We start from the raw sequence: 57,671 nt of genomic DNA, 5'->3' as shown, positions 1-57,671 counted from the left end.
TGTTTTTGCCACGTGAGTTTTGATAATCGACATCAAGTTGATACGGTGATTTTCTGTTTGCTCACTTGAAATACGATGCATATCGATAAGCTCATGGTTACAACGGTCAAAGAAATCGCCATCTAAGTCAAGCACGTAAGCAAAACCGCCTGTCATGCCAGCACCGAAGTTCAGCCCTGTTTTACCTAAAACCGTCACTACCCCACCCGTCATGTATTCACAGCAGTGGTCGCCGGTACCTTCAACCACCGCAAAACAACCTGAATTACGAACCGCAAAACGTTCACCTGCGGTACCTGCCGCATATAGATGACCGCCTGTGGCACCATACAAGCAGGTGTTACCGATGATAGCGGTTTGCTGGCTAGCAAACGTCGAGCCTTTTGGTGGGTAAATCACGATTTCACCCCCTGCCATGCCTTTACCGACGTAGTCGTTGGCATCGCCTTCAAGCTTAATGTTTAAGCCGCCTGCATTCCAGACACCTAAACTTTGACCCGCAGTGCCGGTTAAGTGTAAGTTGATTGGCGCGCTTGCCATACCATTGTTGCCATGTAGCGCAGCAATCTCCCCTGAGATACGCGCACCGATGGAACGGTCACAGTTGCCAATACGATAGCTAAAGTCACCGCCTTTGGCTGATTTGATGGTATCCATCATATCGATCACCATTTGTTCAGCCAGCAAGCCTTTGTCAAATGGCTCATTGCGCGCAACTTGGCAGGTTTGTGGTTTGCCATCGGCTTTGCTATGGGTAAATAATAGCGGCGCTAAGTTTAGGTGTTGTTGTTTGTTGGTGGTGCCTGACATGACTGATAGCAAGTCGGTACGACCCACAAGCTCTTCCATTGAGCGCACGCCCAATGCCGCCAACCATTCACGGGTTTCTTGTGCCACAAATCTAAAGAAATTAATCAGCATGTCAGCTTCACCGATAAAATGCTCATCGCGCAGTTCTGATTTTTGCGTTGCCACCCCCGTTGGGCAGTTGTTTAAGTGACAGATACGCAAGTATTTACAGCCCACGGCAATCATCGGCGTGGTACCAAAACCAAAGCTTTCTGCCCCCAATATTGCCGCTTTTACTACGTCTAAACCCGTTTTTAAACCACCATCTGTTTGCACGCGTACTTTATGACGTAACCCGTTTACACGAAGCGATTGGTGCGCTTCAGATAAACCTAGCTCCCAAGGCGAGCCTGCATAGTGAATTGACGACAAAGGTGACGCTGCGGTACCACCATCATACCCTGAAATGGTAATCAAATCGGCATACGCTTTTGCCACACCCGTTGCAATAGTGCCTACACCTGGACGCGACACCAATTTGACTGATACAAGCGCGTTTGGATTGACTTGTTTTAAGTCAAAAATTAGCTGCGCCAAGTCTTCAATCGAATAAATATCATGATGCGGTGGTGGTGAAATCAAGGTCACACCTGGCACTGAGTAACGCAAACGCGCAATTAAGCTATTTACTTTACCACCGGGTAACTGACCGCCTTCACCGGGTTTTGCCCCCTGCGCGATTTTAATCTGCATCACTTCTGCAGAACGCAAGTAAGCCGGTGTGACCCCGAAACGACCTGAGGCGACTTGTTTGATTTTTGAGTTACGAATCGTGCCATAACGTGTGGGATCTTCACCGCCCTCACCCGAGTTTGAACGTCCGCCAATCGTGTTCATCGCGGTTGCAATCGCCTCGTGTGCCTCTGGCGACAAGGCGCCTAATGACATACCTGCTGAGTCAAAGCGTTTTAGGATTTGTTCAATAGGCTCAACGTCATCAACACTGATGGATTTGCTGGTATCTAACTGCAGCAAATCACGTAACGTTGCTACGGGTCGTTTGTTGACAATCGACGCATATTCTTTGTAATTGTCGTAGTCGCCCGTGCGTACCGCTTTATGTAGCGCTTGAATTACATCTGGGTTGAAGGCGTGGTATTCTTTGTTAAAGACGAATTTTAACAAGCCACCTTGGTCAAGCGGTACACGTTTGGTAAAGGCATTTTTTGCCAAGATTTGTTGGTCAATCGCCAAATCGTCAAACGTAGCACCTGAGATACGGCTTTCAACCCCAGTAAAACAAAGCTCAACCACTTCTTCTGATAAACCCACGGCTTCAAACAATTGCGCGCCGCGATAAGAAGAGACAGTCGAAATACCCATTTTTGATAGGATTTTTAATAAGCCTTTATCCAAGCTTTTGCGGAAGTTGTTTTTGGCGTACAGCGGGTCACCGAGCAAGTCGCCTTTATCGACCAAGTCTGCAATCACATTGTAAGCCAAGTAGGGATAAACCGCGGTAGCCCCAAACCCTATCAAGACCGCTAATTGGTGCGAATCACGTACCAAACCTGTTTCGATGATTAAGTTGGCATCTGCGCGTAAACCCACATTAATCAAGTGATGATGCACCGCACCTGTCACCATAATGGCATTGGCAGGTACTTTACCTTTTTCGATATTGCGGTCAGATAATACAATCAATACTTTACCTGCGCGTACGGCTTGGGCAGCTTGCTCACAGATGTGTCTGATGGCATCTTCTAATGCCATTGATTCATCATAATTCAAATCAATGGTTTCAATTTCAAACCCTGGTTTGGTGACGCTGCGTAGTTGCATCATTTTGCTCGATGACAACACAGGCGATGACAACACGATACGGTTGGCGTGGTCTGGCGTGGGTTCAAAAATATTTTTTTCGCTACCCAAACAAGTTTCCAATGACATGACAATCGCTTCGCGCAGCGGATCGATTGGTGGATTGGTCACCTGAGCAAATTGTTGACGGAAGAAATCAGCCACGTGACGAACTTGTTTCGATAGTACCGCCATTGGGGTGTCATCGCCCATTGAGCCAACGGCTTCTTGACCGTTTTCGGCTGAAGGACGGATAATTTCTGTGCGTTCTTCATTGGTGATATGAAACATTTTTTGCAGCGCTAACAGGTTCTCGCCTGTTTCACGTTGCTCGTAAGCTTTTTCTTCTAGCTGCTCATCATCTCGTAGACGTACCGCATTTTCACGTAACCATAGGCGATATGGGTGGGCTTTTTTCAGCTGACGACCCACTGCTTTGGTGTCCATGATGTTACCAGTTTCAGTGTCAATCACTAGCATTTGACCCGGTCCGACGCGACCTTTAGCAATCACGTCTTCAGGCTGATAATCCCAAGTACCGATTTCAGACGCCACGGTGATATAGCCATTTTTGGTAGTCACCCAACGTGATGGACGTAAACCATTGCGGTCAAGCATACAAACCGCATAGCGACCATCTTGGATGACTAGACCGGCTGGACCATCCCACGCTTCCATATGCTGTGAGTAAAACTCATAAAACGCGCGTAAATCCATGTCCATGGTGTCAACATTTTGCCAAGCGGGTGGCACGAGGATAGAAAGCGCACGAAATAAATCCATACCCCCTGACACCAGTACCTCAAGCATATTGTCTAAGCTTGATGAGTCAGAGCCCACACGGTTGACGAGTGGCTGTAATTGTTGCAGCTCTGGAATCAAATCAGTGACAAATTTTGGCGTACGAGCGACTGCCCAGTCACGGTTACCGTCAATCGTGTTTAATTCACCATTGTGGGCAAGATAGCGAAAAGGCTGGGCGAGTGGCCATCTTGGCAGGGTATTGGTTGAGAAACGTTGGTGGAATACCACAATGTGTGACGCCAAACGTTCGTCTTGCAAATCCAAGAAGAACGCGGGCAAATCAGCAGGCATGACTAAGCCTTTATAGATAACCACTTGTGAGGTCAATGACGTCACATAAAACAACGGGTCATCTTTCAGTTCGATTTCTGCTTTGCGGCGTGCAACGAATAATTTACGGTTAAAGGTTGCCTCGTCCATATTGATTGGGCAATTAACTAAAATTTGTTTAAAACCTGGGAGTGATTCACGGGCAATGTCACCGACGATACTTAAATCAACCGGCACATCACGCCAGCCAGCGACTAGCAAACCTTGTGCTTCAATCGCTTGGCTTAGTGTATCTTGGCTATGCTGTGCTAATGCTTTGTCGAGGTTAACAAATACCGTGCCGACGGCAAAAATTTCGTTTAGGGTAAAGCCATTGTCTGATGCGATTTTTTTAAAAAACACTTTGGGCGTCGCAATCAATAGACCACAACCATCGCCTGTCTTACCATCGGCTGCCACGCCACCGCGGTGGGTCATACAGCTTAAACTATGAATCGCTGTTTGCACTAAGTCATGACTAGCTTCACCATGGGTATGCGCAATCAAACCAAACCCACAGTTGTCTTTGAACACATCGGGTTGGTAAAGATTATGCTGATCTGAATACTGATTTGAAGACATAAGCGTGTTCCCTTAACAAGCTGGTAGCAAAGAAATGGGCATACTATAAATATGTGCAATGTTTGCTATTGAATCATAAAAGATTGGAATAGATAACCGTCATGTTTGTTATCTATATGTACCATAAGAAATAAAAATGATACCCTTCGTTATATTAACGAAAAAGGGTAAAAAAATCCACTGTTATTTGAACCCCAAAACTAACCAATTCATCTAAAGTCACTAGTTAGCTTGGGACTTCTGCTTGATTAACTCGCCCATGCTATCCTTTGAGGCATCTTTGGATTTTTGCTTTTCTTCAGACGGCTTGCTGTGGGTTTGTTTGGGTTTAACGTCCGCATTATCATTCTTGCTATTGATAACTTTTGGTTCTGAACGGGTGGTATTTGAGTCGTTACTGTTGCTTTCAGCAATCACTTTACCTTCTTGAATAGAAAGGGTCTCTTGCGGATTGACTGACTTTTCAATGCTGGTTTTTGGTGCTACGCGTTTTGGTTCTGCTGCTGTGGGGGTCGCAGCTTGTGGTTGCCGTTCAACTTTAGCTTTTGGTGCGGGCAATAATTTTGGTGTGGCGTTTAGTTTGACTTCTCGCGCGGCTGTCTTACCGACATCACGAAGGGGCGGCGTGACTTCATATTCATCCATTTGTGGGGCATACACTTTAAATTCTTCAGGAAATGCTTTGACATCTTTTGGCAAATTAAAATTCACAACTTTTGCCGCACCAACCGCTTCTTGTACTGAGCCAAATACGCCATAGGTGACAACAAAGCGTTTTTGGTTATGGGCATCGACGATACGAAAATAATTAAATTTATCACGATCGTCACGGCTATTTAGGTAATCGGTGACCACTTCGTGCTCCACCACGTTCATGACTTGAACTGTCCATTTACCGTTATTGGCCTTGATAAAGCGACTGTCCTTAAATTCTTTGGGATAGTTGCGCATATCACGAATCACCGCATCAAATTTGATGGGTCTAACTTCGGTATGAAGCTCTTCAGGTGGTTTTACCAATAGTAGCGCGGTGGGATCTTGATTTTGATTGGCATTACTCGCCGCTTTCACCGCACTTTTGGCAGGCTTTACCGCAGAGGCAATCCACACCATGACCGTCAAGCCGCCTGCAATCGCCGCTAAAATCAGCCAAGTGGTCACTTTAAATGCCCATGAACGATACAGCGTAGATAAAGAATGCACCATAAAACAACCTTCTGTCTGAGGTAAGGTTAACGCCCGCTATGACGCTTTAACCCATCTATAAAATTTATATCAATTAGGTTCGTCAGTCAAAGCCAGTACGTCTATCAGTAACGCTGGATCATACGCTGACGTCAATACCGCTTGTCCCAATTTTTCTAGTAATACGAGACGAATTTTGCCGGATTTGACTTTTTTATCATGCCCCATCAAATCCAGTGCTGTGTCCACCTTAATGGCTGGCGGATGGGTGGGTAAATCAGCACGAGCGATTAAAGAGCTGGCTCTGTCAACATCGTCCGCGCTAAGCCACCCTTGTTTTTGTGACAACTGCATCGCTTGAATCATGCCTACCGCGACTGCTTCACCATGCAGCCAATTGCCATAACCTTCATGCGTTTCAATCACATGACCAAAGGTATGACCAAAATTAAGCAGCGCACGCTTATTGGCTTCAAACTCATCTTGCGCCACAATATCCGCTTTATGCTGGCAAGAAATCAGTACGGCTTGGGCTAACAAGTTCAAATCGAGCGCGCGTAACGATGTCATATGGGTTTCAAGCCAGGCCAAAAACGCCACATCGCCGATTAACGCGTATTTAATGACTTCCGCCAACCCTGCTGACAATTCACGCGGTGGCAAGGTTTTTAAGGTGGTCATATCTGCCAAAACAAGACGCGGCTGCCAAAACGCGCCAATCATATTTTTGCCCAAGCGATGATTGATGCCTGTTTTGCCGCCCACGCTAGAATCCACTTGCGATAACAAAGTTGTGGGAATTTGGATAAAATCGACACCGCGCATAAAACTTGCTGCCGCAAAACCCACCATATCACCAATGACGCCACCGCCAAGGGCTATCAGCGTACAGTCACGGTTAAAGTGATTTTCCATCAACTGATCATAAATACTATCAATGCTTTGCTGGGTTTTATATTGCTCACCATCCGGTAAAATACAAGTTTTAATGAGTTTATCGGCAGGCAGACGTGCGACGAGCTTGTCAAGATATAAGGGTGCAACTGTCTCATTGGTGACAACCAATATTTGTTTGCCGCCAATATAGTCAGCAAAATCAAAGGTTTCGATGAGATTTTCCCCAATAAAAATGGGATAGTCGTGTGAACGTGTATGGACAATTAACTCACGGCGCATGGCAGTACTCATATCAATATTATCTTTTTGTCATCTATTGGGTTGTCATCAATTAGCTTGTCATATCGGGAGTGCTACATTTAGACGGTTATATTGGCGTCTTGCAATTGCAGCAAAATGTCATGCACCATTTTTTTTGGGGAACTGTGACCCGTAACAATGGTGATGTCGGCAAGCTGCTGATAAATTGGGTCACGTTTACAAAACAGTTCGGTTAGCTTTTGCTTAGGATTGTCTATTTGTAATAACGGACGGTTGCGGTCACGACAAGTGCGTTCATACTGAATGTCAACTTCTGCCCGCAAATAGATGATTATACCCCGTTTTAAAAAATGGTGATTTTCGGCGATAGTAACTGCCCCGCCGCCTGTGGCTAGTACGACATGATCGAGCTGGGTTAGTTTATCAAGTACACGTGTTTCGCGTTGACGAAACCCTACTTCACCCTCTTTTTCAAAAATCCAGCTAATACTTGCGCCCGAGACGCGTTCTATTTCCTGATCACTGTCATAAAACGTAAACCCAAGTTGCTGCGCCAACAGTTTACCAATTGTGGTCTTACCCGCACCCATCGGGCCAATCAAAATAATTAACGGCTTAGGTTGATTACACTCCATAAAAAAACCACAAATCACTCTATAATATATTGAAAACATTATACTGTGATTTGTGGCAATGCGCTATAAGACTATTTTGTTATGCAAAACGTCTGTTGGGTTGTCAATTAATTGATACGACCTGTGTCATTCACCAATTTTGGGGTCACAAAAATCAATAATTCTTGCTTGTTATTTAATTTCACATCTCTTTTGAAAAAGCGATCAACATACGGTAAATCGCCTAAGAATGGAACTTTAGTAACCCCATTCGATGCAGTATTTTTAAATACACCGCCCAGTACGACTGTCTGACCATCATCCACTACAACATCAGTTTTAATAGAATCTAAATTTACAGCTAATTCACCCGTTGGGCTGGATGTAGGACTACCATTTTCAATATTTAGTGCCATCCCTATACGACCTTCAGGAGTAATATTTGGTGTAACTTCTAAAACGAGTGCAGCATCAATCCATTCAATAGCTGTTGCTCCACTAGAAGTATCCTTTTTGAAGGGTATTTTCGTCCCTGATAAAACTTTTGCAGTTTGTTTATCAGAGGTCAAAATTTTTGGACTGGAGATGACTTCGCCTTTGTTATCCGCTTGCATGGCTGACAATTCTAAATCTAATAGTAAATCTGAAATGCTCAACAAGCCAAAGGCAATTTGTCCTGCAGGGTTAGCTGCGCCTAGATTGACGCTAAGGTTATTAGCGGCAGTGAGACCGCTATAGACTGGATAGGTAGTACCATCGGCATTTGTAGCCGTGGTATAAGTCTTAAGTTTATCAATGGTACTTAAATTACCGCCCACCAGCAGGTTACGATTACTTGCCGCGCCTTGCGATAAAATGCCCCATTTCACCCCAAGTTCTTTACTAAAGGTGTCTGTCGCACTCACAATGCGGGCTTCAATCATCACTTGTTTGACAGCGATATCGATTTTACTAATCAAATCACGGATGTTGCTGATGGTTTCAGCGGTGTCTTTAACAATCAAGGTGTTGGTTCGGTTATCGATTGTGACTGTACCTCTGTCTGTTAACAGTGAGGTACTGCCGCTCGAACGATCGGATGTTGCTCTACCTGCTTCAATCAGTGTTCGTACATTTTCTGCTTTGGCATAGTTGAGTCGAATATATTCGGTACGCAGGGGGTCTAATACTTTTTTCTCTTGTTGCGCTTTTAACTCATCGGCTTCTTGTTTGGCAAGTTCTGCCGCGGGTGCCACCCAAATTACATTGCCATTAACCCGTTTATCCAAATTTTTACTTTTTAGGATAATGTCTAAGGCTTGATCCCAAGGCACGTTAATCAGACGCAAGGTAATATTACCACTGACGCTGTCACTGGCAACGATGTTGGTATTGGTATGTTGTGCCAACACTTCTAAAATCGTCCGCACGCTGACATCTTGAAACTCTAGTGATAAAGGCGCGCCGCTGTAGGTACGTTCTTCAATGGTCGGCTCGCGCAGACGTTTGGGGGGATCGATATTGATATTTAGCTGATTACCTGTTTGAAAGGCTTTATAGTCATAATCGCCTGTCATGGTAATACGAATCACGCCATTGCGTCCTTGGTTGGTTGCGATAACATCACGCACCAAGCCATTACCCACGGTCATTTGTTTTTGTAGGCGACTTGGAATGGTAGCGCCTGTCAGACGAATGACTAATTCATCACCCATGCGCTGCACATCCACAGGGATGCTGTCATTCACCAAATTAATGCTAACATTACCGCCGCCGTTCGAGGTGCCATTAAAATTAATCGCCGCTAGGCCATCATAGTTGTATTGTTGAACAACGGCGGCAGCAGGATTTAATAAAGGATTGACTTTGACTACCATGGTATTGGCGGGTGGGGCGACTTTTGGTGTTTGGGTCACGACGGCAACAGGTGGCGGCGTTTGCACGACCACAGGCGGCGGCGTGACAATCACAGGGGCAGGCACAGGTTCAGTCACGACGACAGCAGGCTGATTCTCAACCACAGGGCTAGTCACCACAGGTGTAACGATTGCTGGATTGGTAGCTACGGTGGTTATTGCAGGGGTGGTTATTGCAGGGGTGGTTACTGCAGGGGTGCTTCCCTTCGGCTGTATGGAGACCACGAGGCGATTATTGACCACACGCGTACTATAGGTCGCTTGATTTGACAACTCAATAATCATACGTGTCATACTGTCATTGGTCAGCGTGGTGACATTGTTGACATAGCCTTTGTTATAAGTTTGCATCCGTGATGCAATTTGATTATTTACATTGGGGAAATCCAACACCAGTCGTGTGGGTGAAGTAAGTTCATAAGCCGTCGGCGTCACAGCACTATTAGCAAAGTCGATATTGAGTTCTGTTAACATAGCGCTCGGCGTGGTAACCGAGATATTTCTAATGGTATCAGCTGCAAACACGCTGCTAGATACTAACATCGCACTCATCGCTACCGCTAGCTTAGACGTTGAAGTTCGAAATGGATAGGCATTAAAATTCATTGAGTTATCCCTTTGTTTTATTGACTAACTGCGGCAACAATTGAGTTTGCTTTTTCGACATAGCCGACACGACTGTCTGGTATGATTTCAATTAAGTTAATTTGGGTTGGCGTAATCTCTGCAATACGCCCATCATTTTTACCCATATAATTACCCACTTTGACACTGGCAATCCCCCCATCTGGGCGTTGAACAAGACCATATACCTCGCCAGATGATGACACCATCGTACCTTTATAGGTAAGCTCATTCAACTCAAATTGTTCAAGCGGCTCTTTGAGTCGGGACACATCGGGTCTGACCCCTTGCATTTGCTGTATTTGATTGGCTTGCAGCATTAAACTTGGCGGCATAAATGGGCTACGCAGCTGTGAAGCACTGTAATTAAACTCTTGTACCACTTCGGGTGTCGGTGGTGGCTTTACCGGTTGCGCAGGCTGGTTACGGATTTCCTGCATTTGTTGCTCTGCCAAACCGACACGGTCGGTACAGCCAGATAAGAGGGCTAATAGCGCTAAGCAAATAGTGAGCTGTTTTTTATTTATCGCCATTATTTGCTTCCTTATTGTCAGACCCAGCTGGATTTTTTTGATTATCTTTTTGTGCCTTTTTCAATTCTTCTTCAGTTAACTCTTTTGAACGATAAGTTTTAACGTTCAAAACAAGATTGGTTTCTGGTAGCTTGTCTAGGCTAGGACTAGGGTTGGCAACTTCAAAGTCATGCAGGGTAATAATGCGAGGTAATTTAGCAAGACCACTAATGAATGACCCAAATTGGTGATAATCTCCTAAAGCGGCAATACGAATTGGCTGCTCAATAAAGAACTCTTGGGACACTTCAGGTTCAACTTTGATATCCTGAAATTTGACATTACTGCCCACACCAACCATATTTATCCCATCTACTAGGTCAGAAATACGGGTGTCTTTGGGTAATTGATTGAGCAGTTCTTTAAAATCAGACTGCATTTTTAATACTTGCGCTTGATATTCTTTTAAATGACGCGCTTTGGATTCTTTTTGGCGATATTGATCGAGCAAGGTTTGCTGCTCGGCTTCGGCAGCGGCAATCTCCTCACGTTTGGTACTAATCGGTAAAAACCAAGTTAAAAAGGCGATAACAGCGACCATAAATAGCAAGACGGTAACCTTAACAGGCACAGGCCAGCTACCATAATTATTTTGGTCTAGGGATTTAAAGCTCTCGGCGAAGGCTTTAACATCAAACGATTTTTTTGCGGTAATGTGAACGGGTTTTTTGACAAGTCTCGGTCTTTTTAGCGGATTGGTTAATTTCACCGTTATTTCTCCTTACTCGCACTTGCCGCAACGCCACTTGCAGCGGTGGCACTGGCGATGTCGGTTTGCTTAACCATGGTTGTTACCACAAAAGTCACGTAATTGGCTTCTGGTAATGTTGCGCTGGTACTGCTAGCGCTGATGTTACCGGCAGCAGGCGTGGGTGTGGGGGCTTGATAAGCCACTGCATTGGGCTGCTGTATACTGACCACCGCCGATTTTTCTAACCACTGCGTCCCATCAAGACTGCGCATAAATGTTGAAATCACATTCGGGTTGTCGGCTTGACCGGTAAAGGTGATGGTATCAGCTTCTCGCTTCATACTGGTCAAATACATTTGTGCGGGGATAATTCTGGCAATATCGTCCCAAATACGAACAGGGACAGGGCGACGACCTTGCAAGTCTTGAATCACTTTCATACGCGCGATGATATCATCACGCTGCTGCTCAAGGGTTTGGATTTCTTTTAACGCCTTGTCTAAATTAGCGTTTTCTTGTTTGATGCGTTCATTAGCAAGCTGCTGGTTTTCTAGGGTGTTTTTATAGTAACTCCATGCCGCAAAGGCACCAAGTAGTGATAATAATAATACCGCAACCACTAAAGTCATAAACTCACGGTTTCTTTGTTCACGAAGTTCTTGACGCCAAGGAAGTAAGTTAATCTTTGCCATTAATCAAAACTCCGTAACGCCAAGCCACAAGCCGCCATCAAGCTTGGCGCGTCCATAATCAGTAATTCAGTGTTGATATGGTTATTAATCGTCATATTTGAAAATGCATTGGCAATACCTGTGCGAGTACCAAGTTTTTGTTCAACCATGCTTGCTAGACCCGCAATGCTGGCACTACCCCCACCCAACAAAATATACTCTACTTGGCTATTTTGGCTGGATGAAAAATAAAACTGCAGCGAGCGGGTGATTTGCTGCACAATGGCATCTAAAAATGGCATTAACACATCCGTATAGTAATCATCTGGCAATGACAGGGTGCGCTTATTAATCATCGCCTCCTCGAATGTCAAACCATAACGACTTTGAATACTTTCAGTTAACTGGGCGCCACCAAAAAGCTGTTCACGGCTGTATACAAACTCCCCGTCTTTTGCAATATAAAGCGTGGTTTGGCTATGCCCGATATCAATGAGGGCTACATGCTGAGGTTGACCTGGCAAGCTATCGACCATCAATTGAAAGGCACGTTCAACTGCGTAAGCCTCTACATCCACAATTTTAGTTTCCAGTCCCGCTAAAGCACCTGCATCGACACGCTGGTCGACGTTTTCAGTGCGAGAGGCAACTAACAATACCTTACACATATCAGGCGTGGCTGCAGGCCCTATCACTTCAAAATCTAAATTCACTTCGGATAAAGGATAGGGAATATATTGGTCAGCATCCAGACGGATACGAGATTCTCTTTCAAGCTCTGTGAGATCCGCTTCCATCTCAATAATTTTGCTAATAACCGAAGACCCTGATACGGCTGTCGCGATATGTTTACTAGAAAAACCGCGACCACGGGATAATCTTGCGAGGGCGTCACTGACCGCGTCAATATCTACAATATTTTTATCCACAACTGCACCGCGGGGTAACGGTTCAATGCCGTAATTTCTTAAGTGAAATAGACCTTGCTGCCGTGTTATTTCAACCATTTTTATCGCAGTGGTGGTGATATCTACCCCAACGACTAGCTTGTTGTTTTTTGTAAATAACCTCACAAGTTTGTTCCTTGTATACTAAGTTCGGTAACGTGATTTTTACTATGCTACAATACTTTAGAAACTCTCGATATTCAACCTTTAGTTAGCTTTAGTTAGCTTTAGTTAGCTTTAGTTAGGACTAATTTATTAGCTAGTTTAAAAACAATATAAAAGCAAAATAGATTTTTCACAGAACTCAAATTTTTTTAGGTATAATGGGGCTTTATTTTGCTTTGAGCTAATGACTTTATGACCCAGTCGACTGCTGCTACCTTTACTTGGATGAAATTTTTACTCAATCTCTTGGTTGCAATTTTAGCGTTTGTTTTTATTTTGATATTAGCTTTCCCCATCGGTTTTTATGGTATGGCGATGTATATATCACCTAGCCTGCCAAGCTTAGATGACCTTAAAAAAGCCAAGCTGTCAATGCCACTACAAATCTATACCGAGGACAACCAATTAATTGGGCAATACGGTAATGATATGTCTCTGCCAGTGAGTTATGAGCAAATCCCCAAAAATATGGTGAATGCTTTTTTAGCAGCCGAAGATTCGTCATTTTTTCAGCACAGTGGTATCAGTATTAAAGGCATTGGGCGCGCACTGACCGAAGCGGTGAGCGACGACGATAGCCAGACAGGTGGGTCGACGATTACCCAACAGGTTGCCAAAAATTATTTTTTATCCTCCGAACGTACCCTTAATCGTAAATTAACGGAGTTATTTTTAGCCCGCAAAATTGAAGAAAAGCTGTCTAAACTAGACATCATGACCTTATATGTTAATAAAATCTATTTGGGTCAAGGTGCGTATGGGATTAAAGCCGCCGCTAAGCAATACTATAGTAAATCATTGAATAACCTAACCATTGCAGAAATGGCAATGATTGCCGGTCTGCCAAAAGCGCCATCTAAATACAATCCTGTTGCCAACCCTGAGCGCGCGTTAGAGCGGCGTAACTGGATTTTGGGTCAGATGCTTAAAAATGGCGCAATTAGCCAAGCGCAACACGACGAAGCGGTTGCCGCACCTATTGGACTGCGCCTATACCAAGCAAAACTTGATAAAAACTTACCGTATTTGGCGGAAATGACCCGTGCCTCATTGGTAGAAAAATATGGCGAAGCTGTCATCAATTCGGGCTGGCGTGTGAAACTTACCATTAATAGTGAAGCACAAGAAATTGCAGAAAACGCCATTAAACGCGGTTTATTTGCCTATGATCGCCGCCACGGTTGGCGTGGCGCTCCTGCTAATACAAAAGATAAAGAAAAACCTGGCAAGCTTGCCAATTTCCCGGTTATCCATTCTTTTTATCCGGTTGAAGTCACCAAAGTCTATCCTGGCAATGGCTTTGATGCGGTCATGAAAGACGGTACTCAGATTAAAGTGCCTTGGTCAAACATGCGCTGGGCGACCCTGCACTATCGCAATCCAAATTCAGCATTTATCTCCAACAACATCGTCAATCTGCATGATATTGTGTATGTCACATCAAATGCTGACAACAGCAGCTGGAGCTTGGTGCAAATTCCAGCCGTTGAAGGCAGCCTGGTATCTGTCAATCCAGAAACTGGCGCGTTAGTTGCGGTCGTTGGTGGCTTTGATTTTAATAAAAGTAAATTTAACCGCGCCATTCAAGGCTATCGCCAACCAGGCTCAACCATCAAGCCATTAATCTACACCGCTGCCCTTGAAAAAGGCTTTAGCCCAGATACCATGATATCTGATGATCCGTTGACCATCGGCTCATGGAAACCCAAAAACTCAGACGGTCGCAATTTGGGGATGATTCCACTGCGTAAAGGTTTATACCTATCACGTAACCTAGTATCAATTCGGGTACTACGTTCAGCGGGTATCTCCGATACGCGTGAGCTACTTAATGAGTTTGGGTTGGAAAAAGAACGCATGCCAAACACGTTATCATTGGCACTCGGTTCGGGTGAAGCAACTCCACTACAGATGGCGACGGGCTATGCGACCTTTGCCAACGGCGGTCACCGTATTCAACCTTATTTTATTCAGCAAATTTTTGACTACAGCGGTAAGCTGCTATACCAAGCCAACCCAAAACAAGCCTGTGCGGTATGCTTTAACAATGATTTACAGCAAACCAATGAAGACAACCTAACCGCCTTCCAAAAACAACGAGCTGCCTTGTTAAGTGGTCAGAGTGGCGACGCTGAAGCGGGCGATAAAGCGACTGAAAAATCGGATTTATTCAACGCAAACCCACTGGCTAAAACCAAAGAACAAGACAGTTTAGACAAACAAGATAAGAAAAAACTTAGCAAAGAAGAAGCGGCATTAGAAGCCAGCACTCAGCAAATGCTAGCACGCCAAGCGTCCCTTGAAGCGCAGTTATATGATGCAGGTCCCGATACCGATAAGCTGAAACCCATGCCTATTCAGTATATGCCAGCGCAGCAAGCGCCGCGTATTATTTCTTCTAACGTGGCATTTCAAATGGCGAATATCTTACGTGATGTCATCCAGCGCGGTACCGCGATTAAGGCGCGGGCATTAGGTCGCTCAGATGTAGGTGGCAAGACAGGTACTACCAATGATGCCAAAGATGCGTGGTTTGCTGGTATCCACCCTAGAATGGTGACGACAGTTTGGGTCGGTTTTGACCAACCTATCGGTATGGGTAAAAAAGAATTTGGTGGCGTGGCGGCGCTACCCATTTGGTTGGATTTCACCTCTAAAATGCTCAAAGGTCAACCTGTGGAATGGGTGTCAGTCAATAATCGCGCCAAATCCAAAAAACAAGAGCAGGAAACCATTGAGCTGACTGACAATGGGACTAGACGCGTCGATAGCAAGGGCAATGAAATCACCAGTGACGACAGTAAACCCCCGCAAGCGGTTACCCAAAAACGCCCTGAGGAACAAGCATCCGTGCCGATGCCAACGACGGGTAACAATATTAACTACGCTCAGTTAAATAACAATAAACCACTGAACCAATGAGCCGTTAATAAACCTTAGTTTATAAACCCTAATAAAAAAGCTCGATTAATTATCGAGCTTTTTTTATGATCTTTGATAAGTATTAAAGTCGTAAGCACCAAGTTAATAAATACCAAAATTGATTAACTGATTAAAACTCAATCATCCCTTCTCGCAAACTATCAATGGTATCCACCAAATCACCACGCCATTGGCGAATCATATCGACTGAAATATTGGTACTTGATGGACTTGCCATAACATCAATCACTGGCAGTTTGGCATTTTTATTGCTTTCATCACTCTCATTGCCGAGGTTTTGGGGCACAGGCTTATAGATAATTTGCTGCCATGCTTTTTCGATATCTCCCAAATAATCATTAGCTAATAGTTGCTTTAACCGCATGACTTCAGGCGACACTTGGGTTTTAGTTTCCAACGCATCACTAATTGATTGCAGACTCGGGTTTGGCATAGTTAAATTATAATAGCGCGCTATTTCTTGTAAAAATGCCAAATACCCGCCGTACAAATGCATGAGCGCGCTTTCAATATGCGCCTCTTGTAACTGACCCTTCTGGGTCTGCTCAGCTTGCTGACAATAAATTCGGCAAAAATACATTTTTTGATTGGTTCTATCTGCTTGATAACGTGCAACACGACCTGCCATAGTTTTTCCTTAGACATTTGATACGGATATTTTGATGAAAAAAAAGGTCAGTTGCAAGCACTGACCTTTTTATGACTAATTAATAATTATTTTGCATCTTGGCTATTAAACTCTTCAGCAAATTGGTCTTCAAATGACATTGACGCAGGTTCCATGGTTTCAGCAAACAAGGTGTCTAACGCTTCTAACTGGTTTTCACCAGCCTCTGCCGCGGTTGTTTTACCACCCTCTAGACGCTGTGCATGGTAAGCTAAACCAGTACCTGCTGGTACCAAACGACCTACTACCACGTTTTCTTTTAGACCACGTAAGTCATCAATCTTGCCAGTAACCGCTGCCGCCGTCAATACACGGGTTGTCTCTTGGAATGACGCCGCGGAAATAAAGCTTTCAGTTGCCAATGACGCTTTGGTGATACCGAGCAATAAACGTTCAAACTTGACTGGGAATTTGTTTTCTTCTTCGAGTTTTTTGTTCGTGGCTACGATATCAGCGTATTCAGCTTGGTCACCTTTAAAGTAACTTGAGTCGCCGCCATCGGTAATTTCAACTTTACGCAGCATCTGACGAATAATCACTTCAATATGCTTGTCGTTGATTTTTACCCCTTGTAAGCGGTAAACGTCTTGTACTTCATTGACGATGTAGTTGGCAAGCTCAGTTTCACCTTTTAAGCGTAAGATATCGTGTGGGTTTTGTGGACCATCGGCAATTACCTCACCACGCTCAACACGTTCACCCTCAAACACGTTGATTTGACGCCATTTTGGAATCAACTCTTCATGCACTTCGCCATCATCATTGGTAATGATAAAGCGGTTTTTACCTTTGGTTTCTTTACCAAAGCTTACTGTACCACTCATTTCCGCCATGATCGCATGGTCTTTTGGACGACGCGCTTCAAATAAATCAGCAACACGCGGTAGACCACCGGTAATATCTTTGGTACCTGATGACTCTTGTGGTACACGACCTAAAATCGAACCTGTTGTTACTTCATCGCCTTCACGCACACGAATGATGGTTTGCTGTGGTAAGAAATACACCACTTCTTTACCCTCTTTGGTATCAAGGATAATCGCAGGACGCAAATCTTTACCCGAGCTTGGGCGGTCTTTGGTTGCCAAGATTTCGTATGAGCTCATACCTGTTGCTTCATCGATTTTCATGGTGGCTGTTAAACCATCGGTGATTTCGCTAAAGCGTGCGGTACCTGATACCTCGGTAATAATTGGATGGGTATGCGGATCCCATTTAGCAATGGTTTGACCTGGGGTAACTTCGGTGCCATCAGCCACTAAAATTGACGAACCATACGGTGCTTTATAGCGTTCACGCTCACGGCCCAATTCATCAGTAATACTAACTTCTGCAGAGCGAGAAACTACCACCAAATGACCATCGGCATGGCTCACAGATTTCAAGTTTTGGAAGCGAACAGTACCGCCTTTATTAACCTGAATGCTGTTTTCTACAGCGGCGGCACTCGCGGCACCACCCACGTGAAAGGTACGCATGGTAAGCTGGGTACCTGGCTCACCAATTGATTGCGCCGCCATAACACCCACAGACTCACCAATATTGACGCGGTGACCACGTGCTAAGTCACGACCATAACATTGTGAACAGACGCCATGTGGCACTTCACAAGTAATCACTGAACGCACCCAAACTTCGTCAATACCATGTTCATCAAGTACTTTTACCCAATGCTCATCAAGCAAGGTACCTAGTGGAATGGCTAGTTCGCCTGTTTTATTTGACACCACATCTTTAGCAGTCACACGACCTAAAACGCGGTCAGCCAATTGCTCAATGATTTCACCACCCTCAATGTGCGGCTTCATCAAGATACCTTTATCGGTACCACAATCAGGCTGGGTGATAACCAAATCTTGCGCAACGTCAACCAAGCGACGGGTTAAGTAACCTGAGTTTGCGGTTTTTAGTGCCGTATCAGCTAGACCTTTACGGGCACCGTGCGTCGAGATAAAGTACTGTAAAACGCTTAAACCTTCACGGAAGTTGGCTTTAATTGGGGTTTCAATAATCGAGCCGTCTGGTTTTGCCATCAGACCACGCATACCTGCCAACTGACGAATCTGTGCGGCACTACCACGCGCCCCTGAATCCGACATGATATAAATCGAGTTAAACGATTTTTCTTTTTCCGTTTCACCTTGGCTGTTGATAACGGTATCTTGTGATAGGTTATCCATCATCGCTTTGGCGATTTGGTCATTGGTACGTGACCAAATATCAATAACTTTGTTATAACGTTCACCTGCGGTCACGAAGCCTTGTTCAAACTGGCTTTCAATTTCACGAACTTCTGCATCAGCCGCTTCGATGATTTTGTTTTTGGTAGGTGGAATGAGCATATCTTCCATGCCAATCGATACACCTGACAGCGTCGCTTGGGCAAAACCCAAATACATCAATTGGTCAGCAAACATAACGCTGTCTTTCACGCCCATTTTGCGGTAGCAAGAATTGATAAGGCGAGCGATGTTTTTCTTGGTCATCTCTTTGTTGACTTCGTCAAAGCTCATACCTTTTGGGGTGATATTCCAAATCAAGCAGCGACCCGCAACGGTGTCAACCATTTTGGTAACGGTATTGCCATTGCCTTCTTCGTCATACGTGGTTTCTTCAATACGTACTTTAATTTTGGCATTGACGCTTAAATCACCGGTACCTAGCGCGCGATACACTTCTTTCACGTTTGAGAAAGTCATGTTTTCGCCTTTAGCATTGATGTGCGAACGGCTGATGTAATATAGCCCCAATACCACGTCTTGTGATGGCGTGATAATTGGCTCACCATTAGCAGGTGACAAGATGTTGTTGGTTGACATCATCAAGGCACGGGCTTCAAGCTGGGCCTCCAAAGTTAACGGTACGTGTACCGCCATTTGGTCACCATCAAAGTCGGCGTTGAACGCGCTACAAACTAGCGGATGTAGCTGAATCGCTTTACCTTCAATCAGTACAGGTTCAAATGCTTGTAAACCCAAACGATGGAGGGTCGGTGCACGGTTTAGTAGCACTGGGTGTTCACGAATCACGCTGGCAAGCATATCCCACACTGCCGGTTCTTCACGCTCAACCATTTTCTTAGCGGCTTTGATAGTGGTCGCGATGCCATTTTGCAAAAGTTTGGCATAAGTAAAGGGTTTGAACAGTTCAAGTGCCATTTTTTTAGGCAAGCCACATTGGTGTAGACGCAGGTATGGGCCCACGGTAATGACCGAACGACCTGAATAGTCGACACGTTTACCCAGTAAGTTTTGACGGAAACGACCTTGTTTACCTTTAATCATGTCAGCTAAAGATTTCAAAGGACGTTTATTGCTACCTGTAATCGCACGACCACGGCGACCATTGTCAAGCAGCGCATCTACTGACTCTTGTAGCATACGTTTTTCGTTACGCACGATGATGTCAGGCGCATTGAGCTCTAACAAACGTTTTAAACGGTTGTTACGGTTAATGACGCGGCGGTATAAGTCATTTAGGTCTGAAGTGGCAAAACGACCCCCTTCAAGCGGTACCAATGGACGCAAATCGGGTGGCAATACAGGTAACACCGTCATTACCATCCACTCAGGCTTGTTGTTTGAATCACGGAATGACTCAAGCAATTTTAGACGTTTTGACATTTTTTTAAGTTTGGTTTCTGAACCGGTATTCGGAATTTCTTCACGTAACTGGTCGATTTCCAAATCCACGTCAATATCACGCAGCAAGTCTTGAATCGCTTCAGCACCCATTTTTGCGGTGAATTCATCACCAAACTCTTCAAGTGCTTTGAAGTAATCTTCATCATCGAGCAACTGATATTTTTCAAGGGTAGTTAAACCTGGGTCAGTCACTACATAGCTTTCAAAATACAGTACACGCTCGATATCACGCAAAGTCATATCAAGTAATAGACCGATACGGCTTGGTAATGATTTTAAGAACCAAATATGCGCAACTGGGCTTGCCAGCTCAATGTGACCCATACGATCGCGGCGTACTTTAGCGGCGGTCACTTCAACGCCACATTTTTCACAGATTACGCCTTGGAATTTACGGCGTTTGTATTTACCACACAAGCATTCGTAGTCTTTAACAGGTCCAAAAATTTTGGCACAAAAAAGACCATCACGTTCTGGTTTGAAAGTACGATAGTTGATGGTTTCAGGCTTTTTAACTTCCCCATGCGACCAAGATTTGATAGTATCAGGTGAGGCAAGAGAAATTTGAATGCTGTCGAACTCTTGGTTACCAGAGTCGGCAGGGCTTTTCATGATGTCTAATAAGTCTTTCAAACTGCTTCTCCATCGATTAAATTGAAAGCCGATACAGATTGACTTTCAATTTAAGGTTAATTTTTATTCGTTTGTCATTAACAAGGTAAACTATTGAGTTTGAGTATGGTGACGTTTAAAGCCACCCTACTTACAATCATGGCTTAGTTTTTACTTTTGCTATGATCTTTTAACTCAATGTTAATACCCAATGACTTAATCTCTTTGGTCAATACGTTGAACGATTCTGGCATACCGGCTGACATGCTTTGTTCGCCATCGACGATGTTTTTATACATGCGGGTACGACCTTCCACGTCATCGGATTTCACCGTCAACATCTCTTGCAATGTATAAGCAGCACCGTAAGCTTCAAGTGCCCACACTTCCATCTCACCGAAGCGCTGACCACCAAACTGGGCTTTACCACCCAATGGCTGCTGGGTAACCAGTGAGTAAGAACCCGTTGAACGTGCGTGCATTTTGTCGTCAACCAAGTGGTTGAGTTTGAGCATGTACATATAACCCACGGTTACAGGACGATCAAATTGTTGACCGGTACGACCATCAAACAATACTTGCTGACCTGAGGTTGGCATACCTGCTAATTCTAGCAAGCCTTTGATTTGCTGTTCTTTAGCGCCATCAAATACTGCCGTACCCATTGGTACGCCTGCACGTAGATTTTTTGACATAGTAATGATTTCCTCATCACTGAGGCTGCCTAAGTCCACTTGCTCGCCGCCAATTTGGTTATAAATTTTGTCTAAGAAATCACGCAACTCAGCAACTGCCGCTTGTTGTTTGATCATCTCGTCAATTTTGATACCCAAACCACGTGCTGCACCGCCTAAGTGCGTTTCTAAAATCTGACCGACATTCATCCGCGATGGTACGCCTAGTGGGTTTAGTACCACATCCACTGGATTACCGTTTTCATCGTATGGCATGTCTTCAATCGGCATGATACGTGATACCACCCCTTTGTTACCATGACGACCCGCCATTTTGTCACCGGGTTGAATACGACGTTTTACTGCCAAGTACACTTTGACGATTTTTTGAACGCCATGCGTTAAGTCATCACCTGCCGTTAATTTGCGTTTTTTCTCAGTGAATTTTTCATCGATTTCTTTTTGTTTATCGGTTAAAAAGTCACCAATTTGTGATAAACGCTCTGCGGTATCTTCTTGGGTTGGCTGAATATCAAGCAATGTTTCAAGCGACATATCTTGCATTGAGTCTTCACTCAACACCGTACCTGATTTTAAGCCCGCGCCACCACTGACAGTTTGACCGTCAAGCAATGAAATAATGCGACCGCGTGCGGCGTTTTCAAAGATACGCAATTCTTCTTTTAAGTCTTTACGATAGCTATCAAGCTGGGCTTTTTCGATAGCTTGTGCACGGCTGTCTTTTTCTACACCATCGCGGGTAAAGACTTGTACGTCAATCACCGTACCTTTGGTAGAAGAAGGCACGCGTAACGACGTATCTTTCACGTCCGCGGCTTTTTCACCGAAAATTGCACGAAGTAGTTTTTCTTCAGGGGTGAGCTGCGTTTCACCTTTTGGTGTCACTTTACCCACCAAGATATCGCCACCTTGTACTTCGGCACCAATATAGACGATACCTGCTTCATCTAGATTAGCTAGGGCTGCCTCACCCACGTTTGGAATATCGGCAGTGATTTCTTCCGTACCCAATTTGGTATCACGCGCCACACAGGTCAATTCTTGGATATGAATGGTGGTAAAACGATCTTCTTTAACCACACGCTCAGATAACAAAATCGAGTCTTCGAAGTTGTAGCCGTTCCAAGGCATGAACGCCACACGCATGTTTTGACCCAATGCCAACTCACCCAAATCGGTTGATGGACCATCAGCCAAGATATCCCCGCGCGCAATGACATCACCTTGGTTGACGATAATGCGTTGGTTAATGCAGGTGTTTTGGTTTGAACGGGTGTATTTGATTAAGTTGTAGATATCAATACCCGCTTCGCCCGCTTGCATTTCATCTTCATTCACTTTTACAACGACACGGCTCGCATCCACATCCATAATGACGCCGCCACGTTTGGCAGTCACACACACACCTGAGTCACGGGCAACGTGACGTTCCATACCTGTACCAACCAGTGGTTTATCCGACCGTAAAGTGGGTACCGCTTGGCGCTGCATGTTTGAACCCATCAAGGCACGGTTGGCATCATCATGTTCCAAGAATGGAATCAAGCTGGCTGCCACAGATACAACCTGACGCGGTGATACGTCCATATGGGTCACTTTCTCTGGTGCCATACGCACAAACTCACCATAGTTACGCACAGAGACATAATCTTCTGTCAACTGACCGTTTTCATCAATCGGCGAATCCGCTTGTGCAATTACAGTGCCCACTTCTTCAATCGCTGATAAGTACTCGATTTCATCCGTCACTTTACCGTCGACTACTTTACGATACGGGGTTTCTAAGAAACCAAATTCATTGGTTTTAGCATAGACGGCTAGTGAGTTGATCAGACCGATGTTTGGACCCTCAGGGGTTTCAATCGGACACACACGACCATAATGGGTTTGGTGTACGTCACGCACTTCAAAGCCTGCACGTTCACGTGTTAAACCACCTGGACCTAATGCAGAAACACGACGCTTATGGGTAATTTCTGACAGTGGGTTGTTTTGATCCATGAACTGTGACAATTGTGATGAACCAAAGAACTCTTTAATAGCGGCTGCCACAGGTTTTGAGTTGATTAAATCTTGTGGCGACAAGTTATCTGTTTCAGCTGAGCTTAAACGCTCTTTAACAGCACGCTCGACACGGACTAAACCCACACGAAATTGATTTTCTGTCATCTCGCCAACTGAACGGACACGGCGGTTACCTAAATGGTCAATATCGTCCACCACCCCACGACCATCACGAATTTCAATCAACATTTTTAATACGTCAATAATATCTTCGTTGGTCAATACACTGCGTTCACGCTGCACATCAGGGTCATTGGTGGGCTCATAGACCCGGCCCAAACGACGGTTGAACTTCATGCGACCGACGTTTGATAAATCATAGCGATCCGGGTTAAAAAACATCGATTCAAACAGTTTTTCAGCCGTATCGAGTGTTGGTGGCTCACCTGGGCGCATCACTTTGTAGATTTCAATCAACGCTTCTTCACGGCTCATCGCCGTATCCGCGCGCAGTGTATCGGCGATGTATGAACCATGATCGATATCGTTAGTGAATAAAATATCAAATTCTTTAATGTCGTTATTGCTGATTTTGACCAAAGTCTCGTGATCGAGCAATTGGTTAGCGCGTGCAATGACTTCACCATCCACCACGATATCTTGTGCCAAAATGCGTTCATACAAGTATTCATCAGGCACAGGTAATCTAGTCATACCGGCTTGTTCGATTTTACGAATCGCGCGCGCATTAATACGTTTGCCCTGTTCGACAATCACCTCACCCTCAGGTGAAACGATTTCAAACTGCGCCATTTCACCGCGTAAACGCTCAGTGACAAGATCGATTTCAAATTGCTCATCACCCTTATACACATGGGTTTTTTCATAAAACGCATCTAAAATCTGTTGCGTATTCATCCCAATGGCATGCAAAATCACCGTTGCCAGTAATTTACGGCGGCGGTCAATACGAGCAAATACCAAGTCTTTGGCATCAAATTCAAAGTCTAACCATGAACCACGGTAAGGAATAATACGGGCGTTATACAGCACTTTACCACTTGAATGTGATTTGCCTTTGTCATGGTCAAAGAATACCCCTGGTGAACGGTGTAGTTGCGATACGATGACACGCTCAGTACCATTAATCACGAAAGTACCGTTTTCAGTCATCAATGGAATTTCACCCATATAGACGCTTTGCTCACGGATATCTTTAATTGCCGCTTTAGCATCTTTGTCTTTAACATCTTTGTCTTTGATGACCAAACGGATTTTGACACGTAATGGCGCGGCATAGGTTGAACCACGTAAAATACATTCGCGCACATCAAACTCTGGTGTACCTAGATAGTATTCAACAAATTGTAGCTCGGCATTGCCAGTGTGGCTTTCAATAGGGAAAATAGAATTAAAAGCGGCTTGTAAACCAATGTTTTCCCGACCTTTTGGCTTTTTATTTTCTTGCAAAAATTGCTCATACGAGTCAACTTGGATGGCCAATAAGTATGGCACGTCCATGACGGTGGGCAACTTTGCAAAACTTTTACGAATGCGTTTTTTTTCAGTATACGAGTATGCCATTAAAAGTCCTTAAACATTCAAAGCGTTAATGCCTACCCATCTATTAATACTTCAGTGCACTGATACTACTGTGCACTGATAAAGCCACAAATCACCACATTTCCTGTTAGGAAATTAACTTTTTTGCGCACTTATTAACGATGGAATCTATTTTTAAAAGATTTGATGACCCAATTCTTACAATCTTAAGTCACCAACTTAAATCCAATTTCCTAACGGAAATCTTAAAACCTTGCTCAATCAGCGGATAAGTTAATCATCACAGGATGCATAACCTAATCAGCGCTATAATATAAAATCGATACAAACAAAAACTGGAGATACGACAAAAAGCCAAACACCTTTGGGGTATTTAGCTAAAGTTTTTTACGCATTACCAGACTTTCTAACTTGCATGGAACAATTCTGTCCTTGGTGCGTGTGCCATCTTATGTTCAATCAGACACGAAAGGTCAAGAGAATGATTATAATAAAAAAAAGCCATTATTGCAAGTGCGATAATGGCTTTTTGAAGGTTAGAGAACTTAAGTGCGAGAATTATTTCAATTCTACTGATGCACCTGCTTCTTCTAATTTTTTCTTCAATTCTTCAGCTTCAGCTTTCGCTACGCCTTCTTTAACTGTTTGTGGTGCGCCTTCAACTAGGTCTTTAGCTTCTTTTAAGCCCAAGCCAGTGATTTCGCGAACTGCTTTAATAACAGCTACTTTCTTGTCGCCAGCGCCAGTTAATACAACGGTGAAGTCGTCTTTTTCTTCTGCTGCAGGCGCGTCACCGGCAGCTGCAGGTGCTGCTGCTAGTGCAGCGGCTGATACGCCAAATTTTTCTTCCATTGCAGAGATAAGATCTACAATTTCCATTACTGATTTTTCAGCGATTGCATCAAGAATTTCTTGGTTAGTTAATGCCATGATGTGTGTTCCTAAATAAGTGAATTTGGTTTAAAAAATGCTAAGCGTAGCTAAGTTTGCTTAAACAAATTAAGCGGCTTCGCCTTCGCCTTGCATTTTGTCGCGTAATGCTGCCAAAGTACGAACAAGTTTGCCTGCAGCGGCTTCTTTCATCGTACCCATTAAGCGCGCAATCGCTTCGTCGTAAGTTGGTAAGCTTGCTAAACGATCGATATCTTTAGCAGCGATAAACTCGCCTTCAAAAGCTGCACCTTTAATTTCAAACTTATCGTTTGTTTTAGCAAATTCTTTGAACAAACGTGCCGCAGCACCTGGATGTTCAGTTGAGAATGCGATAAGTGTTGGACCAACAAATACGTCATTTAACACAGTGTAGTTAGTGTCTTCTAACGCACGACGTAATAAAGTATTACGCACGATACGCATATCAACACCCGCTGCACGAGCTTCTTTACGTAGCTGGGTCATTTTACCTACTGTTACGCCACGAGCATCGGCAACAACAGCAGAAAGGGCACCTTTGGCAGATTCACTTACTTCAGCAACAATCGCTTGTTTGTCTTGAAGATTTAATGCCATGGGTTGTCTCCATATTATCAGTTTCCTAGTTATGATTAACTTAGGGAACCAATAAACCTAGTTAATATAATAAGTTAAAGTACAACTTATTATCACTCCGATACGGTGGCAGTCAATGATAAATTAAACTGCCATCCCGTCTGCGTAGGCTGTGAAAAACTTTCACAATTAAACTATTTATGATTAAACCAATAGAATTATGATTAAACCAATAGAACCTACGGTCTTAGACAGCACAACCCGTTTGTGCTGAACTAAATTTAAAATATGTTAAAAATCTACCATTAAGCGTTAACGCTTAGGCATTGCGATAAGGAACTGCATCTAAGCTGATGCCAGGACCCATCGTGCTTGATAAGGTGATTTTCTTGATGTAAATACCTTTTGAGGTCGCAGGTTTTGCTTTTTTCAAATCAGCGATTAATGCAGACGCATTTTGCTCGATTTGTTCGGCGCTAAAGCCTACTTGACCAATCGTGGTATGGATAATACCTGCTTTATCAACACGGTAAGTTGCCTGACCTGCTTTAGTGTTTTTAACCGCTTCAGCAACGTTAGGAGTAACTGTACCTACTTTAGGGTTTGGCATTAAGCCACGTGGACCTAAAATTGTACCTAATTGACCGACAACGCGCATTGCATCAGGCGACGCAATTACAACATCAAAGTCCATGTTACCCGCTTTGATGCTTTCCGCTAGGTCTTCAAAACCTACGATATCAGCACCCGCTTCTTTTGCGGCATCAGCTGCTGCGCCTTGGGCAAATACGGCAACGCGTTTGGTTTTACCGGTACCTGCAGGTAGGTTGGTAGCACCACGAACCACTTGGTCAGATTTACGTGGGTCAACGCCTAGATTGATAGCAATATCGATTGACTCTTTGAATTTTGCTGGTGGCAATTTGTTTAGAATTTCTACCGCTTCAGCCAATGTGTATTGTTTGTTCGCATCATAGCTTTCAGCGATTGCTTTTTGACGTTTAGTTAATTTAGCCATTTACACACCCTCCACGTCAATACCCATTGAGCGAGCAGTACCCGCCAATGTGCGAACCGCAGATTCTAAGTCAGCAGCAGTTAAGTCAGCGTTTTTGGTGTTAGCAATTTCTTCTAACTGTGCACGGTCGACTTTACCTACTTTAGTTTTGTTCGGTACGCCTGAACCTTTAGCAGCACCTGCAGCTTTGCGAATTAAGAACGCCGCTGGTGGTGATTTCATGATGAAGGTGAACGATTTGTCGTTGTAAACAGTGATTTCAACGGGAACAGGTAGACCTGGTTCCATGCTAGAAGTAGCTGCGTTGAACTCTTTACAGAATGCCATGATGTTCACACCTTTTTGACCCAATGCTGGACCAATAGGTGGTGATGGATTAGCTTTACCAGCTGGCACTTGTAGTTTGATGTAACCATCAATCTTTTTAGCCATGATAGACTCCTGTTATGGGTAATAGCGCTAGACTCCCATTCATCGAATGGCTATCTGGCTCCCCGGGTGATATTGTCAATCTTGCAGACAACAGAAAAAATAAAGTGCCATATTATAAGCGAATTTTTACTTAGGTAAAGCAAAAATTGCTAAATTTGGCACTTAGTTACAATTTTAGGGCTAAAAACCCATAAAAAAGAAAATCTAGCAAAAATTAGTTAATTTTTTCTACTTGCTTAAACTCTAGCTCAACCGGTGTTGGACGGTTAAAGACATTGACGGTTAACTGTAAGCGTGATTTTTCATAATCCACTTTTTCTACCAAGCCTCTAAACTCGGTAAACGGACCATCGATGACCAACACCTCTTCACCTGGCTCAAATAAGGTTTTTGGACGCGGTTTATTTTCGTTGGTATTTAAACGATTTAAAATGGTATCGGCTTCTTTTGGGGTAATGGGTGCAGGATTTTCTGGCGTACCGCCAATAAAACCCATCACACGTGGACAGTCTTTCACTAAGTGCCATGTGTTGTCGTTCATATCCATTTCAATCAATACGTAACCTGGGAAGAATTTACGCTCAGATTTGCGTTTTTTGCCATCCCGCATTTCGATAACTTCTTCGGTTGGGACGAGTACTTGACCAAACGAATCTTTGTATTCACTGCGATTGATACGTTCAATCAATGAACGCTGCACTTGTTTTTCAAAGCCTGAAAATGCTTGTACGATATACCAACGCATGGATAATCTTCCTCTAATTCATTGCTAAACACATCGCCTACTATACCAAATATGAGCAATGCAGGTAAAATATTGATATTGCTAGATAGATAAAAACCCACAAATGTGGGTCAAATAAAAGGGTTTGGCTAAATTTTTACTATTGACCAATGACGTATTGAATCAATTGGCTAAATACGGTATCTAATAACCACACGATAAAGGCTAATATCCCAGCCACTACTGCAACTTGCCAAGTGTATTCCAGGGTTTCTTGTTTGCTCGGCCAAGTCACACGGCGCAATTCAACGCGGGAATCTTGCAACAGTGTCTTAAAAGCACTGCCTTGGTTGGTCAATGCCAGTGCCAATAATGCAGCAATGATTAGTCCAGCAATAACAGCCACGCGCGTCCATAAACTGCTAGCGGGTTGCCAATATGCGGGTAAATATTGATTAACTAAAGTTGCGCTGATTAATGCGACAAAAGCAAAAATCCACAGGGCAAAATCTTTAGGGGAGTGTCGTTTGGCAATCTCAATAGCAGCAGGTTCGTGGACAACCACTTTTTCACCAGACATCCTTTTGCCATTGAGCTCTGCTAGTTTGTTCTCTAGCATTTGTTTCATAAGGCTGCCCTGTCTATCATTAAAACGTATTTTATTATTGGAATACAGCGTATACGCTAACCTAACTAAAATGTGGCAGGCGATGAGGGACTCGAACCCCCAACATTCGGTTTTGGAGACCGACGCTCTACCAATTGAACTAATCGCCTATGTTGAGTTTGAGTATTATAGCGAGTTTTTTTTTGAATGCAACACTTTCTACGGTTTTTTGCGATTTTAATCTTAGCTTAGCACCGCTAAGATTTTGCGGCGTAAATGCGCCGCATCCGGCATGGCTTCCCCATCGATTCGTAATATCGGAATGCCGGCGCTCAACAGCGCTTTGTCTTTTTTTTCATCTTGCTGCTGACGGCGGCGAGTGTTGTGCGTCCAGTCGTCTAATTCAATTGCCAATAGTACGGTTTGCTTGTCTTGATCAACCAGCACATAGTCAACACTCATACGGCAAATACGATTAAACCAAAAGCCTTGGTCAGTATCGTCATCGTCATTTGGCATGATAATACGCGATAACTGTACTTGCCCAAAAATAATCAGCTCAGGCACTGCTTGCTGCAAGCGATTAAAAAATATCACTTCGGTCGGCGTCATGATTGGCATCGGCTCAAACGGCCATACCGCTAATTCATCCCCCCGAACGGGCTTAATAACCTCTTGACGGCTACTACCACTACTGCGAAAGGCAAACACTAACAGGATAAACACCACAAACGCTAACACTAAAAAAATTGTCACACTAACCACACACTCGTATTAATAGGATAACTACCACAAGGCAGCATTATTCCTCTATTGGGTGATTTTCACAAGCGCATAAATAAATAACGCGACACAAAATGTCGCATTATTTGGATAGTTTGGCTTTAAAAGGTCAAATAGGCTTACCAGTATAGCACCCAGCCGCTATTGACATCCACACGGCTATCGTTATTGAGCTTGTCTTTGAGCGCCAAGGCAGCGACTTTGCCTTTTTCTGGACCTACGACGATACGTACACCTTTACTCGTTTGGGTGGTTTTGACTTTGTAGCCTGCCGCTTGTAATTTTTGGGTGATTTCACTGGCTTTTTTTTGGTCGGTTGCCAATGCAACTTGTACCCCAAACGTACCTTTAGCATCCGTTTCTTTTACCGTTTGACGCGCCTGCCTTAAATTGTCTTGTGCCGCTTGGAATGCTTGTTTTTTCTGGGCTTGCTGCTGAGCTTCTGATTTTTTCTGGGCGATTTCTTGTTGACGTTTTTGCTCTTTTAACTGCTCTTTTAACTGGGATTCTTGCTTTTTGCGAGCGATTTCCTGCTGTTTTTGCTGCTCTTTTTGCGCGGCTTCTTGTTTTTTACGGGAGACTTCTTGCTGCTGCTCTAGTAGCGCCTGTTGCTTTTTTTGTTCAGCTTCTTGTCTTTTGCGAGTAATCTCATTTTGACGTTGTTGCTCTCGCGCTTGGGCTTGCTGGGTAATACGGTTGACTTGTGCCGCAGTCGGGATGGTGATAGTTTGCCCGACACGTAAGCTGCTGGTGGGTTTGAGATTATTGACGCTTGCCAATACGTCGACTGGCACATTGTAGCGACGTGACAACCCTATCAACCCCTCGCCTGCCTTCACTTGATAGGCACCAGGATTGCTAGGGGTGGCTTTTGCCGCGGGCTGCGGCTGTGCGACGACGGGTGCTGCCACCGTGGGCTTTGGCGTAGCTGCTTGTACTTTAGTTTGCGCAGCGCTTCGAGTTTGCGCAGCGTTTTGGGTCTGTGCGGTATTTTGTACGCTATTGGGTACTGCAACTTGCGTTTGTGGTGGTGCGGCGACCTTGTCAACGGGTCGGGGCTTTACCACAGGTTGGGTAATCGCGGTCACTGAGCTGGCAACCACCGAACTGGTATTGGCGGCATTTTTATTGGCATACAGTTGATTTTCAGCACGGCTACGCGCTAGAGCTTCGGCTTCAATCCGCTGTTGCTCGGTCATGTATTGCTGGGCTTGTTGTTCTTGTGCAGCGACCCGTTGCTCCCGTTCTTTTTGTTTTTGCGCCAGTAAATTTTTTTCAGTTGCGATATCCGCGGTGAGTGGCTCGTTGCTGATTGCTGATTGCTTATCTGTCATGGGTTTAGCGATAACTTGTTGGCTATTGGCTGCAGGTTTGGCAGGCGCGTTCAAGACTTGGTGCATAGTGGCATATAACAACACGCTACCGCCTAACAATACCGTTGTACCCAATAATGCTTGCTTAGAAAATTTCATGCCAATTACCCTAGTGTGTATGTCTTGATAAATGATTTTTTCAACCTATAAAAATCAACGAATTTTGACTAATCATAGCAAAATTCGCGTTAGCAGTTTTTACCATTGTTGAGATATTAACTGAAAATTTTGAAAAGTAAAATCATTTGACGCACAAATTCGTTATTCACTGAGTGATTGGCTGGTCAGTACACCGCTGATGGTATAAAAAGAGCCACACACCAAAATCAGGTCATTATCTTGGCTGTGGTCAATCACCGATTGGGTCGCCAAATTCAAATCCTCAAAAATAGATACAGCTTTAAAATAGCGCGGTAACAGCTCAGTTAAGCGCTCTTGGCTACTGGCTCTAGGGTGAGATATAACGCCGCTGTGAACACTGTCAATCGGCATCACCGTCTGGGAGAATTGCTGTAGCTGCGCGAGTACAGGCTCGATGTCTTTATCAGCAAGCATGGATATGACCAAATGCAATTTGGCGGTTGGATGCTGGCGTTGGTAAGCATGTACATACGGCGTCAACTGTTTGAGCAAAAACTGCATCCCATGCTCATTATGGGCAACATCAAACACCCATTGGCGAGCTGACATGCGTCTGCTGTCAAAACGCCCAGCCAATTTTACCTTCGGTAACGCAGCTTGGATGTGGTCTTGGATTATGGTTAATGGGCTGGCTAAGAGCGCGGTGATAGCCGTTGCAGTATTGTGCAAAGACAAATTGGGGATAGGTAACGATAAAGTCACCGCGTTATTGCTATATTGCCATGTCGCTGCATCGTCAGTATGTCGATAGCCATAATCTTTGCCATACTGTAGCAAATGGGCATGGTGCCGTGCCATCAAAGGCGGGATGGTCGAGGGCATATCGGTTTCACCATACACCAATGTGATGTTATTACGCAAAATACCGGCTTTTTCTGCAGCGATTTTTTCACGGGTGTCGCCAAGCCATTCGACATGGTCGATACCCACATTGGTAATGACCGCAAGGTTTGGCTCGATAACATTGACGACATCGAGGCGACCGCCTAACCCCACCTCCAACACCCAGACATCACAGTGGTTTTGGGCAAAAATCAAAAACGCGGCAAGCGTCGTCATTTCAAAAAATGACAGTGTCAACCCACAATCAATCCTCGCCTGCTCGATTTTGGCAAACGCATCAATCAAAGTTTGGTCATCGACCATTTCTCCATTGATTCTGACACGCTCGTTAAACACCAGTAGATGCGGCGATTGATACAAAGCGGTTTTATAGCCCGCTTGTTGACAAATCTTGGCAATAGTGGCGGTGGTTGAGCCTTTGCCATTGGTGCCTGCCACAGTAAATACAAAGGCATCGGTTTGCGTTATACCCAATGCTTGAAATACGGGTATCACCCGCTCAAGCCCCATATCAATCGCGGACACATGGATGCCTTGCATATAGCTTAGCCACTCGGTTAACGAGCTTAAAACGCTAGGCGGCAATCGGGATGGTGAGAGTGCGGCGGGTAAGCTTGACTGTTGCATGGATAAAACCGTGATAATAATGAATTAGTGAGCCTGACGAAAATAGGTCATTTTTTTGAGTAAGCGATGAATCGTTTCTTTCATTTGTAAACGATGAACGACCTGATCGACCACACCATGCTCTACCAAAAACTCAGCGCGCTGGAAGGGCTCGCCCAGTACCTCGCGAACGGTTTGTTCAATCACCCGTTTGCCGGCAAAACCAATCATGGCTTTGGGCTCCGCCAAATGGATATCGCCTAACATCGCAAGCGATGCTGTCACGCCGCCATACACAGGGTTGGTCAGTACCACAATATAAGGAATATTGGCGTGTTTGAGTTTCTCAATCGCTGCGGCAGTACGCGCCATCTGCATGAGGGATAACAAGCCCTCTTGCATACGGGCGCCACCCGATGCGGCAAAACACACCAGTGGGATTTGTTCTTTGAGCGCCGTCTCGGCAGCGAGCACAAATCGATCGCCTACCACAGAGCCCATGGAGCCACCCATAAAAGCAAAATCAAACGCACAGGCAACCACGGGTAGCCGCTGGAGTTTACCTTTCATGACGATAAGCGCTTCGGTTTCGCCCGTCTTGGCTTGCGCTTCGCTCATCCGTGTTGGGTAAGGTTTGCTATCGACAAAGTCTAATGGATTGCCTGCTTGGTACTGCTGCCCTAGCTCGTCATCCACTTGGTCAAAAAACCAGTTCAGACGCGTGCGGGCGGTCATGCTAAGATGTTCATCACACGATGGGCAGACGTAATTATTAAAAATCAGCGCCGTATTGGTGATGATTGAATTACAGTTGGGACATTGAGTCGATGGTTCGGTCTCAACCGCCGTCAGTATTTGCTTGGCACGCGGCTTGATGGTGGGTAATGGGCGTTTTAACCAAGTTTCTTCCAGTGTCTGTCCCATCGGTTGAGGCTTCATATCAGTGCTCATAATAAGTCCCTATTAACAGTGCAATTTAACAGTGCCATTGAATAGTAGTTTTTTGAGTGTACAAGTACAAACTCATTTTATAATGCGTATGCTAACTGATTTTAGCAATAAATGAAATGATTAACCTCAAATACCTCAAACCATTCTATCACTCAAGACTGTCAATCGCTTCTCTTAGCTCATCCATTTTATCTAAGATGGCTTTTTTGGCATGGGCGATTTTTTGTTCATCGTTGCCCACATCCGCAAAGTTTTTCACCAGCTCACTACCGACAATCACGCCATCCGCATATTGTCCGACTGCTTTGGCCGATGCACCATCACGAATACCAAAACCAACACACACAGGCAAAGCAGTTTGTGCTTTAATCGCTTGGACGTGTTCGCCGACATCTTGTGCATCCAATGCTTTTGAGCCTGTCACGCCTTTGACCGATACATAATAGATAAAACCACCGCCATGTTTTAGCACTTGCTCACGACGTTCTGGCAAGGTGGTTGGTGCAAGTAAAAAGATTTCGTTCATTGCGGAATTGGCGAGTTTTTGGGTAAAATCGCCCGCTTCTTGTGGCGGTAAATCAACCATCAAAACACCGTCAATCCCGGCATCTTGACAAAGGCTAATAAACTTGTCATAACCGATGATTTCAATCGGATTTAGATAGCCCATGACTAGCACTGGGGTGGTGGTGTTGGTTTTGCGAAACGCTTTTACCATCTCAATCGCTTGGCGGGTACTGGTGCCACCTGCCAATGCGCGCTCGCCTGCGAGTGCGATAGTTTCACCGTCTGCCATGGGGTCAGAAAATGGTAAGCCGACTTCGATGATGTCTGCGCCGTGGTCAACGAGTTCATGCAGTAAGCTGACGGTAACAGTTGGGTTTGGGTCGCCTGCCATCACATAAGGAATTAAAGCTTTTTTGTTTTGCTCTCTCAGTGTGTTAAAGGTGGTTTCAATTCGGGTCATAGGTTTTCCTAATATTAGCGTAAATTTATTGGGAAGTTTAAATAGCTTCCCATTTCATTAAAATTTCAGCTTTCGGCTTATAGAATATTTTCAAAGGATTGTCTTTTGCCATTTGCTGTTTATTGTTTATCTGTTGATAAGTGCCACTATTGATTCTCACTTTATATTGATATTTGCACTTTTGTATATGACTATCGCAAGAGTTTGGGTTTTCTTTATCATCAAAAAACAAATAATACTGTTTCGTCCCACGATAGTCTTTTATTTGGGTTGTGTATTCATCAGCAATCGCTGTTTTAGTGGGCTCAAAAACAGCATAAAAGCTCTGTTTAAATTCAAATGAACCAAGAAATAATATAATTGCTAAAAATATGATGACCAAGATGCCACTTCTAATATCGGCTAAAACACTATCATTTTCTTGTCGCATTTTTTGAAATATAAAATAGGTAGCTACCGCCATTGAAAGCAAGACCGCACTAGAACTAAGTTGGTATAAAATCTCCCAAATACCTTCGTGAAAATTGGCATAAATACCGATTAAAAAGTAAAAAACAAAAGCCATATACAAATAATAAATTATTTTGTAGCTATTAGATGGCTGTGTCGTTTCGGTATTATTTGTCATCATCCACATTAACTCGTTAAACTTTATCTCTCATAACTATAAATGTAAAACATAGTGAATTTAAGCCATTCCAATTGAGCAGATTATCAATCAAATCTCAATTCCATCATGTTTCATGACCGTATGCAAATCCTTATCCCCACGACCCGACAGATTGACAATAATCGACTGGTCTTTGCTCATGGTCTTGGCAAGTTTTAACGCATACGCAATGGCATGCGAGCTTTCTAGTGCAGGAATAATGCCTTCTTTTTGGGTACATTCACGAAATCCCACCATCGCTTCTTCATCAGTACAAGGTACATACTGCACACGGTCGATATCCTTTAAGAAACTATGCTCAGGACCCACGCCCGGGTAATCCAGCCCTGCCGAAATCGAATGGGTCCCCAAAATCTGCCCATCATCATCTGCCATCAAATACGTGCGGTTGCCATGTAATACCCCCACTCGACCGACGGTAAGCGGTGCAGCATGGTTGCCTGTCTCGACCCCATCGCCGCCGGCTTCGATACCATACATTTTGACGTCTTTATCATTTAAAAAGTCATAAAACAGTCCGATGGCATTACTACCGCCACCGACACAAGCGACCAACGCATCGGGGAGTTTGCCTGTTTTTTGGTAGTGTTGTAGTTTGGCTTCTTTGCCGATAATGGCTTGAAAGTCACGCACCAGCATGGGGTATGGGTGCGGACCTGCGACAGTGCCAATCACATAATAAGTGCTATCGACATTGGTGACCCAGTCACGCATGGCTTCGTTCATGGCGTCTTTGAGCGTGCGAGTACCCGATGTGACAGGTACCACGGTTGCGCCAAGCAAACGCATGCGATACACGTTCATGGCTTGGCGTTCGACATCATCTGCGCCCATATACACCACGCACTCTAAGCCCAGACGCGCCGCGATGGTGGCAGTTGCTACGCCATGTTGCCCTGCGCCTGTCTCGGCAATGATGCGTTTTTTGCCGACCATTTTGGCAAGCAAGGCTTGACCGATGGTGTTGTTGACTTTGTGAGCGCCTGTATGGTTCAAGTCTTCACGTTTAAGATAAATCTGCGCCCCACCGATATCATCACTTAGGCGCTTGGCATGATAAAGTGGCGTTGGTCTGCCGACATAATTGACCAAGTCGTCTTGAAAGGCTTTCCAAAATTCGGGGTCAGCTTTGGCAGTGTTATAGATATGCTCAAGTTGTTCCAGCGCTGCCATCAGGGTTTCAGAGACAAAGCGTCCCCCATGAATGCCAAAATGTCCGCTGGCATCTGGGTATTGATTGAAGTCTTTTACTTCAGTTGGGTTTTGAATGTTCATTATCTTCTCTCTAATTTTATAAATCTTTAACGACTTTTAAGCCTGCAAAGGTCTGTGCGGTGGGCATGACTTCGATACGGTTGATATTGACGTGTTTGGGCTGTTCAATCAGCCATGCCACCATATTGGCGATATCTTGTGGGGTGACATATTGCACGCTGTCATAAACTTGGGCGGCTTTGGCGTCATCGCCATGAAAGCGAATATTGCTAAACTCTGTGCCACCACATAGTCCTGGCTCGATATTACTGACACGGATATTTTTACCGACCAAATCGGCACGTAAGTTTAGGCTAAACTGGGTCACAAAGGCTTTGGTCGCGCCATACACATTACCACCAAAATACGGATAATTACCTGCAGTTGAGCTTAAATTAATAATGTAGCCGTCGTTGTTGGCGACCATACTAGGCAGGATTTCATGGGTTAAGTGAATCAAGCCTAGAATATTGGTATTGACCATTTGTTGCCAATCGGCAAAGTCTGTTTTATCCGCGGGTTCAAGTCCGAGTGCCAATCCTGCGTTATTGACCAGTACGTCGATGTTGGTAAGCAAATCATTTGGCAAAGTTTGTAGCGCGGTTTTGGTGGCGGGCAAGTCCGATACGTCAAAGTTTAGCGGTATAAAGTTATCGCCCAGTTGGCTCTGTAGTTCGTCCAGTTTTTCTTGGCGTCTGCCAGTGCCGATGACGGTATGACCTTTTGAGATGAGTAATTCGGCAATCGCTTTGCCAAACCCTGCGGTTACGCCTGTGACCAAGATATTCATTGTATCCCCTACCATTCTTAATGTTCTATTATACTAGTACGTTAGTATATCATTTTTTATTAATTTATCAATCGTTTTGATTTTTTTGTGAAATCTGTAAGTCATACAAAACTTCAGCTCTCGGTTTATAAGTAACGGTCAAATCATATATTTGACCAGTTCTTAATTTTTGATAAGTTGATTTGTTAATCTGAACTTTGTTATGGTCAAAATATAGAAAGTAGTTGTCCACACCAACTCTTTTGGCTTGCTGATAAGATTTCACTTGATAATCACTTGTTATGATAGTTTTTTTATTTTCAAAAATCACATAAAGTGCTGGTGTTACTGCTTTTTCAACGAAAAATAATGCACTAAATATAAAGACAAGGACAAAAGCTAAAAATCCAATCATCTGTGCAAAACTTTTAAAATTCGGTATCGCTTTGAAAAAGATATAAATAAAACTAACAATGCCAAAGAGAAAAAACGCCCCGACAAACAAGGCAACCAAAACTATTTCAATACTTGCAGTTAATCCTTCATTCCAATCTAAAAAAGGGCGGATTAAAACGTATAAAAACATCACAATGCCAATTATAATAAGTAAATTCAAATGCTTGGGCTTTTCTTGAATGTCTGTGTTAAATGCCATTTAACTTCTCACTTTATTCACAAATTCACGCATTTTCTCCAAACTTTTCACCCCTTTTGCTGACTCAATGCCGCCGCTGACATCCACGCCATAGATATTGGTTTTGGCAATCGCTTCGCCCACGTTATCCGCCGTCAATCCACCAGCCAAAATAATCGGTAACGGCGAGTTTCTAGGGATTTTATCCCAATCAAAGCTATCACCTGTACCGCCAAATTTATCGGGATGATAGGCGTCAAGTAGCACGCTACACGCGCCAAAGTCTTTAAGCGCTTGGATTTGGGTGACAATCGTCTCCGTGGTGTCATCATGGCTGATGCGTAATGCCTTTATCCAGCGTTTATTGATTCTATCCGCCATCAGCTTGCATTCTCGTGGCGATTCATCCCCGTGAAACTGCACGATATCAAACGGCACATGATGCGATAGATAAACCAATTCTTGCTCGGGCATATTAACCACCAATGCTACCACTGTGGTAAACGCAGGCACTGCTTTGGCAAGCTCACAGGCTTGCTCGGGGGTCACCGCTCGCGGACTTGGCTCATAAAATACAAAACCCACCGCATCCACGCCAAGATTGACCGCATTTGTAATATCTTCAAGTTGGGTAAAGCCGCAAAATTTGACCGCTGTATTTTTCATTGAGTTGTGTTTGTCTTGAAAATGATAAAAGCTAGTATAACGAAAAAAGACACCCAAACGGATGCCTTTTCTCAGTCTTTTATTAGGCTATAACGAATGTCACATTCGCTTAAATTAAAGCCGCCTAGATTAAGCCTCTTTTTTTTCTGATTGTTCTGACTTTTTCGCTTTGTCTGCATGGTCAGCTTTCTTGGCGTCTGCAAGTTCTTCTATTTTTTCCTGAGCAGTCTCTTTAAGCGTGGCTGCTTTTTCTTGAACTGTTTCTTTTAAGGTTTCAGCTGTTTGCATGGCACTGTCAATCACGGTGCTTTTGTCATCAGCGCTATCTTGCGCATGGTCTTTGGATTGCGCTTTAGAGTGTTTTTTGCTATCTGCTGCTGATTTGGCGGTGTTGATACCTAGCATGCTATAACAAGGACAATGACCCGTCGCACCCGATACTAAGGGTATTAAGCCAAGCATTTTCATCTTTTTGCTTTTCGCTGATTTTAGTAAAGCTAGACCTGCCACAACACGCGCGATACGCTCTTTGTTGCCCACATTGGTTTTCATTTATTATTTTCCTTATTTTATGATAATTGATTTAAGGGAATTTTAAGGTAGCGAACGCCATTGTCTTCTGGTTTTGGCAATTCACCTGCATTGATGTTAACTTGTACCGATGGCAAAATCAAACGTGGCATTGCAAGTGTTTTGTCACGTTGGTTACGCATTCGTACAAATTCTGCTTTAGGCGTGCCTTGTTTGACATGAATGTTGCGTAATTTTTGCTCACCGACACAAACCGTTGCAATATGCTCACGCCCGCCCTTGGGTGGGTAATCATGGCAAAGATACAGCAGGGTATCATCGGGCAAGGCTAATAAACGCTGCATCGAGTCATACAAATCCTCGGCACTACCATGGGGAAAGTCACAGCGTGCAGAGCCGACATCAGGGGCAAAAATAGTATCACCGACGAATACCGCAATTTTTTCTTTGCCTGCGCTTTTATCCGTCACTTTATATGCCATATCGGCTGGGGTATGACCCGGTACATGCATGGCCGTAATGCTCAAATCACCCAGTGTTAGCTCGCTGCCTTCCTCAGTCAAAATATCAAATTGACTGGCATCGGTGGCTAGGTCGTCAAAGTTAAAAATGGTTTTAAAGGTTTTTTGCACCTTATCGATATATTTACCCATCACTATTTTACCGCCTAATTGCGCTTTGATATAAGGCGCGGACGATAAATGATCGGCATGGGCGTGGGTTTCGATGATATAGTCCAAGGTCAAACCTTGTGATTTGACAAACCCAATGACGTTATTGGCGTTGTCATAAGTAATTTTGCCGGCTGCGGGGTCAAAATCCAATACTGGGTCGATGATGGCGCAGTGTTTGCTAGCTTCATCAACTAGAACGTGGGTAAAAGTTTCAGTGTCTTTGTCTAAAAAAGAATGAATGTTCATAAGTTTTCCTGTTATCTAAAAACGCTTTTGGCATATCTTTATGGCAATTTCAACTGAAAAAACACTTTATACTTTTGTATAATAGCCGCATTGCAAGGCGTTGCTTAATTCATTATATTATTTTATAATATGTTTTTCAATATATTGTATTAGCATAAACGTTTATTGATTTTAAAATTATGTGATAAGTTTGATGGTAGCAGCACCTAGTATCAGCGATTACGTATCAGCCATTACGTATCAGCCATCAAAACACCTTGGGGAAAAGTCATGTCTGAAATTGCCGAACCGCAGTCCGATGCGCCTGTGTCGATGGATGCTACCATGCTCGATCAAATGCACGCTGCCGCAGGAAAAGCCAGCCAGTTGTTAAAGTCGTTATCTCATCCTGACCGCTTGATGCTGCTGTGTCAATTGACGCAAGGTGAGCATTGTGTGAGCCAGCTTGAAGAGAAAGTGGGACTGGGTCAACCAAGTCTGTCTCAGCAATTGGGGATTTTGCGTAAAGATGGTTTGGTCAACACCCGCCGCGAGGGCAAACAAATCTATTATTCAGTCGCCAGTGACAATGCCTTAGCAATCCTCAATGTACTGTATGATCGCTTTTGTCACACAAAATAATTAAATCTAAAGCTAACCAGTCTGCCAATTTATCGGACGCTAATTTATCAGAGTAACCACTTTATCGGAATAACCACCTTGCCATTACATTTAGCCTACTTGCGACGATTACCCCACTGGGTAACGCACTATAACAAGGCAAATCTCAGTCAAGATTTGTTGGCGGGTGTTATCGTGGGTATTTTGGTAATTCCGCAAAGTTTGGGCTATGCCATGCTGTCGGGGTTGCCCCCTGTATATGGGTTATATTCAGCGATTGTGCCGGTACTGGTGTATGCGTGGATTGGCGCAAGCTCGGTCAATGCCGTCGGTCCCGTGGCGATTACTGCGATTATGACCGCACAAGCGCTGCAGCCCTATAACGAATTACCGCCCATGCATTATGCCATTATGGCGTCGTTTTTGGCGCTGATAACAGGGACACTATTGTGGCTAGCAAGCGTGTTTCGGCTCGGCTGGATTACCCAGTTTATTAGCCGTGGCGTGACGGCAGGGTTTATTAGTGGCGCGGCGATTTTGATTTTGGTCGGGCAAATCAAATATGTGACAGGTATCGCGATCAGTGGCAATTCACTGCTAGAGAATGTTGAAACCTTTTTGTTTCATCGCCGTGAGTTGCACGTGCCCACCTTGATGGTCGGTGTTGCGGCATTCACCGTCCTAATTATCAACCGCTATTATCTTAAAACTTGGCTCAAGCCTTTATTGGCTGCCAAAGTCATTGAGGTCATCACGCGTATGATACCTCTTGCGGTACTGGCAATCGGTATTATCGCCAGTCAAGTTGGCAATTTTGCCGATATCGGTATTCGCACAGTGGCGGATGTACCCAGTGGTTTGCCGCATTTTGTGCTGCCGTTTTATCAGATTTCGCCCGTTGAACTCATTAATTTATTACCTGCAGCCGGATTGATGGCGCTGATTGCATTTGTCTCTAGCAACTCGGTTGCCAGCTCATTTGCCCGACAACGCAATGAAGCTTACGATGCTAATCTAGAACTCAAAGGGTTGGGCTTTGCCAATATCGCAGGTGCGTTTTTTCAGTCGTTTACCATTGTTGGTGGCTTCTCACGCACCGCGGTAAATGTCGATGCGGGTGCGCAAAGTCCCCTTGCCAGTATGTTATCGGTACTGGTGATGGCATTGGTGCTGCTGTTTTTTAGCCAGACTTTAGAGCCACTTCCCTATGCCATATTGGGCGCTACGATCATGTCAGTGATTATCAGCCTGATTGATGTACAAACGCTCAAGCAAGCGCTGCGCTATGACAAACTCGATGCGCTGGCATTTGGCGTGGCACTCACAGGTGTGTTATTGTTTGGGCTAAATATTGGCTTGGTGGCGGGGCTGTTTGCCTCCTTTGCAGGCTTGATTTGGCAAACCAGCCACCCGCATATCGCGATTGTGGGTCAAATTGGTGATACCGGGCATTTTCGTAATGTTGCACGCCATCCAGTGAAGCAGTTTGATGATTTGTTGATCATTCGCATTGATGAAAGCCTGTTTTATGGCAATGCCCAGTCCGTGCTACAGTTTATTGAGCAGGCGATTGCCAGTCATTCACAGACTAAAAATCTGGTACTGATGTTATCGGCAGTCAATCACATCGATTTGACAGCACAAGATATGCTCATCAATTTAAACCAAAATTTGGCGGCTCAAGCTATCGCCCTACATTTTTCGGAAGTCAAAGGGCCGGTGATGGATGTGATTGAAAAAACCGATGTGATTCAAAAATTAACAGGCAAGGTATTTTTAAGTACGCAACAAGCGGTTAAACAATTAACCCAATAAATCTACTTGTCGCAGTCAGTAAAAACATGAATAATCAACGCTAACTTTATAAGGAAACACAACATGCCAAACAATACTGTTTTTTATGGTCAAATTGAGCCACAGCAAGTTGCTCAAATTCAAGCGCAAGGTTTTAAAACCATTATCAATAACCGCCCCGATGGCGAAGAACTCAACCAACCGCTGCAAACAGATATCGCTACTAAAGCACAGCAAGCAGGGCTCGCCTATCATTATCTACCGGTCGTTGGTGGTCAATTAACCCGTGAGCAAGTTGAGCAGTTTGCCGAGATTTTTAATCAAGCAGAAAAACCCGTGTTTATGTTCTGCCGTTCAGGCAACCGCTCAAACGTGTTATTCCAGTCTGCCAAACAGCTTGATTTGCTAGACGACTAATCCTTTTTAGTGAAAACCATGACAGCAAAAATCACCCTGTGGATAGACGCTGACGCAATTCCCACTATTGCCAAGCAAATCATCATCAAAACCGCGCAGCGCACCCAGACGACCACGATTTTTGTCGCCAATCGCGGCATTGCTTTACCGCGGTTGCCAGTTTTGCAGATGACAGTGGTCGAAGGCGGTTTTGACAAAGCGGATGACTATATCGCAGCGCACTGTGTAGCGGGTGATGTGGTCATCACAAGCGATATCCCACTTGCCAATGACTGCATTGAAAAAGGCGCCAAGGTAGTCACCTCTCGCGGTTTTGTGTATGACAAAGACAACATTAAGCAAAAGCTTAATATGCGCGATTTTATGGATACCATGCGTAGTACAGGCGTTTTTGACCCCAGTCAACAAAGCAAATTGGGCGGACAAGCCCCCTATAGCGACAAAGACAAACAAGCCTTTGCCAATATTTTGAACGCTTGGATTCGCTAGTTGATTATGCTAAACCCTATTCGTGCTATTAAGGTATTATATCAACTGGAAAATCACCCCGAACCGCTGGGTGTCAGTCAGGCGATGATTGAGCAAAATGAGCACGCCTTGGGCGTTCAATTACCTGCAGGTTTGTATCATTATTTATTGGCTTTAGGCAATATCGCTAGTCTCAATAGTGGCTTTAATCACCTTGGCTTATTGCCGTTAGAACGCTTGGGCGACCATCTCGTCATTGGCAAAACCTGCGATAATGACGGCGTTTGGGGCATTCATGTCGATGACCTAAGTCCAAAAAAGCAGCATAACCCGATGGTGCAAATGAGCCGCAACTTTGATGCGATTGAACAAAGCGAAATTCACTGGTTTGATGAATTGCCACTGGCTGAGTTTCTGTTGGCGCAAGCGATTATTAATGGCGTCAATGGGGGATTAAAACACCATGCCCAACTGTATGATTTTGATGGACAATCGATTCCAGCTGATTTGAGTGAAAAATTACAGCATATCGCCAGTGAAATCATTGAACTGCGGCAGCCGCATGAGCGCTATTTTCAAGCCGAAGATTTTGGCGTGGTGATGTTATTGGGTATGGATGAGTCTATTCCCAATGCCTTTATGATTGCTTCGCAAGATGAATACAAATTCAATGACTATATCCATCAATTAGCGATTGGATTTGCAGATTGACCTAAAAGTAGCATTATGACGACTTAGCAAACCATTTTTGTCCAAACATAAAAAACGATACGCCGACTAGCATCAATACAATCCCCAAAAATTTACTCCAATGCAGGGTTTTCACAGGCATACCAAATAAACCCAAACTATCCACCACCATGCCCATGACCAGCTGACCTAAAATAAACAAAAACACCGTATTGGTAACACCGATTTTTGGCGCTAAAAAAATCGACGCAAAGACAAAAAACGCGCCCAGCGCACCGCCAAGCCATTTCCACCAGTCACTGATTTGCATGTCTGATAGACCCGATTGCACCGCTTGCCAATCGACAAATAGCAAAGACACCAAGCACAATAATAGCGCGCCAACCGTGAACGATACAAATGCTGCCATTAGCGGTTGGCCACCAAACATTGCGCCCAATCGGGTATTAATCGCTGCTTGAATCGGGATGCCCAAGCCTGCCACCAGCCCCAAAAATAAATGCCAAACTTTCATATCAATTCCTATTTTTTGAGTTCACTGCTGTTAGGCGTGAGGGGTGGGTATAGCGATGACATCGCGGATATGGGTTTTGCCCGTTTTAATCATTAGCAGCCTGTCAATACCAAGCGCAATGCCACTACAAGCTGGCAGGTCATCACAAGCTGCCAGCAGATTTTCGTCAATTGGCATCACAGGCAGCCCACGTTTTTTACGCGCCACATTATCTTCATCAAAGCGCAGACGCAGCGCCTGTCCATCAGCCAACTCATCATACGCATTGGCGATTTCAAGACCGTTGATATACAGCTCAAAGCGTCTAGCCACCCGATTGCCATCTTTGTCTGTGACTGTCTTGGCGAGGGCGGCAGTGGCGACAGGATAATCATAGATGAGTGTCGGTAGCGCTTTTCCCAAATTAGGCTCCACCAAATGACTAAATAATAAATCTAACCAGCCTTGGTGATCCTCCCCCAAATCAATGTTAAGACCATTATCTTTGGCGATGGCTTTGAGGGTATCGCAACTGGCATCGAAGGGATGAATTTTGACAAAATCCATAAAGGCATCCACATAGCGATAATGGTCAAAAATCACCGGATAGCCGAGTACCGCGGACACCAAATCGTTGGTTTCTTTTGCCAGTTCATCCAAACTAAAATTGGGACGGTACCATTCGAGCATGGTAAATTCAATGTTGTGGCGGCTGCCAATTTCGTTGTCGCGAAACACGGGGCAAATTTGGTACATCGGTACTTGCCAAGCTGCCAATAGACGCTTCATGGCAAATTCGGGTGAGGTGTGCAGATAATAGGTTGTTGGATGGTCGGCCACAGTGACATTGCTAGAGACGGATTGCAAAAATATATCGGTATTGCCCGCCTGTGACAGCACAGGAGTTTGTACTTCTAGCACTTGTCGCTCGGCAAAAAACTGGCGAATAGTGGCATACATCGCAGCACGGGCTTGGGCGGTTTGTAGGGTGCAAGTAGGTTGATAAGTGGTTGACATAGCAGTTTGGATAGGTGGATTTGCGACAATATTAGCAGACCCAAAAAAAATAGCTAGTATTTTCCCATACTGGCTATTTTTGCTTTATGTCATGGTGAACATTTTTATCAAATTTTAAACACGTATGATTGCCATTCACGGCGCAGCGGGTAGTTTTTACGCAGGTTATCAAAGTCTTTGCCTTCAATATCACCGTTTGCGTTTGCCACACTACGTAAACGCTTGTCATCGGCTTTGATATCATACATCACAGGAATTTTATTGAGCAGTTGATGGCGCTCGTGGTCTTTGAGTGGGTTATGCACTTTTTGAAACAGCGGCACTTCAGCTGGCATCAAGCTATGAAAATCAACCGTTGGGGCAACCTGTAAATATTTGCATAAGGCATTGTAGACAAACTGTGTGCCCCTAAGTTTGCCTTCTAGGGTATAACCTGCGATATGCGGAGTGACGATACTACAGGCTTTGAGCAGCTCTGCATCGATATTGGGCTCGTGTTCAAACACATCGAGCACACACACATTCGGGCTTGCGACAATATCATCACGACCGAGGACTGCACCGCGCGAGGTATTGATGATGATGGCAGTGTCGGATACGGTTTGCCAACGCGCTTGGGTCATCAGATAGTCGTGATGGGTGGGATATGAACTGTTGTGCGCATGCGTTAGTGGCACGTGAAAGCTAATCACATTGCTTTCTTGCAGTACAGTTTCAAGTTTGGCATTGTTGACTACGGACGGTGGTTTGAGTGGGTCATAGCCCAGCACATTCCAGCCATAGGAAATCGCATATTGCGCGAGGGTATTACCGATATTACCCACCCCAATAATGCCAAGGTTGATGGGTTTGAAAAAATAGTCAGGGCGCAAATTGGCAATCGCTGCCACCACATATTGTGCAACCGAATGCTTACTACAGCCAGCGGCATGGGCAAAAATGATACCGCGCTTGGCGAGGTACTCCACATCGACATGGTCGATGCCGATGGTGGCACTACCGACAAATTTGACGCTTTTATTGTTGTCTAATAACAGCCTGTTGACAGGCGTGACGGAACGCACTAACAAAATATCGGGCTGATGCTCATCTATCACAGCCGCGTCAATCTCGCGCCCTGCCATCGCAATCAATTCGATGGGTCGCCCTAAAGTGTGTTCATTAAAAAAATCGCTTAAATGAGCAATATTGCCATCAGCAATAATTTTCATATTGTATCCCTATCTTTCTTTTTGTTGTCATCATCCAACTTACAGACCGTTAGCATAACAAATTTTTATGACCTTTTGATGCGTATGCTGAATTTTTTCAAATAAAAATTGGGCAAATTTATCGCATCAATTTGACCAGTATCACCATGATAATCAAAACAAGCACCCCACCGATAGCAATCAGCAGGAGTTTTTTATCTTTGGCGGTATCTTTGGTAGATAATTGGGTTTGTAAGCGCAGCTTGTCATTCATAAGTTGCTGCGTCAATTCATTGGATAGTGAGGGTGGTGGCATTGGCTTTGGTGTCTGGGCTGCCTGTGATGTCTGTGGTTGTAAAGTTGGCTTTACATCAGCAAGCTTTTGCCCAGTCGTTTGTTGAATAGCGGCTTGTTGCTGAGCAGTAGCTGACATTGGATTTTCTAGCTTGTCTGACATCAATCCGATAGCTGAACTTTGTTCTCGGCTGGGTGCTCGATTGGGTTTAAATTTTGGCCATAGCCGCTTTTGGGTCGCGGCATCGGTGCTATCCTGTGCGTATTTTTGCTGCCAGTGAATATAAGGAAGTAAATCATAATCTTGCCCAAACTGCTCATAAGCCAAGCTTAGCCAATAGTGATAATAGGCTTTATCCCATAATTGGCTAGGCAATACCATAATTTCGCCCTGCTCGGCTTTATTTTGGTAAGCATGAGTATGAATGATAATGGGCACTACGCTATTTGATAACATGCCATTGGGCAAATGACGCCGCCAAATCCAACTGCTAGTTATCCGATAGTTTGTCGCTGCGATACTGGCTGGATAAGCCAAATTAAATACCCTAGATGTGTCGTCTTGGCAATGTAACTGATAAAACGCCACGTCGGATGCAGCATTTAGCGGCTGATTGACTGTGCCAACCGCATCCATTAATTGACTTGCCTTGGCTTGCAAGTCTTCTACCCTTGCTTGCCCGCTTGGATCAAACAAAATGTCGGCACAACTTACCCGATAGTTGGCAAAAGGCGTGTCTCGTTCTTCTTCTGACATAGGCTTGGTTAACGCCGCATCAGATTTTATCACAACACCCCACACCACTTTGCCATAGCGATATAAATCCTCAGTCGCTTCTACTTGCCGATACAGCTCATCTTTAATCAAGTTATCACTGACGTATACTTGCAAATAGCTTTGCTCGTGGTGGCTGGTTTGCAAAATATATTTTGCCAAATCAAACCCGCGCCAATCAATGCTGGTATAGTCAAAAGCTGCCATATTCACATTGGTTTGATTATCGAGTATCGGCAATAGCGCAAAATCAAATCGTGTCACCAGCTGCGCGTTTTGTTGCTGGATACGCTGGTCTTTGGGCGGCAATACCCAACTATCAAGTTGATTGACATAGGCGTCTTGCCACAGCGTTTTGACCGCGGTATTTTGTGTTGAAGGTGTGCTTAGCAGTGCTTGGTAAAAGTGCGTGGTTAACGCGGTTATTTGTTCGGAGGTAAGCGCTGTTTGTGCGCCGTTTTGATGACTGACTAACGGATAAATTTTTAGACTGTGCCAATCATTGGCGGACTGATACGGCAACACAAGCTGCAACTGTAAGCGAGGGTTTTCATACACCCATATCTCAATCACAATCCCTTCGGTACGCCCCATCGGCAAATTGGTATAGCTATCAAAACAGCCTACGATTATGGGGGCTAATTGTGGGTTTTGATGCAGCGTTTGGTAGAGGCTATCAATCACTGTGTCTATATTTGTGTCTGTATCTGTATCTGTGGCTGTAACTGTATCTAAATCCGTATCGTGAGGATATAACAACTTAATATTGGATGGATTAAATGCGGTTAATTCACCCCCTGTATTGTCGCTGGTATGGGCTTGATACACAGAAGGTAAAATCGGCTCACCTTGTGATAGCCTTGATAGCACAGACGCCACTAACGCACCCGCCGCCTGCATGGCTGACGTCCAAGGCGCTGGCAAGTCAGCGGTAGCGCTCACAGCGTCTTGATAAGGATAAACTGCTAGGTGACCTGCATTTTGCCGCTGCAAAATATCCGCAAACTCAGCAGCAGTGGTCGGAAAACTGCTAGCAAGTCCAAATAACCGATTGGTCACTACCAGCATCGGTGTGCGATAGCAGTCCTCAAACAGCAGTACAAAACTATGCTCAAGGCATTCAGCAAACTCCTCGCCCAAGCTGTCATACATCTGCGCAAAAGATACCCAGCGCACGGGCACATTTGCCAAGCGACTGCTGGTCACGCCAATATAAAACCCCAGCAAATAGCAAAATGCTTGATGTGAGGCATCTTGCAAAAAGTCCAGATAATCCGCTTGCGTAAACCCAAACGCCTGCTGAATAGCCGATAACGCCTCATCAATTTGCACTAAGCTATCACGACTATTATCAAAATTCACCGCTGCCAAATAGGTAGAAAATGCGATAGCATCGTCTTGTAGTTTGCCTGTTTTCACTTTTGCCAAATAGCCCTGACACACTGCCTCAGGCGATTGCAATAAGTTGACTTGCGATTGCTGATAGAGGGTCTGCGTCATCTGGGCAATAAACTGTGGCAACACGTCCTTACCCTGCAACAAATCTGGTAATAACTTAAGCGGTTGGCAATAGATTTTGTGTCCGATGCGCGCGGTGAGTGACGCGTAAAAATCGGCAGGTAACTGTGACTGGATGGGGTGCTTATTTTGCCGTGCCAGCTGCGCTGACATCCTGTCATAGTCATACCAAGCAATCGGTTGCCCGGTGGTTTTGGCTAAATAGTCTGCAATATAAGCGGCGAGCGCTACCACAAGTGCTTGCCCGCTTTGGTTTGCCAATAATTGTGGCAATTGAATGTGGCGTTTTGCCATTGCTGCAAAAAACCGACTGAGTTGTTGTAGGCTGTTGGCTGAATAATCAAAGTCAATCTTTTGCAAGTTTTCCCAAAACAGTATCTCAAACGGCGGTGTCTGTTTGGTCTGCAAATAATATAATAAGGTGTTGACTTGTTGGGCGGTGGTTGGCTTCATCGGGGTTTTTTGGCAACAATTTTTTATCATTTTGGGGTAAATTGTTGGCTTTGGCAAGTGCTAGCGGTGGGTGCTGCCGCAATAAAAGATAAAAAACCAAGCCCATGTTAGGTCAATGGGCTTTTGTCATCTACTGACTTTCAAATACTGACTTTTAAACTTTTTTGACGCTTATTTTAAAAAATCAGGGTCTTTATAAGCCGGGTTTGGATAATCATAAAAACCCTTCCCCACTTCAAACCCTGTGCGACCTTTATCGATCAGTTCGGTTTGCAGTTTTTGGATAAATCGCTCGGCAGTTTTTGAGCCTGTTTTGGCTTTTTGCTGGCTGATATTAACAATGGTATTAACCCCTACGATATCCATCATGGCAAACGGTCCCATCGGTGCGCCTGTGCCAATCATCCAAGTTTTGTCAACGGTCTGGGGATCGGCAATGTCATTGGCATACAAGTGCATGCCGGCATTTAAAAAAGGCACTAATAGGGTATTTAAGATATAGCCAGGCTGTTCTTTATTGAGTGGTAACGCCACCATGCCAATGGCTTTGGCATAAGCAACAATGCTGTCAAATACCGCCGGATCGGTTTGCGCTGAGCCCATGACTTCTGCGGTGTTGTTCACCCAGATACGGTTGGCAAAGTGTAACGCCAAAAATTTATCGGGACGACTTGTGGCTTCGACCATTTGGCTAGGAATCAAGGTTGAGCTGTTACTGGCAAAAATCGTGTGACTTGGGGCTACCTTTGCCAGCGCCTTATAAAATTCATTTTTGATATCAAGGACTTCTGGTAAGGCTTCAATGACCAAATCAGCCTGTGCCACCGCTTCGCCTAAGTCAGTCACATAGCGAATCGCATGGGTCATTACTTGGGCTTGTGCTGGGCTTTTGTCATAGAATTTGGCGTAGATGGGCATGAGTTTTGCGATGCGCTCTTTGACCTTTTCAGGTTCTTTATCAAAGATTGTGACGTTAAAGCCAAAAAAGGCGTTTTGCATGGCGATTTGAGAACCCAGTACGCCGCCGCCGGCTACCGTAACCTGCTTGATGGATGAAGTATTTGCTGTTGTCATGATTTATTCCTTTAAATCGCTATTATTTAAATCGCTATTAATAGTTTGCAAGTTATTGTAGCGGATTTTTGGTAGTATGCCTACCTCGCCAATATACACTGACAAGGCAACACCATATTACCCGCCAAAAAAAGTTACCCGCAAAAAAAAAGCCAAACGTCATAGTTTGGCTTTTTTTGAAAAATAACTAAAAAAACAGGTGAAAAATTATTGCAACATGAGGTATTCAAACGCACTGAGTGCCGCTTTACTACCTTCGCCCATCGCAATATTAATTTGCTTAAACGGTACGGTAGTGACATCACCACAGGCAAAAATTCCGGGTTTGTTGGTTTGGCATTTCTCATTGATTTCGATTTCACCAAATTTGGTCACCTGTACCAAATCTTTGACCACTTCCGAGTTTGGCACCAGTCCGATTTGCACAAAGATAGCAGATAATGGCAATTCTTTGTTTTCACCGGTGGTACGGTCTTGGTAAATTAGCGAACTGACTTTACCATCAGTTGCTTTAATCTCTTGGCTCGCTACACTTGTCATGATATCGATATTATCGCGCTCTTTGGCTTTATCAATCAATACTTGGTCTGCTTTGAGCGTGTCAGCAAATTCTAACACTGTCACGTGTTTGACAATGCCTGCCAAGTCAATTGCCGCTTCAATCCCTGAGTTACCGCCGCCCACAACTGCCACGTCTTTGCCTTTAAAGAACGGACCATCACAGTGCGGACAATATGCGACGCCACTACCGATATTTTCGTCTTCACCTTTGATGTTAAGCTTACGCCATTTTGCCCCCGTCGCTACGATAATCGCACGAGTGCCAAAACTTTCACCGGTATTCAAGGTAATTTGGTAGGTTGGCTTATCCTCGCCTTGCTCATTCATTTGTGCAGAATTTTCGCTGATGGATGTCACGCTTACCATTTCTTTGACCGTGATACTATAAGCGGCAATATGTTTGACAAAATTGGCAGATAATTCATTACCATTGGTCAACGGGATTGAAATCAAGTTTTCGATATCTTGGGTATCTTTCACTTGCCCACCGATACGATCAGCCACCATGGTCACTTTTAAGCCTTTACGTGCCACATAAATGGCTGCCGCTACGCCCGCAGGTCCGCCACCGATGATGGTTACATCTTGCTGCTCAAGCTGTTCGGCTGCTGCTGCACCACTCATCAAATCTGGATATTGCTGTTGCAGTTTCTCAATGAGTTTGGCAGTGTCAATTTTACCATTGGCAAAAGGTTTACCATTTAAATATACCGCAGGTACGCCTTGGATATTGCGCTCGTTAATCATGTCTTGGAACACACCACCATCAATCATTTCATTGCTGATGTTGTCGTTCAATAACGCAAATTGGTTCAGCGCTTGTACCACGTCTGGACAGTTGTGGCAAGACAATGAGACGAAAGTTTCAAATTTTAGCGGCTGTTTAATCGCCTTAATAATATTTTGAATACCTGGGTCAAGTTTGATTTCACTACCACCTGATTGTAAAATCGCCAAAATCAATGAGGTAAATTCGTGACCACCTGGAATACCACTAAAAATGATACCTGTATCTTTGTCTTGGCTACGGATTTTAAAACTCATCGGTGATAGATTGGCATCGAATTGTTGACTCAAACGAATCTTGTCAGTGGTTCCTGCAATTTGGGTCAAAAAATCCACCAGTTCAGCGCGCTGTTCATGTTCACCCTCACCCAACACAAACTCAATCGGGCGAGTCATACGTTCGCTATAACTTTTTACTGCATCTAATAAACCTTGATCTAACATGGTAGTTTCCTTCTAGTTATTGGGTAAGTCATTGTGTTAACCTTATTATTGTGATTTTTGTGGGCTTTGACAATGTGAGAAAGTTGATAGCTATGTTTTAAAAAACAAAACGTTTATTATTTTATATAACAAAATATTAATACATAAATTACTTAAGTGCATTGATAGTATGGCTTTTGCCCCCTCACCAATTGTTACCGATTAGCGTATAGTCAACCATGCGATTTTTAGTTACAATGCTAATAAGACAAATGCAATATATTAACTCAATCAAATTTGTCTTATGTGTTGACCCCTTTGCATTATTTTTCACATACAACCAAAGAAAGGAAAGAACTATGTTTCCAGAACATCGCGAACTTATTAGCAAACTAAAAACTTCTGATAAACACTTTGAAAAATTATTTGATAAACACAATGACTTAGATGCTCAAATCATTAACCTAGAAAAAGATCCTGTTGCAGCAGGCAGCCGTGACGACGAAATTGAAGCATTAAAAAAACAAAAACTGCAATTAAAAGATGAAATCTATAAAATCTTAGAAGACAATAAAAATAAATAAGTTCTAAGCTAAATTTAAGCTAAATTCGATTTTTTTGATTAAAGCCCTGTTCGTTGTGACAGGGCTTTTGCTATTGATAGCAAGTGTAAGGCTTAAATCAACCAATTAGCCCTACTATGAAAAAAATTGGACTGTAAAAAATTGACGTAAGCGTGGCTGACGGCATTATTTTTTTGGGACTACATTAACCAAGAAGCATAACAGCATCGTCACCATAATCACCGGCAAGGTATTGCCGATATCAAGTGGATGGGCAAGCCAATAACGGTACAAGCAAAAACCAATCGCCCAAACAATCAAATTTTTGACATTAAAACGCTGTTTGATACCGGTATTTTTTAAAATAAAAAAGTCCACAATTTGAATGGCTGCCATTGGCGCAAAAACTGAGCCTAAAAAGTATAAAAATTCAGTGATATCATCCATGGGAAACAACATAGCTGCGATAGTACAGATGAGGGTAATGCCAATTGCCAAGCCTTTTTCTGGAAGTTTTTGCCACAGCGAGACACCCGACACGCCTGCCGAGTACGCATCCAAAAACGTGGTTGTCACCGTCGCGAGCACAATCAACAATAACCCAGTCATGCCCAATCCAAGCTGTAACAGCATTTGGGCAAAATCTGAGGTTTGGGTATACAACGCCATGCCCAGTCCAATCGCATACATCCACGCACTCATCACCCCATAGCTCACGGTGCTCACAAGTGTCGCTTGCAAAGGTCTTTGCGCATTGCGAGTATAATCACTCACCAGTGGCAACCATGATAATGGCATAATGACCGCGAGCTCCACCGCTGCCCCAAAGCTCATTGCTGCTGCCACGTCTTTTGTCGCTGCCACATCCCCAGCGCCTAACTTAAATAATTTAAACGACAAAATAAGTGTTAAAATAAACAACCCAGCTACCGCCAACGCATTGATTTTGCCAAAGAAGCGGTTGCCCATCCACAGCCACAGCACAATCAGCGCACCAATCACACCACACCAGGCCGCTTGTCCGATAGCCCAAATCCCATTGACTGCCAATGCCCCATCATAAATCATGATGGCTGTCCAACCGACCAATTGCACAAGATTTAGCAAAGCAAAAAGCATCCCACCATGAAAACCAAAACTACCCTTCACTGTTTCCATGGCACTTTTGCGTTGGGTTGCCCCAATATAGCCGACTAGAAAAAATAGCAAACCACCAATCATATGCCCAATGACGATGGCTAACAAGCCACGCTCCCACCCCAACGGCGCAAGGTAGGTGCCCGTCAAAATCTCAGCGATTGACACAGCTGCCCCTGCCCACAGCAAAGCGTAATGGCCACTTGTGGTCTGACTGCGAGTTTGGTGGGTGGTTTGTGCGCTATCCATGGTTATTTTCTCAAGCTTCAAAGAAGCTGATTTTATCATTTTTAACAACAGTAGTTGAATAAAAAAACCCCAAATCTTTCAATTTGAGGTTTTTAATTTTATTTAATTGTCAGTCAATGAAACATTTGACCATCAAGATTAGATTTTACCTACTAAATCTAGGCTTGGTTTTAAGGTTTCTTTACCTTTTTCCCATGCCGCTGGACATACTTCACCGTCGTTGTCACGCACGTATTGAGCGGCTTGGATTTTACGGATTAAGTCTTTGGCAGAACGACCGATACCTAAGTCATGAATTTCTGCCACTTTGATTTTACCGTCTGGGTCTACCAAGAAAGTACCACGAAGGGCAGCGTTGTCTTCTTCAATCATCACGTTAAAGCCGCGAGTGATTTTACCAGTACCATCGCCAAGCATTGGGTATTTTACTTTAGCGATTGCAGGTGACGCATCTGCCCATGCTTTGTGTACAAAATGGGTGTCTGTCGATACTGCATAGACTTCTACGCCTAATGCTTTGATTTCTTCGTAATGGTCTGCCATGTCTTCAAGTTCAGTTGGGCAAACAAAGGTAAAGTCATGTGGGTAGAAGAAAAACACTGCCCATTTGCCTTTAACGTCATCTGATGAGATTTCTTTGAATTCACCATTCACATATGCTTGGGTTTTGAATTCTGGAATGGTTTGGTTGATAATTGCAGCCATGGATTTTTCCTTATATAAGCTATTGTTGTGATTAAAATTTAGCAACATCACCATTTGGCAAAGCCAAATCAGTGAGTGCTATATTGATAACACAAATTTGATGTCATTGGCAACCCAGCTTTTTAGGCTCCTAGCTTTTTGGGCTATAGTCGGTTGCTGTTTTTTACACATCAAACGTCGTTATCGATGGGTTTATCTTAATACAATTTAAAATTCAGTCTATTTTAAAGTTTTTAATTGATTGATTAAATTTTTAAATTAACCTTGAGGGTTTTGTCTTGTAGTTTCAATCTTTAGGCTATCTTGTAATTATTTTGAAAGGCTCGATAATGAGTTTACTGTCAAGACCAAATTAATGATAGATTAAAAAAGATTCCCCTCGTAAAAGCACACAAAAATGGTAAACTAAATTTAAAATGATTCGGTTCATTGAGGTTTTTAGCAGGCATCTTTTGCGTGTTTTTTGCTAGGGTAGCCGTCAGTTTTTTTACCTTTTTATCTTTTTATTTATCTTTAACTAAAACGCGTTAGCGAAGATTGTACGCTATTTTAAAGGTTAAAATCCAAACCATGATTACATTACGACAATTAGAATTTGCATTGGCAGTTGCCAAATACAAGCATTTTAAACGGGCAGCAGAAGAGTGTAATATCTCACAATCTGCTTTAAGCTTGGGGATTGCCGAGCTGGAAAAACAGCTTGATACCCAAATTTTTGAGCGTAACAACAAACAAGTGCTAATCACCCCGATTGGGGAGGAAATTCTTGAGCGAGCCTCGCGGATATTTGCCGAAGTCAATGATTTGGTGACCCGCGCCCAGACGCACCAAACCCCACTCGCCTATCCGATGACGATTGGTATCATCCCAACCATTGCGCCGTTTTTGCTGCCCAAGGTATTGCCGCTACTGCGCCAACAATTCCCACAGTTTCAGCTCAATGTGGTAGAGGAACAAACTGAGCGACTGCTTGAAAAAGTCCGTTACGGCGCGATTGATACCGCCATTATTGCGCTGCCTTACAACACTGACGGCATGCTATCATTTGAGTTTTGGTCAGAGACGTTTTTGGCGGTATTTGCTAAAGACAGTAAACACGCCAACTTACCCAGCATCAATGCTGATGAGTTAGCCAACAGTAACTTGATGCTGCTAGGCGAAGGACATTGTTTGACCGATCATGCGCTATCGGTATGTCACCTCGATAAAAGCCGCGTCAAACACGCCTTTAGTGAAGCAAGCCTGCATACGTTGATTCAAATGGCTATCAGCGGTATGGGCACCACGCTAGTGCCGCAAATGGCAGCTGGGCAAGTGCGCCAGCAAACTGACAATGTGTCGTTAGTGCCGCTCAATGAAGCTGGTCCGCATCGCCGCTTGGCGTTTGTCACCCGTCTCAACTATGCACGGGTCGATGATGTGAATCTATTGGGTCGCTTGTTTGCCCAAGGGTTACACGATAGCGAATTGGCGTCTGCGCCAGCTACCCCATCTACCCCATCTACCTTAGACGCTGAGCCCATGACTTCAGCGAAGCCCGCCACAGAGGCATAATTTTTTATGCTCACTTTATTACATACATCAGATTGGCATTTGGGGCGTAGGCTTTATGGTAAGCCACGCTATGATGAGTTTAAGCAGTTTTTAGACTGGCAGTTACAGACGCTGCGTGAGCAAAAAGTCGATGTGCTATTGATTGCAGGGGATATTTTTGATACCACCGCACCCAGCAACCAAGCGCAAAATTTATATTATGATTTTTTAAGTCAAGTTTGCCATACCGATTGCCGCCATGTGATTATCGTAGCGGGCAATCATGATTCAGCCAGTTTTTTGGAGGCGCCCAAACAGCTACTCAAAGCCTTTAACATCCATATCATCGGTAGTATGACAGATACGCCGACTGACGAAGTGATTACGTTATCAGATAAATCGGGGCAACCTGAGCTCATTGTCATGGCTGTGCCCTACTTGCGTGACCGTGATGTACGAACCGTGGGGCATGGCGAACGCCTTGATGATAAAGAACGCAAACTTGCCCAAGGCATCAAAGCCCATTATGCACAGATTGCCGATATTGCCATTGCGCAACA

Annotated in this window: 47 protein-coding genes and 1 tRNA gene (2 of these 48 running past the window's edge); 9 read left to right on the top strand and 39 right to left on the bottom strand. The window is 44.2% G+C overall.

Translation table 11 applies throughout. The features are described from left to right. The 9 genes from gltB to AXE82_RS09595 form a co-directional block, all read right to left on the bottom strand. Nucleotides 1-4,344, bottom strand: partial view of a glutamate synthase large subunit gene (gene gltB, locus AXE82_RS09635; RefSeq protein WP_062334143.1) — the 5' portion only. The gene continues 126 nt to the left of window position 1, outside the view; only the first 4,344 of its 4,470 coding nucleotides appear in the window; its start codon is at nucleotides 4,342-4,344; its stop codon lies beyond the left edge, outside the window. Between the two features lie 222 nt (nucleotides 4,345-4,566). Next, the gene (locus AXE82_RS09630; RefSeq protein ID WP_062334141.1) at nucleotides 4,567-5,550 is read right to left on the bottom strand and encodes a hypothetical protein; all 984 of its coding nucleotides are present in this window, start codon (nucleotides 5,548-5,550) and stop codon (nucleotides 4,567-4,569) included. Nucleotides 5,551-5,619: 69 nt separating this feature from the next. Continuing rightward, nucleotides 5,620-6,717 (bottom strand): 3-dehydroquinate synthase, encoded by a 1,098-nt coding sequence (aroB, locus tag AXE82_RS09625; RefSeq protein WP_062334137.1) that lies wholly within the window; start codon nucleotides 6,715-6,717, stop codon nucleotides 5,620-5,622. Nucleotides 6,718-6,785: 68 nt separating this feature from the next. Next, nucleotides 6,786-7,322, bottom strand: coding sequence for a shikimate kinase (locus AXE82_RS09620; protein WP_062334134.1), 537 nt, complete (start codon nucleotides 7,320-7,322; stop codon nucleotides 6,786-6,788). A 107-nt stretch (nucleotides 7,323-7,429) separates the two neighbouring features. Next, a complete protein-coding gene (gene pilQ / locus AXE82_RS09615) occupies nucleotides 7,430-9,802 on the bottom strand; it encodes a type IV pilus secretin PilQ (protein WP_062334131.1) in 2,373 nt (790 codons plus the stop codon). 17 nt (nucleotides 9,803-9,819) lie between these two features. Beyond that, nucleotides 9,820-10,353: a pilus assembly protein PilP gene (locus AXE82_RS09610; RefSeq protein WP_062334128.1), complete on the bottom strand. Its 534-nt coding sequence runs from the start codon at nucleotides 10,351-10,353 to the stop codon at nucleotides 9,820-9,822. Then, on the bottom strand, nucleotides 10,340-11,101 hold the full coding sequence (locus tag AXE82_RS09605) for a type IV pilus inner membrane component PilO (RefSeq protein WP_062334126.1): 762 nt from the start codon (nucleotides 11,099-11,101) through the stop codon (nucleotides 10,340-10,342). Before AXE82_RS09605 ends, AXE82_RS09610 begins: the two co-directional genes overlap by 14 nt. A 2-nt stretch (nucleotides 11,102-11,103) precedes the next feature. Further along, nucleotides 11,104-11,775, bottom strand: a complete 672-nt coding sequence (locus AXE82_RS09600; protein WP_062334123.1) for a PilN domain-containing protein — start codon at nucleotides 11,773-11,775, stop codon at nucleotides 11,104-11,106. Continuing rightward, nucleotides 11,775-12,827 (bottom strand): pilus assembly protein PilM, encoded by a 1,053-nt coding sequence (locus AXE82_RS09595; RefSeq protein WP_062334119.1) that lies wholly within the window; start codon nucleotides 12,825-12,827, stop codon nucleotides 11,775-11,777. Before AXE82_RS09595 ends, AXE82_RS09600 begins: the two co-directional genes overlap by 1 nt. A 231-nt stretch (nucleotides 12,828-13,058) precedes the next feature. Here AXE82_RS09595 and AXE82_RS09590 point away from each other — a divergent pair, with 231 nt between their 5' ends. Further along, nucleotides 13,059-15,788 carry a penicillin-binding protein 1A gene (locus AXE82_RS09590; RefSeq protein WP_062334116.1) on the top strand — a complete coding sequence of 910 codons (2,730 nt, stop codon included), beginning with the start codon at nucleotides 13,059-13,061 and terminating at the stop codon, nucleotides 15,786-15,788. 130 nt (nucleotides 15,789-15,918) lie between these two features. Here AXE82_RS09590 and AXE82_RS09585 read toward each other — a convergent pair whose 3' ends face one another. From AXE82_RS09585 to AXE82_RS09480, 22 genes are all read right to left on the bottom strand, one after another. Next, the gene (locus AXE82_RS09585; protein WP_062334113.1) at nucleotides 15,919-16,437 is read right to left on the bottom strand and encodes a DUF6586 family protein; all 519 of its coding nucleotides are present in this window, start codon (nucleotides 16,435-16,437) and stop codon (nucleotides 15,919-15,921) included. An 86-nt stretch (nucleotides 16,438-16,523) separates the two neighbouring features. Continuing rightward, nucleotides 16,524-20,753: a DNA-directed RNA polymerase subunit beta' gene (gene rpoC, locus AXE82_RS09580; RefSeq protein WP_062334110.1), complete on the bottom strand. Its 4,230-nt coding sequence runs from the start codon at nucleotides 20,751-20,753 to the stop codon at nucleotides 16,524-16,526. Between the two features lie 143 nt (nucleotides 20,754-20,896). Beyond that, a complete protein-coding gene (rpoB, locus tag AXE82_RS09575; protein WP_062334096.1) occupies nucleotides 20,897-25,015 on the bottom strand; it encodes a DNA-directed RNA polymerase subunit beta in 4,119 nt (1,372 codons plus the stop codon). A 537-nt stretch (nucleotides 25,016-25,552) separates the two neighbouring features. Further along, a complete protein-coding gene (gene rplL, locus AXE82_RS09570; RefSeq protein WP_007116395.1) occupies nucleotides 25,553-25,924 on the bottom strand; it encodes a 50S ribosomal protein L7/L12 in 372 nt (123 codons plus the stop codon). Between the two features lie 69 nt (nucleotides 25,925-25,993). Next, nucleotides 25,994-26,503 carry a 50S ribosomal protein L10 gene (gene rplJ, locus AXE82_RS09565; protein WP_062334094.1) on the bottom strand — a complete coding sequence of 170 codons (510 nt, stop codon included), beginning with the start codon at nucleotides 26,501-26,503 and terminating at the stop codon, nucleotides 25,994-25,996. Between the two features lie 298 nt (nucleotides 26,504-26,801). After that, on the bottom strand, nucleotides 26,802-27,500 hold the full coding sequence (gene rplA / locus AXE82_RS09560) for a 50S ribosomal protein L1 (protein WP_062334091.1): 699 nt from the start codon (nucleotides 27,498-27,500) through the stop codon (nucleotides 26,802-26,804). After that, nucleotides 27,501-27,932 carry a 50S ribosomal protein L11 gene (gene rplK / locus AXE82_RS09555; RefSeq protein WP_062334088.1) on the bottom strand — a complete coding sequence of 144 codons (432 nt, stop codon included), beginning with the start codon at nucleotides 27,930-27,932 and terminating at the stop codon, nucleotides 27,501-27,503. 214 nt (nucleotides 27,933-28,146) lie between these two features. Then, on the bottom strand, nucleotides 28,147-28,677 hold the full coding sequence (nusG, locus tag AXE82_RS09550) for a transcription termination/antitermination protein NusG (RefSeq protein ID WP_062334085.1): 531 nt from the start codon (nucleotides 28,675-28,677) through the stop codon (nucleotides 28,147-28,149). 139 nt (nucleotides 28,678-28,816) lie between these two features. Beyond that, nucleotides 28,817-29,284, bottom strand: a complete 468-nt coding sequence (secE, locus tag AXE82_RS09545; RefSeq protein ID WP_036597689.1) for a preprotein translocase subunit SecE — start codon at nucleotides 29,282-29,284, stop codon at nucleotides 28,817-28,819. Nucleotides 29,285-29,357: 73 nt separating this feature from the next. Then, a tRNA-Trp gene (locus tag AXE82_RS09540) sits at nucleotides 29,358-29,433 on the bottom strand. Nucleotides 29,434-29,506: 73 nt separating this feature from the next. Beyond that, nucleotides 29,507-30,019 carry a DUF2726 domain-containing protein gene (locus tag AXE82_RS09535; protein ID WP_227713357.1) on the bottom strand — a complete coding sequence of 171 codons (513 nt, stop codon included), beginning with the start codon at nucleotides 30,017-30,019 and terminating at the stop codon, nucleotides 29,507-29,509. A 146-nt stretch (nucleotides 30,020-30,165) separates the two neighbouring features. After that, nucleotides 30,166-31,518 (bottom strand): SPOR and LysM peptidoglycan-binding domain-containing protein, encoded by a 1,353-nt coding sequence (locus AXE82_RS09530; protein WP_062334079.1) that lies wholly within the window; start codon nucleotides 31,516-31,518, stop codon nucleotides 30,166-30,168. Nucleotides 31,519-31,680: 162 nt separating this feature from the next. Next, nucleotides 31,681-33,030 carry a bifunctional tetrahydrofolate synthase/dihydrofolate synthase gene (gene folC / locus AXE82_RS09525; protein ID WP_082741460.1) on the bottom strand — a complete coding sequence of 450 codons (1,350 nt, stop codon included), beginning with the start codon at nucleotides 33,028-33,030 and terminating at the stop codon, nucleotides 31,681-31,683. Between the two features lie 24 nt (nucleotides 33,031-33,054). After that, complete coding sequence (gene accD, locus AXE82_RS09520; protein ID WP_050323991.1) at nucleotides 33,055-33,960, bottom strand: acetyl-CoA carboxylase, carboxyltransferase subunit beta; 906 nt, start codon at nucleotides 33,958-33,960, stop codon at nucleotides 33,055-33,057. A gap of 148 nt (nucleotides 33,961-34,108) precedes the next feature. Further along, entirely contained in the window at nucleotides 34,109-34,927 is an 819-nt protein-coding gene (gene trpA / locus AXE82_RS09515; RefSeq protein WP_062334076.1) for a tryptophan synthase subunit alpha, read from the bottom strand. Between the two features lie 37 nt (nucleotides 34,928-34,964). Continuing rightward, nucleotides 34,965-35,558: a hypothetical protein gene (locus AXE82_RS09510; protein WP_065252136.1), complete on the bottom strand. Its 594-nt coding sequence runs from the start codon at nucleotides 35,556-35,558 to the stop codon at nucleotides 34,965-34,967. 87 nt (nucleotides 35,559-35,645) lie between these two features. Beyond that, nucleotides 35,646-36,872: a tryptophan synthase subunit beta gene (gene trpB, locus AXE82_RS09505; protein ID WP_062334071.1), complete on the bottom strand. Its 1,227-nt coding sequence runs from the start codon at nucleotides 36,870-36,872 to the stop codon at nucleotides 35,646-35,648. A gap of 16 nt (nucleotides 36,873-36,888) precedes the next feature. Continuing rightward, nucleotides 36,889-37,641, bottom strand: coding sequence for an SDR family NAD(P)-dependent oxidoreductase (locus AXE82_RS09500; protein WP_062334068.1), 753 nt, complete (start codon nucleotides 37,639-37,641; stop codon nucleotides 36,889-36,891). Nucleotides 37,642-37,708: 67 nt separating this feature from the next. After that, nucleotides 37,709-38,275, bottom strand: coding sequence for a hypothetical protein (locus AXE82_RS09495; protein WP_062334065.1), 567 nt, complete (start codon nucleotides 38,273-38,275; stop codon nucleotides 37,709-37,711). Continuing rightward, complete coding sequence (locus AXE82_RS09490; RefSeq protein WP_062334932.1) at nucleotides 38,276-38,920, bottom strand: phosphoribosylanthranilate isomerase; 645 nt, start codon at nucleotides 38,918-38,920, stop codon at nucleotides 38,276-38,278. Between the two features lie 129 nt (nucleotides 38,921-39,049). Beyond that, complete coding sequence (locus AXE82_RS09485; RefSeq protein ID WP_062334062.1) at nucleotides 39,050-39,472, bottom strand: YgaP family membrane protein; 423 nt, start codon at nucleotides 39,470-39,472, stop codon at nucleotides 39,050-39,052. 17 nt (nucleotides 39,473-39,489) lie between these two features. After that, nucleotides 39,490-40,371, bottom strand: a complete 882-nt coding sequence (locus AXE82_RS09480; RefSeq protein ID WP_062334059.1) for an MBL fold metallo-hydrolase — start codon at nucleotides 40,369-40,371, stop codon at nucleotides 39,490-39,492. 312 nt (nucleotides 40,372-40,683) lie between these two features. Between AXE82_RS09480 and AXE82_RS09475 the strand changes: the two genes are divergently transcribed. From AXE82_RS09475 to AXE82_RS09455, 5 genes are all read left to right on the top strand, one after another. Beyond that, nucleotides 40,684-40,992, top strand: coding sequence for an ArsR/SmtB family transcription factor (locus AXE82_RS09475; protein ID WP_197931512.1), 309 nt, complete (start codon nucleotides 40,684-40,686; stop codon nucleotides 40,990-40,992). A gap of 78 nt (nucleotides 40,993-41,070) precedes the next feature. Further along, the gene (locus AXE82_RS09470) at nucleotides 41,071-42,786 is read left to right on the top strand and encodes a SulP family inorganic anion transporter (RefSeq protein ID WP_062334057.1); all 1,716 of its coding nucleotides are present in this window, start codon (nucleotides 41,071-41,073) and stop codon (nucleotides 42,784-42,786) included. Between the two features lie 63 nt (nucleotides 42,787-42,849). Beyond that, nucleotides 42,850-43,182 (top strand): protein tyrosine phosphatase family protein, encoded by a 333-nt coding sequence (locus AXE82_RS09465; protein WP_062334054.1) that lies wholly within the window; start codon nucleotides 42,850-42,852, stop codon nucleotides 43,180-43,182. 30 nt (nucleotides 43,183-43,212) lie between these two features. Beyond that, nucleotides 43,213-43,671, top strand: coding sequence for a YaiI/YqxD family protein (locus AXE82_RS09460; protein WP_062334928.1), 459 nt, complete (start codon nucleotides 43,213-43,215; stop codon nucleotides 43,669-43,671). A 6-nt stretch (nucleotides 43,672-43,677) separates the two neighbouring features. Then, nucleotides 43,678-44,361, top strand: coding sequence for a hypothetical protein (locus AXE82_RS09455; protein ID WP_065252138.1), 684 nt, complete (start codon nucleotides 43,678-43,680; stop codon nucleotides 44,359-44,361). Between the two features lie 13 nt (nucleotides 44,362-44,374). Here AXE82_RS09455 and AXE82_RS09450 read toward each other — a convergent pair whose 3' ends face one another. The 6 genes from AXE82_RS09450 to ahpF all read right to left on the bottom strand — a co-directional run bounded on the left by AXE82_RS09450 (nucleotide 44,375) and on the right by ahpF (nucleotide 52,945). Continuing rightward, complete coding sequence (locus AXE82_RS09450) at nucleotides 44,375-44,854, bottom strand: DMT family transporter (RefSeq protein ID WP_062334048.1); 480 nt, start codon at nucleotides 44,852-44,854, stop codon at nucleotides 44,375-44,377. A 30-nt stretch (nucleotides 44,855-44,884) separates the two neighbouring features. After that, nucleotides 44,885-45,850 (bottom strand): EF-P lysine aminoacylase EpmA, encoded by a 966-nt coding sequence (epmA, locus tag AXE82_RS09445; protein ID WP_062334046.1) that lies wholly within the window; start codon nucleotides 45,848-45,850, stop codon nucleotides 44,885-44,887. 107 nt (nucleotides 45,851-45,957) lie between these two features. Further along, the gene (locus AXE82_RS09440) at nucleotides 45,958-47,061 is read right to left on the bottom strand and encodes a 4-phosphoerythronate dehydrogenase (RefSeq protein WP_062334043.1); all 1,104 of its coding nucleotides are present in this window, start codon (nucleotides 47,059-47,061) and stop codon (nucleotides 45,958-45,960) included. A gap of 118 nt (nucleotides 47,062-47,179) precedes the next feature. Beyond that, the gene (locus AXE82_RS09435; protein ID WP_147285568.1) at nucleotides 47,180-50,080 is read right to left on the bottom strand and encodes a hypothetical protein; all 2,901 of its coding nucleotides are present in this window, start codon (nucleotides 50,078-50,080) and stop codon (nucleotides 47,180-47,182) included. 171 nt (nucleotides 50,081-50,251) lie between these two features. Continuing rightward, nucleotides 50,252-51,154 carry a 3-hydroxyacyl-CoA dehydrogenase gene (locus tag AXE82_RS09425; RefSeq protein WP_062334038.1) on the bottom strand — a complete coding sequence of 301 codons (903 nt, stop codon included), beginning with the start codon at nucleotides 51,152-51,154 and terminating at the stop codon, nucleotides 50,252-50,254. 207 nt (nucleotides 51,155-51,361) lie between these two features. After that, on the bottom strand, nucleotides 51,362-52,945 hold the full coding sequence (gene ahpF, locus AXE82_RS09420) for an alkyl hydroperoxide reductase subunit F (RefSeq protein WP_062334035.1): 1,584 nt from the start codon (nucleotides 52,943-52,945) through the stop codon (nucleotides 51,362-51,364). Nucleotides 52,946-53,283: 338 nt separating this feature from the next. Here ahpF and AXE82_RS09415 point away from each other — a divergent pair, with 338 nt between their 5' ends. Beyond that, nucleotides 53,284-53,508 (top strand): HP1242/YdcH family protein, encoded by a 225-nt coding sequence (locus AXE82_RS09415; protein ID WP_062334032.1) that lies wholly within the window; start codon nucleotides 53,284-53,286, stop codon nucleotides 53,506-53,508. A 165-nt stretch (nucleotides 53,509-53,673) separates the two neighbouring features. Here AXE82_RS09415 and cytX read toward each other — a convergent pair whose 3' ends face one another. Continuing rightward, nucleotides 53,674-54,873: a putative hydroxymethylpyrimidine transporter CytX gene (gene cytX, locus AXE82_RS09410; RefSeq protein WP_062334029.1), complete on the bottom strand. Its 1,200-nt coding sequence runs from the start codon at nucleotides 54,871-54,873 to the stop codon at nucleotides 53,674-53,676. A 138-nt stretch (nucleotides 54,874-55,011) separates the two neighbouring features. Further along, on the bottom strand, nucleotides 55,012-55,578 hold the full coding sequence (ahpC, locus tag AXE82_RS09405; RefSeq protein ID WP_007116426.1) for an alkyl hydroperoxide reductase subunit C: 567 nt from the start codon (nucleotides 55,576-55,578) through the stop codon (nucleotides 55,012-55,014). A gap of 570 nt (nucleotides 55,579-56,148) precedes the next feature. Here ahpC and AXE82_RS09400 point away from each other — a divergent pair. Both AXE82_RS09400 and AXE82_RS09395 read left to right on the top strand, forming a co-directional pair. Then, nucleotides 56,149-57,132: a hydrogen peroxide-inducible genes activator gene (locus AXE82_RS09400; RefSeq protein WP_062334026.1), complete on the top strand. Its 984-nt coding sequence runs from the start codon at nucleotides 56,149-56,151 to the stop codon at nucleotides 57,130-57,132. 6 nt (nucleotides 57,133-57,138) lie between these two features. After that, nucleotides 57,139-57,671: the 5' portion of an exonuclease SbcCD subunit D C-terminal domain-containing protein gene (locus AXE82_RS09395; RefSeq protein ID WP_062334023.1), read on the top strand. It continues 991 nt past the right edge of the window; 533 of the gene's 1,524 nt are visible here — the first part of the coding sequence; the start codon lies at nucleotides 57,139-57,141; its stop codon lies beyond the right edge, outside the window.

The sequence above is a fragment of the Moraxella osloensis genome (assembly GCF_001553955.1).
Lineage (GTDB): Bacteria > Pseudomonadota > Gammaproteobacteria > Pseudomonadales > Moraxellaceae > Faucicola > Faucicola osloensis.
This window is presented reverse-complemented; position numbering and strand designations above follow the sequence as displayed.

Excerpts from the sequence above, each read along its gene's own strand:
- AXE82_RS09630 (WP_062334141.1), bottom strand. The coding sequence starts at position 5,550 with ATGGTGCATTCTTTATCTACGCTGTATCGTTCATGGGCATTTAAAGTG.
- aroB (WP_062334137.1), bottom strand. The coding sequence starts at position 6,717 with ATGAGTACTGCCATGCGCCGTGAGTTAATTGTCCATACACGTTCACAC.
- AXE82_RS09620 (WP_062334134.1), bottom strand. The coding sequence starts at position 7,322 with ATGGAGTGTAATCAACCTAAGCCGTTAATTATTTTGATTGGCCCGATG.
- pilQ (WP_062334131.1), bottom strand. The coding sequence starts at position 9,802 with ATGAATTTTAATGCCTATCCATTTCGAACTTCAACGTCTAAGCTAGCG.
- AXE82_RS09610 (WP_062334128.1), bottom strand. The coding sequence starts at position 10,353 with ATGGCGATAAATAAAAAACAGCTCACTATTTGCTTAGCGCTATTAGCC.
- AXE82_RS09600 (WP_062334123.1), bottom strand. The coding sequence starts at position 11,775 with ATGGCAAAGATTAACTTACTTCCTTGGCGTCAAGAACTTCGTGAACAA.
- AXE82_RS09590 (WP_062334116.1), top strand. The coding sequence starts at position 13,059 with ATGACCCAGTCGACTGCTGCTACCTTTACTTGGATGAAATTTTTACTC.
- AXE82_RS09585 (WP_062334113.1), bottom strand. The coding sequence starts at position 16,437 with ATGGCAGGTCGTGTTGCACGTTATCAAGCAGATAGAACCAATCAAAAA.
- rpoB (WP_062334096.1), bottom strand. The coding sequence starts at position 25,015 with ATGGCATACTCGTATACTGAAAAAAAACGCATTCGTAAAAGTTTTGCA.
- rplL (WP_007116395.1), bottom strand. The coding sequence starts at position 25,924 with ATGGCATTAACTAACCAAGAAATTCTTGATGCAATCGCTGAAAAATCA.
- rplJ (WP_062334094.1), bottom strand. The coding sequence starts at position 26,503 with ATGGCATTAAATCTTCAAGACAAACAAGCGATTGTTGCTGAAGTAAGT.
- rplA (WP_062334091.1), bottom strand. The coding sequence starts at position 27,500 with ATGGCTAAATTAACTAAACGTCAAAAAGCAATCGCTGAAAGCTATGAT.
- rplK (WP_062334088.1), bottom strand. The coding sequence starts at position 27,932 with ATGGCTAAAAAGATTGATGGTTACATCAAACTACAAGTGCCAGCTGGT.
- nusG (WP_062334085.1), bottom strand. The coding sequence starts at position 28,677 with ATGCGTTGGTATATCGTACAAGCATTTTCAGGCTTTGAAAAACAAGTG.
- secE (WP_036597689.1), bottom strand. The coding sequence starts at position 29,284 with ATGAAACAAATGCTAGAGAACAAACTAGCAGAGCTCAATGGCAAAAGG.
- AXE82_RS09530 (WP_062334079.1), bottom strand. The coding sequence starts at position 31,518 with ATGAAATTTTCTAAGCAAGCATTATTGGGTACAACGGTATTGTTAGGC.
- folC (WP_082741460.1), bottom strand. The coding sequence starts at position 33,030 with ATGCAACAGTCAAGCTTACCCGCCGCACTCTCACCATCCCGATTGCCG.
- accD (WP_050323991.1), bottom strand. The coding sequence starts at position 33,960 with ATGAGCACTGATATGAAGCCTCAACCGATGGGACAGACACTGGAAGAA.
- trpA (WP_062334076.1), bottom strand. The coding sequence starts at position 34,927 with ATGACCCGAATTGAAACCACCTTTAACACACTGAGAGAGCAAAACAAA.
- AXE82_RS09510 (WP_065252136.1), bottom strand. The coding sequence starts at position 35,558 with ATGATGACAAATAATACCGAAACGACACAGCCATCTAATAGCTACAAA.
- trpB (WP_062334071.1), bottom strand. The coding sequence starts at position 36,872 with ATGAACATTCAAAACCCAACTGAAGTAAAAGACTTCAATCAATACCCA.
- AXE82_RS09500 (WP_062334068.1), bottom strand. The coding sequence starts at position 37,641 with ATGAATATCTTGGTCACAGGCGTAACCGCAGGGTTTGGCAAAGCGATT.
- AXE82_RS09495 (WP_062334065.1), bottom strand. The coding sequence starts at position 38,275 with ATGGCATTTAACACAGACATTCAAGAAAAGCCCAAGCATTTGAATTTA.
- AXE82_RS09490 (WP_062334932.1), bottom strand. The coding sequence starts at position 38,920 with ATGAAAAATACAGCGGTCAAATTTTGCGGCTTTACCCAACTTGAAGAT.
- AXE82_RS09485 (WP_062334062.1), bottom strand. The coding sequence starts at position 39,472 with ATGAAAACCAATGTGGGCAACAAAGAGCGTATCGCGCGTGTTGTGGCA.
- AXE82_RS09480 (WP_062334059.1), bottom strand. The coding sequence starts at position 40,371 with ATGAACATTCATTCTTTTTTAGACAAAGACACTGAAACTTTTACCCAC.
- AXE82_RS09475 (WP_197931512.1), top strand. The coding sequence starts at position 40,684 with ATGGATGCTACCATGCTCGATCAAATGCACGCTGCCGCAGGAAAAGCC.
- AXE82_RS09465 (WP_062334054.1), top strand. The coding sequence starts at position 42,850 with ATGCCAAACAATACTGTTTTTTATGGTCAAATTGAGCCACAGCAAGTT.
- AXE82_RS09455 (WP_065252138.1), top strand. The coding sequence starts at position 43,678 with ATGCTAAACCCTATTCGTGCTATTAAGGTATTATATCAACTGGAAAAT.
- AXE82_RS09450 (WP_062334048.1), bottom strand. The coding sequence starts at position 44,854 with ATGAAAGTTTGGCATTTATTTTTGGGGCTGGTGGCAGGCTTGGGCATC.
- epmA (WP_062334046.1), bottom strand. The coding sequence starts at position 45,850 with ATGTCAACCACTTATCAACCTACTTGCACCCTACAAACCGCCCAAGCC.
- AXE82_RS09440 (WP_062334043.1), bottom strand. The coding sequence starts at position 47,061 with ATGAAAATTATTGCTGATGGCAATATTGCTCATTTAAGCGATTTTTTT.
- AXE82_RS09435 (WP_147285568.1), bottom strand. The coding sequence starts at position 50,080 with ATGAAGCCAACCACCGCCCAACAAGTCAACACCTTATTATATTATTTG.
- AXE82_RS09425 (WP_062334038.1), bottom strand. The coding sequence starts at position 51,154 with ATGACAACAGCAAATACTTCATCCATCAAGCAGGTTACGGTAGCCGGC.
- ahpF (WP_062334035.1), bottom strand. The coding sequence starts at position 52,945 with ATGTTAGATCAAGGTTTATTAGATGCAGTAAAAAGTTATAGCGAACGT.
- AXE82_RS09415 (WP_062334032.1), top strand. The coding sequence starts at position 53,284 with ATGTTTCCAGAACATCGCGAACTTATTAGCAAACTAAAAACTTCTGAT.
- cytX (WP_062334029.1), bottom strand. The coding sequence starts at position 54,873 with ATGGATAGCGCACAAACCACCCACCAAACTCGCAGTCAGACCACAAGT.
- ahpC (WP_007116426.1), bottom strand. The coding sequence starts at position 55,578 with ATGGCTGCAATTATCAACCAAACCATTCCAGAATTCAAAACCCAAGCA.
- AXE82_RS09400 (WP_062334026.1), top strand. The coding sequence starts at position 56,149 with ATGATTACATTACGACAATTAGAATTTGCATTGGCAGTTGCCAAATAC.